Annotated in this window: 50 protein-coding genes and 2 pseudogenes (1 of these 52 running past the window's edge); 23 read left to right on the top strand and 29 right to left on the bottom strand. The window is 45.0% G+C overall.

The window, feature by feature from the left end; all coding sequences use genetic code 11:
• Positions 1-206: pseudogene (locus SHEWPOL2_RS04695) on the top strand (IS3 family transposase); the annotation flags it as partial.
• A 534-nt stretch (positions 207-740) separates the two neighbouring features.
• On the opposite strand, the gene SHEWPOL2_RS04700 reads toward SHEWPOL2_RS04695, so the two are convergent.
• A complete protein-coding gene (locus SHEWPOL2_RS04700; protein WP_037426578.1) occupies positions 741-2,111 on the bottom strand; it encodes an MATE family efflux transporter in 1,371 nt (456 codons plus the stop codon).
• 22 nt (positions 2,112-2,133) lie between these two features.
• Between SHEWPOL2_RS04700 and SHEWPOL2_RS04705 the strand changes: the two genes are divergently transcribed.
• Positions 2,134-3,180 (top strand): polysaccharide deacetylase family protein, encoded by a 1,047-nt coding sequence (locus SHEWPOL2_RS04705; RefSeq protein ID WP_037426580.1) that lies wholly within the window; start codon positions 2,134-2,136, stop codon positions 3,178-3,180.
• Between the two features lie 15 nt (positions 3,181-3,195).
• Here the strand turns inward: SHEWPOL2_RS04705 and SHEWPOL2_RS04710 are convergent, their stop codons facing one another.
• From SHEWPOL2_RS04710 to SHEWPOL2_RS04730, 5 genes are all read right to left on the bottom strand, one after another.
• Positions 3,196-3,825, bottom strand: a complete 630-nt coding sequence (locus SHEWPOL2_RS04710; protein WP_167352755.1) for an SCO family protein — start codon at positions 3,823-3,825, stop codon at positions 3,196-3,198.
• A 60-nt stretch (positions 3,826-3,885) separates the two neighbouring features.
• On the bottom strand, positions 3,886-4,788 hold the full coding sequence (gene cyoE / locus SHEWPOL2_RS04715; protein WP_037426587.1) for a heme o synthase: 903 nt from the start codon (positions 4,786-4,788) through the stop codon (positions 3,886-3,888).
• Between the two features lie 2 nt (positions 4,789-4,790).
• Complete coding sequence (locus tag SHEWPOL2_RS04720; RefSeq protein WP_037426589.1) at positions 4,791-5,864, bottom strand: COX15/CtaA family protein; 1,074 nt, start codon at positions 5,862-5,864, stop codon at positions 4,791-4,793.
• Positions 5,864-6,409, bottom strand: coding sequence for a hypothetical protein (locus SHEWPOL2_RS04725; protein WP_037426592.1), 546 nt, complete (start codon positions 6,407-6,409; stop codon positions 5,864-5,866). The genes SHEWPOL2_RS04720 and SHEWPOL2_RS04725 overlap by 1 nt, the downstream gene beginning before the upstream one ends.
• A gap of 66 nt (positions 6,410-6,475) precedes the next feature.
• The gene (locus SHEWPOL2_RS04730) at positions 6,476-7,387 is read right to left on the bottom strand and encodes an SURF1 family protein (RefSeq protein ID WP_037426595.1); all 912 of its coding nucleotides are present in this window, start codon (positions 7,385-7,387) and stop codon (positions 6,476-6,478) included.
• On the opposite strand from SHEWPOL2_RS04730, the gene SHEWPOL2_RS04735 reads away from it, so the two are divergent.
• Positions 7,332-7,562, top strand: a complete 231-nt coding sequence (locus tag SHEWPOL2_RS04735) for a DUF2909 family protein (RefSeq protein WP_037423704.1) — start codon at positions 7,332-7,334, stop codon at positions 7,560-7,562. The genes SHEWPOL2_RS04730 and SHEWPOL2_RS04735 overlap by 56 nt on opposite strands.
• A gap of 28 nt (positions 7,563-7,590) precedes the next feature.
• Here SHEWPOL2_RS04735 and SHEWPOL2_RS04740 read toward each other — a convergent pair whose 3' ends face one another.
• From SHEWPOL2_RS04740 to lexA, 6 genes are all read right to left on the bottom strand, one after another.
• Positions 7,591-8,466, bottom strand: a complete 876-nt coding sequence (locus tag SHEWPOL2_RS04740) for a cytochrome c oxidase subunit 3 (protein ID WP_037426598.1) — start codon at positions 8,464-8,466, stop codon at positions 7,591-7,593.
• Positions 8,463-9,044 carry a cytochrome c oxidase assembly protein gene (locus SHEWPOL2_RS04745; protein WP_037426601.1) on the bottom strand — a complete coding sequence of 194 codons (582 nt, stop codon included), beginning with the start codon at positions 9,042-9,044 and terminating at the stop codon, positions 8,463-8,465. The genes SHEWPOL2_RS04740 and SHEWPOL2_RS04745 overlap by 4 nt, the downstream gene beginning before the upstream one ends.
• A gap of 1 nt (position 9,045) precedes the next feature.
• Entirely contained in the window at positions 9,046-10,638 is a 1,593-nt protein-coding gene (gene ctaD, locus SHEWPOL2_RS04750; protein ID WP_037426604.1) for a cytochrome c oxidase subunit I, read from the bottom strand.
• 9 nt (positions 10,639-10,647) lie between these two features.
• Entirely contained in the window at positions 10,648-12,189 is a 1,542-nt protein-coding gene (gene coxB / locus SHEWPOL2_RS04755) for a cytochrome c oxidase subunit II (RefSeq protein ID WP_037426607.1), read from the bottom strand.
• A 405-nt stretch (positions 12,190-12,594) separates the two neighbouring features.
• Positions 12,595-13,107, bottom strand: coding sequence for a SulA-like leucine-rich domain-containing protein (locus tag SHEWPOL2_RS04760; protein ID WP_037426610.1), 513 nt, complete (start codon positions 13,105-13,107; stop codon positions 12,595-12,597).
• Positions 13,104-13,724, bottom strand: coding sequence for a transcriptional repressor LexA (gene lexA, locus SHEWPOL2_RS04765; protein WP_037423686.1), 621 nt, complete (start codon positions 13,722-13,724; stop codon positions 13,104-13,106). Before lexA ends, SHEWPOL2_RS04760 begins: the two co-directional genes overlap by 4 nt.
• Positions 13,725-14,009: 285 nt before the next feature.
• Here lexA and plsB point away from each other — a divergent pair, with 285 nt between their 5' ends.
• The 3 genes from plsB (at position 14,010) to SHEWPOL2_RS04780 (ending at position 18,604) form a co-directional block, all read left to right on the top strand.
• Complete coding sequence (gene plsB, locus SHEWPOL2_RS04770; RefSeq protein WP_037423683.1) at positions 14,010-16,433, top strand: glycerol-3-phosphate 1-O-acyltransferase PlsB; 2,424 nt, start codon at positions 14,010-14,012, stop codon at positions 16,431-16,433.
• Positions 16,433-17,689, top strand: a complete 1,257-nt coding sequence (mtr, locus tag SHEWPOL2_RS04775) for a tryptophan permease (protein ID WP_037423680.1) — start codon at positions 16,433-16,435, stop codon at positions 17,687-17,689. Before plsB ends, mtr begins: the two co-directional genes overlap by 1 nt.
• A 132-nt stretch (positions 17,690-17,821) precedes the next feature.
• Positions 17,822-18,604 carry a VOC family protein gene (locus tag SHEWPOL2_RS04780; protein ID WP_037426612.1) on the top strand — a complete coding sequence of 261 codons (783 nt, stop codon included), beginning with the start codon at positions 17,822-17,824 and terminating at the stop codon, positions 18,602-18,604.
• 233 nt (positions 18,605-18,837) lie between these two features.
• On the opposite strand, the gene SHEWPOL2_RS04785 is transcribed toward SHEWPOL2_RS04780, so the two are convergent.
• The gene (locus SHEWPOL2_RS04785) at positions 18,838-20,007 is read right to left on the bottom strand and encodes a ribonuclease T2 (protein WP_037426614.1); all 1,170 of its coding nucleotides are present in this window, start codon (positions 20,005-20,007) and stop codon (positions 18,838-18,840) included.
• A 189-nt stretch (positions 20,008-20,196) separates the two neighbouring features.
• Here SHEWPOL2_RS04785 and SHEWPOL2_RS04790 point away from each other — a divergent pair, with 189 nt between their 5' ends.
• Entirely contained in the window at positions 20,197-21,771 is a 1,575-nt protein-coding gene (locus tag SHEWPOL2_RS04790) for a hypothetical protein (RefSeq protein ID WP_037426616.1), read from the top strand.
• Between the two features lie 72 nt (positions 21,772-21,843).
• Here SHEWPOL2_RS04790 and SHEWPOL2_RS04795 read toward each other — a convergent pair whose 3' ends face one another.
• The 6 genes from SHEWPOL2_RS04795 to SHEWPOL2_RS04820 form a co-directional block, all read right to left on the bottom strand.
• The gene (locus SHEWPOL2_RS04795) at positions 21,844-24,987 is read right to left on the bottom strand and encodes a CusA/CzcA family heavy metal efflux RND transporter (RefSeq protein ID WP_037423668.1); all 3,144 of its coding nucleotides are present in this window, start codon (positions 24,985-24,987) and stop codon (positions 21,844-21,846) included.
• 9 nt (positions 24,988-24,996) lie between these two features.
• Positions 24,997-26,487 carry an efflux RND transporter periplasmic adaptor subunit gene (locus SHEWPOL2_RS04800; RefSeq protein WP_037426619.1) on the bottom strand — a complete coding sequence of 497 codons (1,491 nt, stop codon included), beginning with the start codon at positions 26,485-26,487 and terminating at the stop codon, positions 24,997-24,999.
• Between the two features lie 21 nt (positions 26,488-26,508).
• A complete protein-coding gene (locus SHEWPOL2_RS04805; RefSeq protein ID WP_037423654.1) occupies positions 26,509-26,769 on the bottom strand; it encodes a heavy metal-binding domain-containing protein in 261 nt (86 codons plus the stop codon).
• Positions 26,770-26,988: 219 nt separating this feature from the next.
• Entirely contained in the window at positions 26,989-27,429 is a 441-nt protein-coding gene (locus SHEWPOL2_RS04810; RefSeq protein WP_037426621.1) for a hypothetical protein, read from the bottom strand.
• A gap of 107 nt (positions 27,430-27,536) precedes the next feature.
• Complete coding sequence (locus tag SHEWPOL2_RS04815) at positions 27,537-27,992, bottom strand: DUF2057 family protein (protein WP_037426623.1); 456 nt, start codon at positions 27,990-27,992, stop codon at positions 27,537-27,539.
• 90 nt (positions 27,993-28,082) lie between these two features.
• Complete coding sequence (locus SHEWPOL2_RS04820; RefSeq protein ID WP_037426626.1) at positions 28,083-28,445, bottom strand: hypothetical protein; 363 nt, start codon at positions 28,443-28,445, stop codon at positions 28,083-28,085.
• 410 nt (positions 28,446-28,855) lie between these two features.
• Between SHEWPOL2_RS04820 and cymA the strand changes: the two genes are divergently transcribed.
• Positions 28,856-29,419: a NapC/NirT family cytochrome c CymA gene (gene cymA / locus SHEWPOL2_RS04825; RefSeq protein WP_037423641.1), complete on the top strand. Its 564-nt coding sequence runs from the start codon at positions 28,856-28,858 to the stop codon at positions 29,417-29,419.
• Between the two features lie 69 nt (positions 29,420-29,488).
• Here cymA and SHEWPOL2_RS04830 read toward each other — a convergent pair whose 3' ends face one another.
• Positions 29,489-30,025, bottom strand: a complete 537-nt coding sequence (locus SHEWPOL2_RS04830; protein WP_037426629.1) for a cysteine hydrolase family protein — start codon at positions 30,023-30,025, stop codon at positions 29,489-29,491.
• 97 nt (positions 30,026-30,122) lie between these two features.
• On the opposite strand from SHEWPOL2_RS04830, the gene SHEWPOL2_RS04835 reads away from it, so the two are divergent.
• Positions 30,123-31,124, top strand: coding sequence for a helix-turn-helix domain-containing protein (locus tag SHEWPOL2_RS04835; protein WP_231640366.1), 1,002 nt, complete (start codon positions 30,123-30,125; stop codon positions 31,122-31,124).
• Here the strand turns inward: SHEWPOL2_RS04835 and SHEWPOL2_RS04840 are convergent.
• Positions 31,081-31,353 carry a DUF1145 domain-containing protein gene (locus SHEWPOL2_RS04840; RefSeq protein ID WP_011718692.1) on the bottom strand — a complete coding sequence of 91 codons (273 nt, stop codon included), beginning with the start codon at positions 31,351-31,353 and terminating at the stop codon, positions 31,081-31,083. The two genes, SHEWPOL2_RS04835 and SHEWPOL2_RS04840, sit on opposite strands and share 44 nt — an antisense overlap.
• Position 31,354: 1 nt before the next feature.
• Positions 31,355-32,002, bottom strand: coding sequence for a 16S rRNA (guanine(966)-N(2))-methyltransferase RsmD (gene rsmD / locus SHEWPOL2_RS04845; protein ID WP_037426632.1), 648 nt, complete (start codon positions 32,000-32,002; stop codon positions 31,355-31,357).
• A 213-nt stretch (positions 32,003-32,215) separates the two neighbouring features.
• Between rsmD and ftsY the strand changes: the two genes are divergently transcribed.
• The 11 genes from ftsY (at position 32,216) to SHEWPOL2_RS04900 (ending at position 44,120) form a co-directional block, all read left to right on the top strand.
• Positions 32,216-33,850: a signal recognition particle-docking protein FtsY gene (ftsY, locus tag SHEWPOL2_RS04850; protein WP_037426636.1), complete on the top strand. Its 1,635-nt coding sequence runs from the start codon at positions 32,216-32,218 to the stop codon at positions 33,848-33,850.
• A 3-nt stretch (positions 33,851-33,853) separates the two neighbouring features.
• On the top strand, positions 33,854-34,555 hold the full coding sequence (ftsE, locus tag SHEWPOL2_RS04855; protein ID WP_011718689.1) for a cell division ATP-binding protein FtsE: 702 nt from the start codon (positions 33,854-33,856) through the stop codon (positions 34,553-34,555).
• Positions 34,552-35,517 carry a permease-like cell division protein FtsX gene (ftsX, locus tag SHEWPOL2_RS04860; RefSeq protein WP_037426641.1) on the top strand — a complete coding sequence of 322 codons (966 nt, stop codon included), beginning with the start codon at positions 34,552-34,554 and terminating at the stop codon, positions 35,515-35,517. Before ftsE ends, ftsX begins: the two co-directional genes overlap by 4 nt.
• 230 nt (positions 35,518-35,747) lie before the next feature.
• A complete protein-coding gene (gene rpoH, locus SHEWPOL2_RS04865) occupies positions 35,748-36,605 on the top strand; it encodes an RNA polymerase sigma factor RpoH (protein WP_011624492.1) in 858 nt (285 codons plus the stop codon).
• A gap of 401 nt (positions 36,606-37,006) precedes the next feature.
• Positions 37,007-37,372: a hypothetical protein gene (locus SHEWPOL2_RS04870; RefSeq protein ID WP_023266424.1), complete on the top strand. Its 366-nt coding sequence runs from the start codon at positions 37,007-37,009 to the stop codon at positions 37,370-37,372.
• Positions 37,373-37,534: 162 nt separating this feature from the next.
• Positions 37,535-37,864 carry a hypothetical protein gene (locus SHEWPOL2_RS04875; RefSeq protein ID WP_037426645.1) on the top strand — a complete coding sequence of 110 codons (330 nt, stop codon included), beginning with the start codon at positions 37,535-37,537 and terminating at the stop codon, positions 37,862-37,864.
• Between the two features lie 194 nt (positions 37,865-38,058).
• A complete protein-coding gene (locus tag SHEWPOL2_RS04880; RefSeq protein WP_037426646.1) occupies positions 38,059-38,586 on the top strand; it encodes a fimbrial protein in 528 nt (175 codons plus the stop codon).
• 67 nt (positions 38,587-38,653) lie between these two features.
• Positions 38,654-39,391 carry a molecular chaperone gene (locus tag SHEWPOL2_RS04885; protein WP_023266421.1) on the top strand — a complete coding sequence of 246 codons (738 nt, stop codon included), beginning with the start codon at positions 38,654-38,656 and terminating at the stop codon, positions 39,389-39,391.
• Between the two features lie 41 nt (positions 39,392-39,432).
• Positions 39,433-42,015 carry a fimbria/pilus outer membrane usher protein gene (locus tag SHEWPOL2_RS04890; protein WP_239642736.1) on the top strand — a complete coding sequence of 861 codons (2,583 nt, stop codon included), beginning with the start codon at positions 39,433-39,435 and terminating at the stop codon, positions 42,013-42,015.
• A gap of 13 nt (positions 42,016-42,028) precedes the next feature.
• The gene (locus tag SHEWPOL2_RS04895) at positions 42,029-43,408 is read left to right on the top strand and encodes a fimbrial protein (protein ID WP_050991307.1); all 1,380 of its coding nucleotides are present in this window, start codon (positions 42,029-42,031) and stop codon (positions 43,406-43,408) included.
• On the top strand, positions 43,398-44,120 hold the full coding sequence (locus SHEWPOL2_RS04900; protein ID WP_181160267.1) for a molecular chaperone: 723 nt from the start codon (positions 43,398-43,400) through the stop codon (positions 44,118-44,120). The genes SHEWPOL2_RS04895 and SHEWPOL2_RS04900 overlap by 11 nt, the downstream gene beginning before the upstream one ends.
• Positions 44,121-44,166: 46 nt before the next feature.
• Here the strand turns inward: SHEWPOL2_RS04900 and SHEWPOL2_RS04905 are convergent, their stop codons facing one another.
• Together SHEWPOL2_RS04905 and SHEWPOL2_RS04910 are read right to left on the bottom strand one after the other, a co-directional pair.
• Complete coding sequence (locus SHEWPOL2_RS04905; protein WP_037426648.1) at positions 44,167-47,757, bottom strand: transporter substrate-binding domain-containing protein; 3,591 nt, start codon at positions 47,755-47,757, stop codon at positions 44,167-44,169.
• Positions 47,754-48,380 carry a response regulator transcription factor gene (locus tag SHEWPOL2_RS04910; RefSeq protein WP_037426650.1) on the bottom strand — a complete coding sequence of 209 codons (627 nt, stop codon included), beginning with the start codon at positions 48,378-48,380 and terminating at the stop codon, positions 47,754-47,756. The genes SHEWPOL2_RS04905 and SHEWPOL2_RS04910 overlap by 4 nt, the downstream gene beginning before the upstream one ends.
• A gap of 290 nt (positions 48,381-48,670) precedes the next feature.
• On the opposite strand from SHEWPOL2_RS04910, the gene SHEWPOL2_RS04915 reads away from it, so the two are divergent.
• Positions 48,671-49,933 (top strand): EAL domain-containing response regulator, encoded by a 1,263-nt coding sequence (locus SHEWPOL2_RS04915; RefSeq protein ID WP_226770054.1) that lies wholly within the window; start codon positions 48,671-48,673, stop codon positions 49,931-49,933.
• An 85-nt stretch (positions 49,934-50,018) separates the two neighbouring features.
• On the opposite strand, the pseudogene menE reads toward SHEWPOL2_RS04915, so the two are convergent.
• From menE to SHEWPOL2_RS04940, 5 genes and pseudogenes are all read right to left on the bottom strand, one after another.
• Positions 50,019-51,499: pseudogene (menE, locus tag SHEWPOL2_RS04920) on the bottom strand (o-succinylbenzoate--CoA ligase).
• A 6-nt stretch (positions 51,500-51,505) separates the two neighbouring features.
• Complete coding sequence (gene menC, locus SHEWPOL2_RS04925) at positions 51,506-52,555, bottom strand: o-succinylbenzoate synthase (RefSeq protein ID WP_037426654.1); 1,050 nt, start codon at positions 52,553-52,555, stop codon at positions 51,506-51,508.
• A gap of 50 nt (positions 52,556-52,605) precedes the next feature.
• Complete coding sequence (menH, locus tag SHEWPOL2_RS04930) at positions 52,606-53,406, bottom strand: 2-succinyl-6-hydroxy-2,4-cyclohexadiene-1-carboxylate synthase (protein WP_037426656.1); 801 nt, start codon at positions 53,404-53,406, stop codon at positions 52,606-52,608.
• On the bottom strand, positions 53,406-55,127 hold the full coding sequence (menD, locus tag SHEWPOL2_RS04935) for a 2-succinyl-5-enolpyruvyl-6-hydroxy-3-cyclohexene-1-carboxylic-acid synthase (protein ID WP_037426659.1): 1,722 nt from the start codon (positions 55,125-55,127) through the stop codon (positions 53,406-53,408). Before menD ends, menH begins: the two co-directional genes overlap by 1 nt.
• Before the next feature lie 176 nt (positions 55,128-55,303).
• Positions 55,304-56,272, bottom strand: coding sequence for a LysR family transcriptional regulator (locus SHEWPOL2_RS04940; RefSeq protein ID WP_037426662.1), 969 nt, complete (start codon positions 56,270-56,272; stop codon positions 55,304-55,306).
• A gap of 412 nt (positions 56,273-56,684) precedes the next feature.
• Between SHEWPOL2_RS04940 and SHEWPOL2_RS04945 the strand changes: the two genes are divergently transcribed.
• Both SHEWPOL2_RS04945 and SHEWPOL2_RS04950 read left to right on the top strand, forming a co-directional pair.
• The gene (locus SHEWPOL2_RS04945) at positions 56,685-57,161 is read left to right on the top strand and encodes a DUF2726 domain-containing protein (protein ID WP_037423607.1); all 477 of its coding nucleotides are present in this window, start codon (positions 56,685-56,687) and stop codon (positions 57,159-57,161) included.
• A 77-nt stretch (positions 57,162-57,238) separates the two neighbouring features.
• A protein-coding gene (locus SHEWPOL2_RS04950) for a nitrite reductase (RefSeq protein ID WP_037426665.1) crosses the window boundary here: on the top strand, positions 57,239-57,671 show its 5' portion. Its footprint extends 32 nt past the window's final position; only the first 433 of its 465 coding nucleotides appear in the window; the start codon lies at positions 57,239-57,241; its stop codon lies off the right edge, out of view.

Consider the following 57,671-nt stretch of genomic DNA (forward strand, 5'->3'; position numbering starts at 1 on the left):
CTATTTTGAATGAGTTTTATCAGGTTACTTTCCGAAAAAAACTGTACGGTAACATGGAGGAACTACAAAAAGATCTGGACGAATGGCTGGCTTATTACAACAATGAACGAACCCATCAAGGTAAAATGTGCTGCGGCAGAACACCACTGGCCACATTAATAGATGGGAAACGGTTTTGGGCTGAAAAGAATTTAGCTCAAATCTAAGCTGACAGTGGCACCCTAAAAAATGGGCAACTGTCAGATCAGGTCTGAGCTAGTACAATTTTATTAGTTCTCATGTAACTTTACGATTACGCATATTTTTAACTAAATGTATTAATAGCAATTTATCATCAAAACAATCAGTATACCAACCTGAAAAATTAAATTGTGACACGCCAACTGACATTCCTTAGGGTTGATTGATTTTTAATCAACATGATTAAACGTAAGGCAACTGGAGAGATATTTTACTTAGGGCAAAGCAGGGAAAACCTTTTTTACCCCTTGAATCAGACTAGGCAAGTCTGATTCACTGTAACTGATGTTTAAATCCCTTATCGTCAGGTCTTTCTTTTGGGTCCCCATTACTTTAAGTATCTCAAATTATCAGATAACAAAGGGCTGATCTTCGAGCCGTGCCACACTTAGGGGCTGAAGTGAGTTAAATCAACCTGTCGGGTCTAATTGCATCCTGATGTGAATCTTGAGCGGTTAAGTCAAGGCGGAGTCACCCAAAAATTCAGATTATTACATGCACTAAGAGTGCAGTTGGAACGTCTTACTAAAGCGATAATGTGCAGCAAGGGTCAGGCTTCGCATTAACATAAAGGCCGTCATGGCCGCCCACAGAGCATGGTTAGCCTGCTCAGAAGGCAATAGCGATTGTAGTAAATACCATGTCGGAAAGAAGGCGCCAAATGTCGCGATAATCATGCTATTACGCATCACTTTACCCTGCGCCGCACCGATATAAACTCCATCGAATAGGTAAGAGCTAAAAGACCAAAGCGGTAGCAATACCAACCAAATCAGATAAGTCTGTGCTGTGGTTCTGACCTTATCAATACTGGTCAACAGTTCGATAATATGGCTTCCCCAAAGGCTAAAGATCAGTGTAAACCCAACTGCTGTGATGGCAGACCAACACCAGGCCAGCACCACGGCTTCATGCAATTGCTGCGCGCGTTTTTGACCATAGGCTTTGCCCACTTCCGCCTCGGCATAATAGGCGATGCCATCGAGGGCGTAGGAGATTAATAGCAGTAAATTTAATAACACTGCATTGGCTGCGACGGTATTGTCCCCAAGGCCTGCACCGTGAAAGGTCATAAAGGCGAAGGCAGCTTGCAGGCATAGACTGCGGATAAAAATATCGCTATTGAGTTTGAGCAGTTTGCCGTAACCGGCAAACGTCAGATGGACACGCAATTGGTCAAATTTAAATTGAGATGACAGCTTAAGCTGTTGTAATACCATGTAGAGTGCAACGCTAAAGGCGGTGATATCGGCACATACTGAAGCGAGTGCTGCGCCTTTTACACCCCAGCCGAATCCCATTATAAATAGTACATCGAGGATAATATTGGCTAAGTTGGCGAGGATAAGCTGCCACATCGCCGCCTTGGGTTGTTGCCGGCCAAGGAGCCAGCCGAGCATAACTAAATTGAGTAGGGCGAATGGCGTCGACCAAACGCGGACTTGAAAATATTCTCGGCAATAACGCTCCACTTCCATACTCGCCTCGGAGAGGCCGAGCGCTAAATTCAATATCGGGAGCTGCAATAGGATCACCGCGATACCCAGTCCAGTCGCCAGCATCGCGCCTTGAACCAGCAATTTTAATTGGCTCGCGGTATCGTTTGCGCCATAGGCCTGTGCGACTAAGCCTGTGGTAGCCATTCGTAAAAAGCCTAATAACCAAATGATTAATGTGATAATCGTTGACCCGAGTGCGACGCCCCCTAAATAATAGGCGTCACTCAAATGCCCTATCACAGCGGTATCCACTAATCCCAATAACGGAACCGTGATATTGGAGAGGATCATCGGCAGTGCAAGCGCGAACAGTTGGCGATTTTTAGCGCCATTAAACAGCAGCGTGAGTGCGGTAGATTTTGCAGTAGTCATTGATATTGGAGGTATTCACATTATGGTTAAACGTGCGTTATTGGCACTCTTCGGGTTGGTGACTTTTTCGGCCAATGCCGTGGTCATTTTACAGTATCACCATGTGTCAGAAACCACGCCGGCGGCGACGAGCGTCACGCCTGCACAATTTCGTGAGCAAATGCAGTTCTTGGCGGATGATGGCTTTAAGGTGATTCCGTTATCGCAGGTGGTCGAAGCGATAAAGCAAAAACAAGATTTACCCGCCAAAACGGTGGCGATTACTTTCGATGATGGTTATCGCAGCATTGCGACCACAGCGCATCCCATCCTAAAGGAATTTGGTTTTCCCTACACCTTATTTGTGGCAATTGAGCCTATTAAACAAAAGTTTACTGAGATGATGACTTGGGAGCAGCTCATCACGCTCTCCAAGGAAGGTGCTGATATTGCTAACCACAGCTGGGCCCATGAGCATTTGATCCGCAGGCTGGACAATGAATCTCAAAGCCAATGGTTGGCGCGAATTAAGGCCAATATTCAGGACACCGAAAATGCGATTCGCGAGGCGACTGGGCAGAATTTTAAAATGCTGGCCTATCCCTATGGTGAATACAATCAGGCGATTCAAGACATGTTGACCGAAAACGGCTTTGTTGCCTTTGGCCAACAGTCAGGGGCGGCAGGCCCTTATTCGCCACTCACGGCATTGCCGCGCTTCCCTGTGGCGGGGCAATATGCGGATTTAAAGAGCCTAAAAGCCAAGTTATACAGTCTCAATATGCCAGTGCTTGAGCAAACACCTAGCGATCCTGAGCTTAAGGGCGGAAATTGGCGCCCCGAGCTTAAGGTTAAGCTCGATATGAGCGATATTTCGGCTAAGCAACTGATGTGTTATATCCAAGGGCAAGGCGCAAAAACACCTACTTGGTTAAGTGAAAACGAGTTTAGCATTCAAGCCGATTTAGCCTTGCCAGCTGGCCGCTCGCGCTACAACTGTACGGCACCAAGTAAGACGCGCAATGGTTTTTACTGGTTTTCTCAGCCTTGGGTGAGACCCAAAGACGACGGTTCTTGGGTCAAAGAATAGTCTCATCTGCGATGGCTATTTAGGTTTATAGCTGTTGACGATTTTATCGAAGTCGCTGATCAAGGCTTGGTTGAGTACTTGAGGGGCTTTACCTAAGGCTGCCGTGGGTTTAAACACCGCGACCCGAGTGCCTTGGGGAGAAACCAGTACATAGCCAGCACTATGATCTACTTGATAATTATCCCCTTCGCCGACCATAGCATAGGTGAGCCCTAGGCTGCGGGTGAGGGGGAATATTTGGGTTTGCTCACCCGTCACCGCCTTAAACTCAGGATTAAAGAAATTCACATAGGTGAGGAGTTTATCTGGGGTATCCCGCTTCGGATCCACGGATAAAAACACGATTTGAATGGGCGCAATTTTTTTCAGCTCAGGATAGGCGGCGGCGAGTTTGTTTAAGGTAGTTGGGCAGATATCGGGGCAGTAAGTAAAACCAATAAAAAATAGGCTCCATTGGTCTTTCAAATTCGCATTGGTAAAGGGTTGTTGCTGTTGATCGACAAGCTCAAAGGGCGCTAGCTCGAAGGCCTCTGGAAACAAAAAACCACTCTCTAACTCAACGGGCTTAGGTGGATTGAACTTCACTGCAAATAGCCCTCCCAATCCTATTAATAGAATCGCTATCACTAAGATCTTGTTGGAGATTCTTTGTTGCATATTTTGTCCTCAGGCCATGCCCGTCCTATGCCCATCGAGCGTTGCACATTACGCCCAAAGATAGTGGTCGAGCAGTAATGCCATAAATAACAACATTAAATGATAAATCGAGAAGCGAAACACTTGCATCGCCAGCCCTTCACGATCCTGATACTTTAACTGCCACGCCTTATAGATAAATCCAGTGCTGAGCAAGCTTGAGCACACAAAGTAGAGCGGTCCACTCATCCCGACTAATACGGGCAATAGACAAGCCATCGCCAGCAAAATCGTATAGAGCAAGATACAGGTCTTAGTAAATTCTACCCCATGGGTCACGGGCAGCATGGGAATATCCACTTTGGCATATTCTGCGCGTCTGTGAATCGCCAGCGCCCAAAAATGCGGCGGCGTCCACAGGAATATGATGATGACGAGCAATAGTGCATGACCATGGAATTGATTCGTCACCGCCGTCCAACCCAAGAGAGGCGGCATCGCGCCCGCCAAACCGCCAATCACAATATTTTGCGGGGTGGCCCGTTTTAAATAGGTGGTATAAACCAAGGCGTAACCAATCAAGCTGGCAAAGGTGAGCCAAGCGGTGAGCGGGTTAGTGAATACATAGAGGATTACAAAACCTAAACTGCCTAAGAGTGCCGCAAACAGCAGTGCTCTCGTCGCCGAGACCCGTCCTTTGGGGAGTGGGCGATTGTAAGTGCGTGCCATCATGCCGTCGATTCGCCTATCTATCAGGTGGTTTAAGGCTGCGGCCGACCCCGCCATCATGGCGATACCTAAAAGTCCTGCGACCAAAGGTTGTACGGGTAATATCGTTGGCATGGCCAAGCACATGCCGACTAAGACGGTGAGTAGCATTAAAGCCACCACCTTAGGTTTGGTCATCTCGAAATAGGCACGCCAAGCCACATTAACACTAGGGTGACTACTGATTGAGAGCGGTTTTGCCATGGTTAAACCCTCGATGTTGAAGATGGCTTATGCCAAAGAAAATAGTTAATTGCGACTAGGGCGAGTAGCAATAATGCCGCGCCGCCATTGTGGGAAACGGCAATCCCCAGTGGTAAATGCATCACCACGTTTGAAATCCCCAAACTGACTTGCAGTATCACTAAGGCGACCAACAACAGGCTCAGAGCCTTGAGCTGAGTGCCGAAAAATAATCGATAGGCGAGCAACAACAATAGGCTGGCGGTAATTATGGCACCGACGCGGTGGGCGATATGAATGGTCATGCGGGCATGGTAATCCAATACGCCAAATTCAAAGCTTGGGTGTTGCCCTTGGAAAGGGGAAAACGCATCGGCAATAGCGAGGTTGTCCATCCAATTACCTTCACAAATCGGTAAAGCTGTGCAGGCGAGGGCCGCATAGTTGGAGGAGGTCCAAGCGCCGAGCATGATTTGGCCGATAAGCACCAGCAGACTCAACAGCGCCAGTTTCGGCAAGTGTTTACTCTGGCCAATGAATTTAAGGCTCGTGCCAATCCGCGAACCATGGGAGCCATTAAATCCTGCATCCGCAACACGCTGACTGTGAATATCAGCGGTTTCGAAAATTCGCTTGGGTCGTGTTCGCAGATACAGCAATAGCAAGAGCGAGAGTAAACTAAAGCCGCCAATTAAATGGGACATCACGACAATCGGCATTAGTTTCATCGTCACAGTCCACATCCCCAACGCTGCCTGAAATATGATGAGTAACACTATGGCCAAAGGCAGTTTTTTGGGAGCTTGGGATGTTTTTAGGCAGAGAATAAAAACCAGTAAGACGAGGATGCCCAAGGCGCCCGCAATATACCTGTGGATCATCTCGAGCCAAGCTTTTTCGGGATGGATATCGTGGTCGGGAAATAGGGTTTGGGCATGGGAGATCTCATGGTCGTGGGTGGGCACTTTGATATGGCCGTAGCAACCGGGCCAATCTGGGCAGCCAAGTCCTGCGTCCGAGAGCCGAGTGTAAGCCCCCATTAAAATTACTAACAGGGTAAAGACTATGGTGACGCGGAGGAGCCAAGTCAGTTGCATTAGTCTACCCTCGATAGTTTCAATAACTTACGGAGATCCGCGACCAAGGCCTTACCCTGAGCTAAATGTGCCGCCTTGCCTTGCACTTGGGGGTAACGCAGCACGAGTGCGCCGAGTGGATCGACAATAATCAGCTGTTGTTGGTCAAGCCATTGGCTGAGGCTTTGGCTGGCGGGCTGAGTGTTGAAGTTAAAGCTGCTTAATGCGTTTAAGTCACTGTCTGGATTCACAAGAATAAGCGGTTCGACACGAGCCTGATCTGGCCCTAAGGCGGTATGGCTCTGACGCAGGATATACAAGCGCTCGCGGCAAGCTTCATCGCACTTTGCGGGCAATAAATATAGTAGTTGCCATTCCTTAGGCTGAGGATTGTTAAGGCCAAGACTGGTATAGCTGGTTTCTGGGCTGATGAGATCACCGTGGTTGGTGGAGCCGCCTTGATACCAATGCATGCTCAGCACTAACTTAGCGATGACCACAGGCGCGATAAAGGTCAGTAGCAATAACCCCAATGCGCGGTATTTGGCTGTTTGTTGGGAGTCCATATTTGCTCCTCTTATTGTCCCTAATGCTTTGTTTTATTTTTTTTATTAACATCTTGCTGGTATCTGTTACTCGGTCTTAGTCGCTTCCTTATCGGCTTGATGCCGTTGTCGTGATTTTTTGAGGTATTTCATTGTTTGCCAACCCATCAGCCCCACAAACACAGTTGCCATGGCAAACCATTGCAATGCATAACCCCAATGTTTTTGGGCAGAGAGGGGCAAAGGCTGCCAAGGATGAGGCAAGATCTGCGCGGGTTGTAATTGGGGTAAGACATCGGGTTGTAACACCGCGGGTAGGATGGGATGTCCTAACATTTGTGCCATCTCGGGTAGATTGAGATTTTGAAACCGAATCCGTTCGCCTTGTTCCGTGGTGAAGGGTTCTACCAATAAATGATGGCTCAAGGGATTAATCTGTTTTTGATAGAGACGGCCTGTAAGAGCCAGTTCACCGACTATGGGGCTGACTTCGGGCAAGGCATCTCGGTGGGATTTCGCGGCGATAAAGCCGAGTTCGAGTAACAACCAAGGCTGCTCGGTATTACTTGCCTGATTTGCTGACGTTATTTGCAGTAATTGAAAGGCGAGATAGCCCACTTGCCCTTGATAGACCTGATTGTCGAGTAACCAGATTTGTGGATTCTCGGGTTTTGCTTGAACTTGTAAGCGGTAGCCCGTGACGCTGCCTTTAGCCAATTCAGCGATGAGCTGTTCAGGATTGAGTGTGGCAGCGGATTGTCTTGCCTCCATTTGTGCGAGTAGTTCGGTTTTTTTAACTGCCCTATCCATTTGCCACAAACCTAGCTTGACCAAAACCACGAATACCACCACAGTCAATATCAGTAGTAACGACACTCCCCTATGCAACCAAATATATCTTGGTAACCAAATCAATTTGGTCAGCAAAACATAAGGATAGCGTATGAACATCCCGCTCATTTTTAAGTGTGTTTTAGTACTGCTGTTGCTGTTTATCATTTTTAACCTAGGCAGAGCCTTAATTATTATGGTTAAAGGTGACGACCAAACCGCTGAACACCCAGTGCCAATGAGCCGCTATTTGGGCCGTAGGGTGATATTTTCTGTACTGGTTATCCTGCTCTTGCTGGTGGCTTTAGGGACTGGACTGCTTGGTCTTAATCCCACGCCTTAAGTTTTCAACTTATTGTTTCAACGAATATTTAAAGCACATAAACAAAGATAAACAGGCAGAGCCAAACTACGTCGACAAAGTGCCAGTACCAACTGCCTGCTTGGAAGGCAAAATGCTTATCCGCACTAAAGTGGCCTTTTAACACTCTGAAAAACAAGACTAATAGAAAGATAGTGCCCAAGGTTACATGCATGCCGTGGAAACCCGTCAGCAGGAAAAAGGTGTTGCCATACACGCCCGAGGTGAGCGTTAGCCCCATCTCATGGTAGGCATGGCTATATTCCTCCGCCTGCAAAGCAAGGAAGCTAATTCCCAGTAAAATCGTGAGCCCTAGCCAGAGGGTGATGGCCGAACGCTTACCCTTTTCTAAGCTGATATGGGCAAAATGCAGCGTGACTGAGGAAGTCAGCAGCACAATGGTGTTGATTAGCGGTAGCCCATTCCATGGCATGGCTTCGGTTTTGGTGCCATCTGGTGTGGTGACGAGTGGCCAAACGGCCTCGAAGTGTGGCCACAGGACTTCGTGGGTCATGGCATTGTTGGACGCGCCGCCGAGCCAGGGCACTGCGATCATGCGGGCGTAAAATAAGGCGCCGAAGAAGGCGGCAAAGAACATCACCTCGGAGAAAATAAACCAGCTCATGCCTTGGCGAAACGATCTATCCATCTGATGGGAATAGAGGCCCGTCATCGATTCTTTGATCACGGTTCTAAACCAGCCTACCAGCATAAACAGGATAACGGCGATGCCTGCCAGTAAAATATAGCCGCCACCCGAAGCGCCAGATTTGAGTTGATGTACAAAATGTCCCGCCCCAAAGGCGATTAAAAACAAGCCGATAGCACCAACAATCGGCCAAGCACTCTGGGCGGGGACGTAGTAAGTCTCATGTTTAGTGGTCATTTTGCAGCTCCTTGCTCTATGGCAGACGCTAACTGCTTGTCGGTAATGTCGTAGAGGGTGTAAGAGAGGGTTAAGGTGTGGATAGACTCGGGTAATTGAGGATCCACGAAGAAGATCAACGGCAGCTCGGCGCGACTCGCGGCGGCTAAGTGTTGTTGGTTAAAGCAAAAACATTCGGTTTTATTGAAATAAGCTGCGCCTTGGCCGGGCGAAATTGAAGGAATCGCCTGGCCCACAATTGCTCTATTCGAGACATTTTGCGCCAGAAATGCCGTGTGGATGAGTTCTCCCGGATGCACTTCGAGCCGTTTCGTTTGTGGCTCAAATTTCCACGGCATGCCCGTCTGCACCTGCGAGATAAACTCCACCGTTACCACCCGGTTCTTATCCACAGTGATCGCCTGATAACTGCTGGCAGTATTAGAGGTTTTTCCATTAATACCCAGTTTTTCGCACAGCACATCGTAGAGCGGCACTAAGGCGAACCCAAAGCCAAACATCGCAAGGCAGCCCAGCACCAACAGGCTAATGAGCTTACGGTTGGACTTGATGTTTTGCTGATGGGGTTGGCCTTGCATGTTATTTCACCTCGGGTGGCGTGGTGAAAGAGTGATAGGGCGCTGGGCTTGGTAGGGTCCACTCTAAGCCTTCGCTGCCTTCCCAAGGTTTGGCGGGCGCCTTTTCGCCGCCCCGAATGCACTTAATTACCAGCACGAGGAAAATCAGCTGAGATAGCCCAAACGCAAACCCCCCAATCGACACGATTTGATTTACATCGGCAAATTGAATCGAGTAATCGGGAATACGCCTTGGCATACCCGCAAGACCTAAGAAATGCATCGGGAAAAACAACACGTTGACCGAAATCACCGAACACCAAAAATGCCACTGGCCGAGCTTTTCGCTGTACATATGGCCGGTCCATTTAGGCAGCCAGTAATAGGCCGCTGCCATGATGGAGAAAATCGCACCAGTGACCAACACGTAGTGGAAGTGAGCCACCACAAAGTAAGTATCGTGGTATTGGAAGTCAGCTGGCGTGATGGCGAGCATCAGGCCAGAGAAGCCGCCAATAGTGAACAGAATAATAAAGGCCACCGCGAACAACATTGGGGTTTCAAAACTCAGTGAGCCGCGCCACATAGTGGCTACCCAGTTAAACACTTTTACCCCAGTCGGCACGGCAATCAGCATAGTGCAGTACATAAAAAATAACTCTGCAAACACAGGCATACCGGTGGTGAACATATGGTGCGCCCACACGAGGAAGGACAAAATCGCAATACTCGCCGTGGCATACACCATGGATGCATAGCCGAACAATGGTTTACGGCTGAAAGCAGGAACTATGGCAGAGATAATGCCGAATGATGGCAAAATCATGATGTAGACTTCGGGGTGACCGAAGAACCAGAAGATATGCTGGAACATCACAGGATCGCCGCCGCCTGCCGCCTCGAAGAAGCTAGTACCGAAAAACTTATCGGTTAACACCATAGTGACGGCCCCAGCGAGTACGGGCATAACGGCGATCAGCAAGAAGGCGGTAATCAGCCAAGTCCAGACGAACAGCGGTAACTTCATCCACGTCATCCCTGGCGCGCGCAGGTTGACTATGGTTACGATCACGTTGATGGCACCCATGATCGAACTTATCCCCATGATATGGATCGAGAATACAAATAATGCTGTGCTGTCAGGGCTATAAGTGGTCGAGAGTGGTGCGTAGAAGGTCCAACCAAAGTTAGGGCCGCCGCCTTCCATAAACAATGAACTCAACAATATTGCAAAGGCGAAGGGCAGGATCCAAAAACTCCAGTTGTTCATACGTGGAAGCGCCATATCTGGCGCACCAATCATCATCGGGATTAACCAGTTAGCTAGTCCGGTAAAGGCTGGCATCACTGCGCCGAATACCATGATTAGCCCATGCACTGTGGTCATTTGGTTGAAGAAGTTAGGTTCAACGAGTTGTAATCCGGGCTGAAAGAGTTCGGCGCGGATCACCATGGCCATCGCACCACCAGTTAAAAACATAATGAAACTAAACCATAGGTACAGGGTGCCAATGTCCTTGTGGTTGGTGGTGAGTAACCAGCGCATGATGCCTTTAGGTGCACCGTGATGGTGTTCATCATGGGCGGCAATTTGATCTTGAGTCAGTGTGCTCATCTTAATCCCCTACTGTCCATGGCGAGCAATATCAGCGGGTTGCACTGTATCGCCGGTATTGTTGCCCCACGCATTGCGCTCATAGGTAATGATGGCGGCAAGTTGTTGTGGCGTGAGTTGGTTGCCAAATGCCTGCATCGCCGTGCCCGGTTTACCGTGCATCACTATATCGATGTGATTGGCGACTGGGCCTGTTGCAATAACGCTACCAGCAAGGGCGGGGAAGGCGGGAGGCATACCTGCACCCGTTAGCTGGTGGCAGGCGGCGCAAACTGTGGCATAGGTCTTTTCTCCTTCGGCCATCAGTTCATCATGGCTGAGCGTGGGAAGACTCGCGGGATCGACACTGGCGATGGGCTCTGTCGCCGCTTTGGGCGCATCGGTGGTTGAGGGGGGCTGAGTCGTTGCTACTGGTTCGCTATTGGTGCCACCGGATTTATGGGCATCAACGTCTTTGGCTTGCACCGCATCACCCGTGTTGTTGCCCCACGCATTACGCTCATAGGTAATCACTGCGGCAATTTCTTGGGGCGTTAATTGTTTACTGAAGGCTTGCATGGCCGTACCCGTTTTACCATTGAGCACGATTTCAAGATGACCGCTCAGTGGCCCGGTAGCTATGGGGCTGCCTTTGAGATGTGGGAATACGCCTTTGAGACCTTCGCCATTAGGTTGATGGCAGGCTGCGCAGTGACCAAGGTAAACTTGCTCACCCTGAGTCATCAGCTCTTCTTTACTCAGTGTTTGTGATAAGGCGGCTTGTGCGGCTTGCGCTGCGGCATTGGCAGCTTGTTTTTGTTCTGCAACCCAAGCATCGAACTCGGCTTCGGGCAGTGCCCGAACCACTATCGGCATAAATCCATGATCTTTGCCGCAAAGTTCGGCACATTGGCCACGGTAAATGCCGGGTTTATCGATACGGGTCCACGCCTCGTTGATAAACCCTGGGTTAGCATCTTTTTTCACTGCAAAATCTGGTACCCACCATGAATGGATAACATCTTCAGAAGTCATCAGAAAGCGGATTTTTCTATTTACAGGCAGGACAAGGGGCTTATCGACCTCGAGTAAGTAGTGCTCTCCCTTGGCCTCACTACCTTCGATTTGAGGTCTTGGTGTGGCGAGAATACTGTAAAACTCAATATCTTGATCGAAATAGCTGTAATGCCACTTCCATTGCGATCCTGTGACTTTTACCGTGAGATCGGCATTGCTGGGGTCTTCCATGGCAATCAGAGTTTTAGTTGCCGGAATCGCCATTAAGATCAGAATGATAAAGGGAATTATCGTCCAAGCGATCTCAACTTTTGTACTCTCATGGAAGTGTGACGCGACCGCGCCCTTGGATTTTCTGTGGTTGATCATGGCATAAATCATCACGCCAAAAACCACTAAGCCTATCGCGCAGCAGATATACAGAATCGTCATGTGCAGGTGGTATACCTTGCCACTGATTTCTGTTACGCCAGGCGTCATATTGAACCGCATGTCTGCTGCGGCCAACGGTGGGGCGAATAGCACCACGAGTAAACAATACAACCATTGCTTCACAAGACTTCTCCTCTGCTAATTGCAAATAGCAACTACAAAGAAGAGCAACACAGTAAGTCTCAACTCTATGCAAACTCTTCAGTTCCCAAAAAAGTGTTTCTGACTTCAACGTGCGTTGGCGGCTTACTTATGATCAAGTATTGTTACTGCTGGTATTAGCCACACTGGCACATACTGCTGAATAAACCCATTATTCTCAATTTTTGTGGGCGAGCGATATTCGAAAATAACGCGATATTTCTGCCTAAACAGGCCATATATCATGTGCGCCTAAATCAAACATACTTGCTGTTTAAAAATTGATCAAGATCACTTCTTTTTCTAATTGTCTGAAAAATTGCCAAAAAAAAGCCTCACATTCACAGGTGAGGCGGCTTTCAAGGCTAAATACGGTGTGAAAAATTTTTAATGAACAGAGCTGAAAAATGCGGGTTGAGTAAATTTAGCCGATTGTGTGAGATTGGTGCTAGAAGGTTGGTCATTCGTTGAACCTTCAAGCACGATACCCATTGCACGTGCGCTCTTTGCTACAATTTGTAGGCGACGATTATCGCGAGTATCTAGGGCGTTAATCCAAGTAATCACTGCGCTAGATGTGCCACTGGTTAAGGCTTTTTCCATCGCCCAAAGGGTTTCGACCTCATCTTTTGCGTGAACCAATAGTACGCGATCCATACGCACACCTGCGTTTGCTAATAGCTGCTTGTAGCCAATACTAGGTGGGTTGATGAGCACTATCCATCTTCCCTGTTGGCTCAGTTGGGCAAGTTGTTTGCTCAGCTGTGTCAGCTCTTGGCGCCCTTGGCTCTGAGTTGGCATAGTGACTATTGATGTATGCTGCCAGTCGGTCTCTGTATCTCGAACCGTATCTAGCCATAAACCGGGGTGACGCGGGGCATTACCTAATAGTTTGTTCATAGCCAATCTCCATTGCGGATCACCCCTACGGCGAGCCCTTCAATTGTTAGACTTTGGAAACTCAAATCGACTTTAATCGGTGAATAGTCTTCATTCTCGGCATGTAGGTAGACTAAATTACCTTTTTTTTCAAAGCGTTTTACGGTTACATCATCATCAACGCGAGCAACAACAACTTGTCCATTGCGCGCTTGTTGTACTTTATGAACGGCAAGCAGGTCACCCTCAAGGATGCCGATATTCTTCATACTGTCGCCTTTTACGCGCAGCAGGAAATCGGCAGCAGGGTGGAACATGCTGGGGTCGACTTGGTAATACTGTTCGACATGCTCTTGGGCGAGAATAGGTTCACCCGCTGCCACTTGGCCAATCAGTGGCAAGCCTGTTTCGCGGTTATCTTCTTCCTCTACAGGGAGACGGATCCCGCGGGAAGTACCAGGCATGATCTCGATGCAGCCTTTTTTCGCCAATGCCTTAAGGTGTTCTTCTGCGGCATTTGCACTTTTAAAACCCAAACGGGTGGCAATTTCGGCCCGAGTGGGTGGCATGCCAGTCTCGGCAATATTACGTTTAATCAGCTCTAAAATTTCGGCTTGGCGTGGCGTCAACGGTCTCATGGTCTTTCCTGTTTTTCTATACAGTTACTGTTAGTATATACAGTATTATTGGTAGTGCAAGTATTAACCACTTTTAACTTGGTCAGCTAGATCTGCAAATAACCGTAATCGTCATCTATGGGGTGAATGCCATTTGCACGGTATCAATAAATGGTGTCGCCTAAAGTGCGTTACTAAGTCATTAAAATCAGCCGCTGAATCCTGCATCTTTAGGTTGTTTGGGTATATTCTCTAGAATCTGGTATTCTATGGGGCTAATGAACGTACTTACATTGCATAAGAATAATGCCTAAACAAGACTCTCTTTGGTTGAAATCATTACGTTGGATCCAAAAGCACTTAGTGCACACTATTGTTGTGCCACAGGATCCCTTTGCCGATCTGAATCTGGATGCCTCCAGACCGCTTGCTTATGTAATGAAAACAGAATCCCTGAGTGATATTGCTGCGTTAAGCGAGATCACCACGAAACTTGGTTTGCCAAGCCCTTACGAGCCGCTGGTGGTGAATGGCGTTGTGGCGCCACGGGTGGTATGCCTTGAAGGTCGTAAGCCTTTATTTGGTGAACGCGCCAGCAATGAGCCATTCCTCGAATGTTTTATGCGTTTGTTGGCCGTCCATAAGGAAAAGCCAGAGTTAGATATACAGCTGGTGCCTGTGAGTCTGTATTGGGGTCGTACTCCGGGTAAAGAAGACGACACCATGAAGGCGGCAGTGCTTGAGCGCGAGAACCCTACTTGGTTACGTAAGTGCTTGATGATCCTATTTTTGGGCCGTCACAACTTTGTGCAATTTTCTAATGCGGTATCGCTGCGTTACATGGCCGACGAACATGGTACCGATATGGGCATTGCCCATAAATTGGCTCGAGTAGCGAGAGTGCATTTCCGTCGCCAACGTAAGGTGATGACGGGGCCTGTGTTGCCTAATCGTCAGGCGTTATTCCATTCCTTGCTGAAATCTGAATCCTTACGTAAGGCGATTCAGGAAGAAGCCGCGAGCAAGAAGATTTCTGAAACCCAAGCGCGTGAAACGGCAATTGAATATCTTGATGAAATTGCGGCGAATTATTCCGATAGTCTCGTACGTATTGCTGAGCGCTTTTTAACGTGGTTATGGAACAAGCTCTACAGCGGTATTAACATCAAAGGTGCCGAGCATATTCGGCAGTTACACCACGATGGTCATGAGATTGTGTATGTGCCCTGCCATCGCAGCCATATGGATTACCTGCTGTTATCTTACATTCTGTATTACCAAGGTATGGTGCCGCCGCATATTGCTGCGGGTATCAACCTAAACTTCTGGCCTGCGGGGCCGCTGTTCCGCCGTGGCGGGGCTTTCTTTATTCGCCGTAGTTTTAACGGCAACAAACTCTATACGGCCGTGTTCCGTGAGTACCTCGATCAGCTGTTTGCTAAGGGATATTCGGTTGAGTATTTCTCTGAAGGTGGCCGTTCTCGTACCGGTCGTCTATTGGCACCGAAAACGGGCATGATCGCTATGACGATCAACAGTGTGTTGCGTGGTATCGAACGCCCAGTCACCTTAGTGCCTGTGTATTTAGGCTACGATCACGTGATGGAAGTGGCGACCTATCACAAAGAGCTAAGCGGTAAGAAAAAACAGAAAGAATCTGTATGGCAAGTCTTTGGTGCTATTCGTAAATTAGGTAACTTTGGCCAAGGTTATGTCAACTTTGGTGAGCCGATTACATTGCAAAATTTCTTGAATGAAACGGCACCAAACTGGCGCAGTGAAGTGGCCGACGATCCTGAGCAAAAACCGACTTGGTTAACCCCAGCGGTGAACGTGTTAGCAAATCGGGTGATGACGCGGATTAACGACGCCGCTGCCGCTAGCTCTATTACCTTGACCAGTTTAGTGTTGTTGGCGTCGGAGCAAAATGCCTTAGAGCGTTGTTTGCTCGAGCGTCAGTTAGATTTATACCTGACCCTGCTTAAGCGTGTGCCTTACACTTCGTTTACGTCGGTTGCCGAAGGTGATGGCAAGCACTTAGTACAACAAGGATTAGAGCTGAACAAGTTCTCCATCAACGCCGATCCTTTGGGTGAGATAGTGTCAATTGATGAAAAACAAGCGACGTCAATGACATACTATCGCAATAATATCATTCACTTATTTATTATTCCGTCATTAATTGCCAGCTGTTTAATCAATAATAAACAGATTTCAAGAGCGCAAATCCTTGGGATAGTGAACGACTTTTATCCGTTATTGAAGGCGGAATTGTTTATGGGGATCAAAGATCTCCCAAGCTATGTGAATCAAGTGCTTGAGCTGTTTATTGAGCAAGGTCTAGTGCAGGAAAGCGATATGTTGTCGGTTGTGACCGAGCACACCAGCCAAATGTTATTGTTGGCTGGCAGCGTTAGTGAGACCTTGCAACGCTATGCCATTATCTTCAATCTGCTGGCTCACAGACCTAAGATGGAGCGTTCGGATCTCGAGTCTGAAAGCCATCTGCTTGCCCAACGTTTAGGGGCGCTGCATGGAATTACCGCACCAGAATTTTACGATAAGAAACTCTATAACACCTTGAGTGTTAAGCTAAAAGAGTTGGGTTATTTCTCTGGTAAGGAAGATAAATCTGATGTTGAGCGCATTCGCGATCAAGCCAATAGCTTACTCAGAGCCTCTGTAAGGCAGACGATTGTTGCCAGCGTGACCGCGGAGCATATCGCTTAATGGCTAACCATATGAATGCGGCGAAGAATAAGCCGGTGGGCAAGTCTTTGCTCGGTGGTGCCATGATTATTGCCGGTACCACAGTAGGGGCGGGGATGTTTTCTTTGCCTGTCGTGGGCGCTGGCATGTGGTTTGGTTACTCGGTACTGATGTTACTCGGTATTTGGTTTTGCATGTTGATGTCGGGACTGTTACTGCTCGAAACCAACCTGCATTTCGAGCCGGGAGCGAGTTTCGATACCCTGACCAAGGAAACCCTGGGCCAGTTTTGGCGCATCGTGAATGGGGTGTCCATTGCCTTCGTGCTCTACATCTTAACCTACGCCTACATCAGTGGCGGTGGCTCGATTGTTAACCATAGCCTGCAGGGCATGGGGATTGAGCTGCCTCAAAGTGTCGCCGGATTAGTATTTGCTGTCGTGCTCGCCTGTATCGTGTTGATCAGTACCAAGGCGGTGGATCGTATTACGACGATTATGCTCGGCGGGATGATTATTACTTTCTTCCTCGCGATTGGTAATTTGCTGATCGAAATCGATGTGACTAAGTTGCTCGAACCGGATGGAAAGCAAAGCTTTATGCCTTATCTGTGGGCGGCTTTGCCATTTGGTCTAGCCAGTTTTGGTTACCATGGAAATGTGCCGAGTCTGGTGAAGTATTATGGCAAAGATTCATCGACCATTTTCAAAGCCATTTTTGTCGGGACTTTTATCGCGCTGATCATTTATGCCTGCTGGTTGGTCGCCACTATGGGCAATATTCCCCGCAGCCAGTTTAGTGAGATTATTGCCCAGGGTGGCAATATGGGTGTGTTAGTCGGCGCCTTGTCGAAAGTAATGGAAAGCAGCTGGTTAAACAGCATGTTAACCCTATTTGCTAATTTAGCTGTGGCGTCTTCTTTCCTCGGTGTGACCTTAGGTTTATTCGATTATTTGGCCGATTTATTCGGATTTGACGATACGCGCTCTGGCCGGATGAAAACGGCGATTGTCACCTTTGTGCCGCCCACCATATTTGGTTTGCTGTTTCCCGATGGCTTTTTAATTGCCATTGGATTTGCAGCCTTAGCGGCAACCGTGTGGGCTGTTATCGTGCCAGCGCTGATGGCCTACAAGTCGAGACAACTCTTCCCTAACCATCAAGGTTTTAGGGTCTTTGGTGGCACGCCGTTAATTATCCTTGTGGTGTTGTTTGGTGTCGTGACGGGTGCTTGTCATCTACTCGCGATGGCGAATTTATTACCGCAGTTCTCCTAAGTATTTCGCTCGCAAATCAAGCCCTCAAATAGAGGGCTTTTTCTTTGTATTCATCTTTTTACCGCCAAAACTGGACAGTTGCATAAACTCCAGCTTAACTCGAACACATTATCTGTTTGATTGGAGTCTGCAATGAGGATTACTCAGTACGCACAGGGACAGGCCTGTTGGGTCGAATTGGCGAGCCATGACTGGCAGGATGCACAGGGTTTTTACCATGCGCTGTTTGGTTGGAATGCGGTGGAAATGGCAATTCCTAATGGTCATTTCTCGCTGTTCAATCTGGAGGGGGACGATTTAGGGGCCATGTATCAAATCCCTGAGTCGGAACCACAGATCCCTAGCCATTGGCGGATCTATTTTGCGGTTAAGGATATCGAAGCGACGGTTACCGCCATCCTGGCTGCGGGTGGGCAATTGCACATGGGACCGCATGTGGTGGGTGATGCGGGCGTGATGGCGCAGGTGAGCGATCCCGAAGGAGCACGCTTTGCCCTGTGGCAAGCGAAAAACCACTCGGGCTCACGTCGCCAAGGTGAAGAAAATACCCTGTGTTGGGTGGAGCTGGCTTGCCGTGAACCTAGCGCCGAAGCCAGTTTTTACACTCAAGTGTTTCCTTGGACCGCGCTCCCCAGTCATGTGCCCGGCATCGATTACACCGAGTGGCAAATTGACGGTCAGTCTATGGGGGGAATGATGAAAATGATGCCGGAATGGGGCGAGATCCCCGCCCATTGGATGCCTTATTTTGTGGTGGCGGATTGTGATGCTTTTGCCGCTAAGGCGCAGGGGCTGGGCGCACAGCTATGCGTGCCGCCAAGCGATATCCCTGATGTGGGACGTTTTGCGGTGATTGCTGACGCCCAAGGTGCTACTTTCGCAGTAATACACCTATCCCAAAATGAAAACCAATAAGTTAACCTGAGCAGGGATAAGTAGCGCCGCTGAATAGGCATCTTTTCGGGCCTCTCTGCGTTGCTCTGTCTAACCATAGCTCGCTATGGCATACGACAGAGCGCCTTGATATGCACAAAAATCTGCGCATTCAGTCATGAGAAATTGTATTTTAAAAACAATAGTTTATGGCATTATCTTGGTTTGTTAAATTTAGATTTTTTCGACACTCGTTACCCCAAGTTCAGATTAAGTTAGTTTGGTTTGTCGATAGAGAGTGGGTCTGGGCAGTTAGTCTTTTTCGCCTTGGGTGCTTTAGCAAGTAGGCTCGGAATTGAGTCTGATAGCTTGATCTCTTGTGGAAGATTAATCCGGATTTCGCTTAAGAGTCCCTTGGCGCAATCAAGCGTGATCTTAGTGTGTGCACCTTTACCGAAGCTAGTATCAAAGCTTTGATTCAACTCTTGTTGTGTGACTTTTTTACCAATTCTTTCATGGATAAATTGTTGTACCCATGTCGAGGCATTGACTTCCTGCGTCAGCTGAGTCGCCAGTAAAAAATAGTCATTGGGGTCTTGATTGCGACAGGTACCGTGCTTCCACCATTCATGGCGTTCTAAACAGGTGCCGTAGCGAGCACTTGGCATCACTTCTTCCAGATTCTTTTGCACAGAGGCATTGAGTGGTACTTCAGGATAATCGCAAAAATCACTTGGTTGTTGTTTTACGCTGCTGCAAAAGCCGTAACGAGTGCCACATTGCTGGCGATTAGGCCAGAGGCCATGCAGGCTAAAGTGTTGCCATTGAGGTGCGTCACTGGTTTGGCTTAAGGCGCGGCATTCGGCTTTACGACCGCCATAGAGTTCACAAAAGGTGCTTTGCCAACTTAAGGCAAGCACATGGGAGTCATAATTATCTTCGATTTGACACACATGGCCTTGGCGTTTCTCTGGCGTACCTCGTTCTTTTAAGCTTTCACGATTGATGGTTTTGATATCAGAGGCTGTGGTGGTTTGCGCAGGCTCTTTGGTTGAGTTTGGCTGATAAGTCTCTGCCGCTGCTACATTGGTATTGTATTGCCCACAATCACCTTTAATCCAGCGTAACGGTGAACTGATGGCATTGGTGCGGACGCGAATCCAGTCAGGATTGACGCTGTTTCCTAAAATCTCCGTAACGGGATAACGTTCACCGATATTGCTCTGCCAATCATCGGGATTGGTTTGTTTATTTTTAGACTGAAACAACTCACAGCGTTTATTGGCAATAAATTCCCCTGTGGCGGGGACGGCATATGCGGGTGCTGCTGACATGATTAGTGCAGAGCATAAACTGAACGAAGCGAGTAAAACATGTAATCTTTTTTTAAGGAAAAGTCTTTTTGGCCATATTTGGCTGATGATTAAACAAGATGGCTTAGTCATGTGATGGCATCCTTTCTACAGCAGTGAGTCGAGTCAATTCTGTGGTGCGCTGCGTTAATGGTACATATAAGCGTTGTAAACTGAGAGGCTTATTTTATGGATCGTAAACATCAGTGTCATTAGGGTGTCATGCATTCGACTTATATTCGGGTTTTATTGCTAAAACTTTTGAATATAAAGAGGTTATTCATGCATAAGGTCATAAATCTCAATGTTGTTTTATTATCGTCTCTAGTAGTGCTATCTGGTTGTAATTCTGACTCTGATAAGACTGATCCTACACCCATTGAGCCCAGTGGGCGTTGGCTAAAAGGTGACTTACACGTTCACACTGCGGTTTCGCAGGATGCTCGTGAAACCCAGTCTGATATTCTGAAATGGGCCTTTGGTGACTTCGGTTTAGACTATGTTTCATTATCAAATCATATGCGTAACAACAGTCAAGATAATGATGATAACGACGTCGGTGGATTACTGTTTTACGATGCGTTAACTCAGTATGAAATTCCCGGTTTAAAGAAGAACATGCCTAACTATGAGGGCAAGATTGCTTATTCAAGTTTTGAGTGGGATATGCCAACCCATGAGCACTTTAACATTGGTATTTTAGGTGATGAAGCCAAAGTTCTGTCTGCGGTTAAGACCTTTGAGTACAGATTTAGCAGTAAAAATGATATTACGAACTTTGATCCCAAAGATGTTGCTGCATGGACGGCTGCGGGGGATACCCGTCAAAATAAGACTCATGAGGATGCTATTGCTGCTTTGAAGTGGTTAGAGACTCATTATCCAGACAGCAGCTACGGGATGCTAAATCATCCTCGTCGTTATTTATCCAGTTATACGATTCAAGATGTTAGAGAGCTGAACGATGTTGCTCCGAATGTTTTCTTTATGGTTGAAGGTCTTGTCGGTGGCCAGTTCAGTGGTAACCGTGGTGACTATGGTGAGCGTAGTAGTGGAGTGTACGGCGGCGTCGATCCGGTTGTTGCTGAGGTCGGTGGCTGGTGGGATGCATTATTGGGTGAAGGTCGTCGAATTTGGAACATGGGTAACTCGGATATCCACTTCAAAACACGAACTCCCTACGCTAGTAGCTATTATCCCGGTGAATATGCGAAAAGTTACACTTGGGTCGATGGCAAAGATACTGCAGCGCTTTTGAAGGGATTACGCTCGGGCAATAGCTTTTCTGTGTTTGGTGATTTGATCGATGACTTGGATTTTAAGCTTGAAAATGGCAATAAGAATAGTGTCACCATGGGACAAACTTTAGTGGCTAAACCTGGCGATAAGTTAACACTCACTATTCGCTTTAAAAGTCCGGCGTTGAATAATAAAGAGTCCGATATAGGTAATGAAATTTATGCTGGAATTAACCCTGGTGTAAACCACATAGACTTGATTGCGGGTAACGTGGGTCAGCGTGCTGAGCCTGGGACCGCGGCTTACAGAAAAGAAACAAACGATTCAACCTTAGTCGTTAAAACCTTTACTCGTGCCGACTGGCATAAAGATGCCGATGGCTACTACAGTATGAGTTACAGTTTTATCGCGGATCGGCATCAATATTTCCGTCTGCGTGGGACTAATTTAGATTATAACCAAGCTAATCTGACGGAAAGAGGTAATCCTTTGAAGTCAGCTGTGATTAATCAAGCTGAAGGTGAATCGGTACAGTCTTGGTATAACAAGATTAATGAGCGTAACTATAACGACCTGTGGTTCTATTCTAACCCTGTGTTTGTTAACACGGTTCAATAACCCCTTTTAAATGCGGTTGAATAAAAATCCCCCAGACTATTATGGTTTGGGGGATTTTTTATGCCTGTACTATCAGTGAACTGCGTCTTGCTTTAATTTACGCGAGTAAATGAGAAGATACAGTGCCGGCAGTACAAACAACGACAGTATTGGTGCTGTTACCATTCCGCCGACCATTGGGGCGGCGATTTTTTGCATCACATCGTTACCCGAACCTGCGCCCCACATAATGGGGAGTAGGCCGAAGAAGATGGTGGCAACTGTCATCGCTTTAGGACGTATCCGCATGACCGCACCTTCTATCAAGGCTTCTTTTAAGTCTTCAACGCTGTGGTAAAGGTTTTTCTCCTGTCGATGTTTGATGGCGTTATTTAAATAGACCAACATAATCACCCCAAATTCTGCAGCTACCCCAGCAAGGGCAATCATACCAACCGCGACGGCAACAGAGATGTTGTAATCCAGTAGATACAATAGCCAAGTGCTGCCGACTAAGGCAAAGGGTAGACTCAGCATGATCATGCTCGCTTGCATGGTAGAGCCAAAGGTCATCATCAGTAGGATAAAGATGACCCCTAATGCCATTGGGATGACTTGCTTTAGTTTGGCGTCGACCCGCTGCATATACTCGTACTGGCCCGCAAAGCTGTAGCTATAACGGGGCGGCATTTTGAGTTCGGCATTTAAAGCTTGCTTCGCGGTGTTAATGTATTCCCCAATAGAAGTGCCCTCAATATCGATAAATACCCAAGAGATTAAGCGCCCGTTTTCGCTGGTGAGCATTGGTGCACCATCGGTGATTTCTATATCGGCTAAATTGCGAAGTGGTAAGTAATTTCCCGATTTAGTGATCACAGGTAGTTCACGCAGTTTCTCGATATTGTCACGCAGCTCTCTTGGATAGCGCAGGTTAATAGGGTAACGCTCAGCACCTTGTACGGACTCGCCAATATCCATACCACCGATGGCGTAACGCACTACATCCTGAATATCTTGTAATGACATACCATAACGAGCGGCAACATCTAGTTTTGGCGTGATATCGATGTAGCGTCCACCACCACTCCGTTCAGCATAGGCCGATTTAGTGTGTGGGACCTTGCTTAAGATAGCCTCAATTTTGGTGCCTAGGGCTTGCAGCTCATTGACATCTGCACCGGTAATTTTAATGCCCACGGGGGTTTTAATGCCCGTTGATAGCATATCGATACGTGTCTTAATTGGTTGTACCCAAGCGTTTGTGAGGCCAGGCACTTTTACCGTCTGCTGTAACTGATTAATGATGCCATCTAAGGTCATGCCTTCACGCCATTCGTTGTGGGGTTTTAGCATGATTGTGGTTTCGAGCATGGTGAGTGGCGCAGGATCTGTCGCCGTTTCGGCCCGCCCCACTTTACCAAATACGCGAGCGACTTCAGGGACGGTTTTAATCAAACGATCCGTCTGTTGTAGCACTTCGGCGGCTTTGCTGGCGCTAATGCCTGGCAATGCCGTTGGCATATAGAGTAAATCGCCTTCTTCGAGCGCAGGCATAAACTCGCTGCCCATACGTGTCATGGGATACCAAGCACTGGCCAGTGCCATTAAAGCAATTAGTAGGGTTACTTTTGGAAACTTCAGCACCAGTTTCAACGACGGTTGATACAGAGCAATTAGCACTCGGCTGATGGGATTACTGCGCTCGCTAGGAATTTTTCCACGAATAAAGTAACCCATCAGAATTGGCACTAGCGTAATGGATAATAATGCCGCTGCCGCCATGGCAAAGGTTTTAGTGTAAGCCAGTGGCGCAAATAAGCGTCCTTCCTGCGCTTCTAGCGCAAATACGGGTACAAAACTTAAGGTGATAATAATCAGTGAGAAAAACAGTGCAGGGCCCACTTCGATAGAAGCTGCGCTAACAATTTCCCAGTGTTCTTTAACCGACGGTTCGCGTTGATGTTCGGTTTTAAAGTGCTCTAAATGTTTGTGTAGGTTTTCGATCATGACGATCGCACCATCCACTACAGCACCGATGGCAATAGCGATGCCACCAAGACTCATAATATTGGCATTCACCCCCATTTTATTCATCACAATAAAGGCAATAAGAATCGACAGCGGTAAAGTAATCACAGCGACCAATGTTGAGCGTGCATGCAGTAAAAATAATAGGCAAACCAAGCCCACAACCAACATTTCTTCAATGACTTTGCTGAATAGGTTGTCGACAGACTTTTGAATTAATTGAGAGCGGTCATAGGTTGGAATGATTTCCACCCCTTCAGGCAGACCTGTTTTTAACTCTTCCAGTTTAGCTTTAACCGCATCGATAGTGGAAAGTGCGTTTTCACCGTACCGCATCACCACAATGCCGCCCACGACTTCGCCTTCGCCATCAAGCTCGGCAATGCCGCGGCGAGCAGCGGGGCCTTTGCGCACGGTAGCGACATCTTTGAGTAGTAAAGCTGTTCCGGAAGGGCTAGTAATCCCTAATGGGATTTCACGAAAATCAGCTAATGTTTGACGATAACCCTTGGCGCGCACCATATATTCGGCTTCGGCCATTTCGACCACTGAACCACCAGCTTCGCTATTGGCTCTTTCTATCGCCTCTTTGACGGTGGCGATATCGAGTTTATAGATCGCCATATTGTCTGGCTCGAGCACGATCTGATAGGTCTGCTCCATACCGCCGACGGTTGCGACTTCGGAGACACCGGCAACACTTTGCAACTCGAGTTTGAGATACCAATCCTGTAGGCTTTTAAGTTGCGAGAGGTCTAAGTTGCCGGAGCGATCGACCAGTGCGTACTCAAACACCCAGCCCACACCTGAGGCATCAGGGCCGAGTGAGGGTTGTACCCCTTGAGGTAAGCGACTGCTGATCTGGCTTAAATACTCCAACACCCGTGAACGCGCCCAATAGATGTCGGTGCCATCTTCGAAGATCACATACACATAAGAGTCACCAAACATCGAGAAACCCCGCACGGTTTTTGCACCGGGGACGGCTAGCATGGCGGTCGATAATGGGTAGGTCACTTGTTCTTCAACCAGTTTTGGTGCTTGCCCTGGATAAGGGGTCTTAATGATCACCTGCACGTCGGATAAATCCGGCAGGGCATCGAGCGGCGTTTTACGCAACTCCTGCACGCCCCAGACAGTAACCATGATGGCGATAATTAACACCATAAGTCTTTGTCTGATCGAGGACTCGATAATATATTTCAACATAATGCGCTCCTAGTGCTGATGACCGCTGCTTAAACGCATCAGGCTGCCCTTGAGGCTGGCCTCGGAGTCGAGCAGGAATTGCCCTGAGGTGACGACACGTTCACCTTCGCTTAGGCCCGAGACTATCTCGGCCTTGCCTTGGCTCATCATGCCTACAGTGACAGCTTTTGCGATAAAGCTGTCATCGGCTTGTTTGACTATTACGCGGTTTTCTTTACCCGTTTGGATGAGTGCTTCCTGTGGGATCACGAGTACATCCTTATTTGGGCCGCCAAAGAGCGAAACCTTAGCGAGTGTCTTGGGTCTTAAAGAGACATCGGTATTATTCAGTACCACGCGCACTCTCAAACTACGGGTAACAGGGTCTAGCTCGGGATAGATATAGTCAACCGTGCCTTCTATACCGTTGATATTCATCGCGGGCACAGAGACTTCGGCTTTTTGCCCAACCTTAATCCAGCTTTGTTCATTTTCAAACACATCGGCGATGACCCATACCTTAGAAAGATCGACCAATGACATGACTTCAGTAGAAGGCTCAATATACATACCGTCACGGATGGAGAGTGTTTCGACAACACCTTCCTGTTGTGCGTAAAACGGTACTCGATATTGGGTTTGGCGTGAGCTGGCTAATTGTTTGATTTGTTGTTCGTTAAACCCTAAGAACGACAGCCTTAAGCCTGCCCTGCGAACCAGATCTTGGTATCTTTGGCTACCGGAGGTTTTCGCTGTATCTAAGGCGAGCAGATAATCATCCTGAGCATTGACTAAATCGGGTGAGTAGATCTCATAAAGTAGCTGCCCCTTTTTGACGGTATCCCCCATGGATTTAACCATTAGCTTTTCAACCCAGCCAGTAACGCGGGCATGAATATGGCTGATCTGGCTCTCGTCATAGTCTATTTGACCCACGGTTTCGACAAACTTCCATAGGGTATCGCGCTCAACGTTGGCGACTTTAAGGGCAAGTGCTTGTTGCATACCGCCAGAGACATTAATGTTAATTTCCTGCGTATTACCGCCTGTTTCGACCTTCTCTAAATTCATCCCACAAATAGGGCAAGTACCTGGAAAATCACTAATGATGTGGGCATGCATTGGGCACACATACTTAATCGTTGCGCCAGAATTTTGATTTTTGACTAAGTTATTGGCTTTAGGCGTTGGAGTATCAAACACTTGAGCCGCGTTGGCGTTTTGTGTATGTGCTTGATGTTCGTCATGTTGTGCAGTATTGCTTGTTTCTTCCTTCTCAACGAGGAACATATTGCACTTAGGGCAGCGGCCGGGTTCATGGCTTTCTACTTCAGGGTGCATAGGGCAAGTATATGTTTTGACTTGATTGGCGCTATTGCTGTTATGCTGATGCCCCGCCTCTGATTGAGCCGCAGGATCAACAAGCTGAGCCTGGGTTAACCAAGGAGTGCCCAGCAGAAGGCTACTGAGTATCAATACAGCCTTAGTGCACGGTTTTTTTACTTTGTAAAATTGGTTCATATGCCTCATCTCCAGCCTAGCTTAGTGGTGCGCGTGATCTTTGTGCATTGCACCGTCAGCCATTTTTTCTGTCGTCGCTTTAGGCTCTAAATTCATGCCACATTTAGGGCAAGTATCGTCTTTGTTACCTGTAACTTCGGGATGCATTGGGCAAACATAGGCTACAGCTTGTTCCTGTGGCGCGGCATTGTTGTGGTGATGCTCATGGGGTGTTGCTGTAGCAAACACACTGGTGCTGGTCATTAAAAATGCAACTAAGGCAAGATTAGTTAAGGTTTTCATATTATTCACTCCATCGGGTTTTAGGGCCGAATATGAGTGCATAAAACGTGATTGAGCTTATTTCTTGAGTGCATACTCAAAATTGATGCCATGGGTAGCATCGCGCACAGTCAACGTTTTAGCTTTACTCTGGGTGCTTGAGAAGAGGGCACCACAATAAACGGCAAAATAAATAGTTAGCTTGGTTCGCCCTGAAAAAAGGGCACAATGAGGCTAGGACTAGGCTATCGGTGGCTTGAAGGCCGACGATAAAGAGATAGAGTGGAAATGAGGCATAGGAGTGGCCATTGGGGTATCACTCAGACTCACACTTGGCCAAAGTTGTGGACTGAAAAGCGTGCCAGCAACTGAGATCGTCAAGCAATGTCCACAATCGTTAAGACAGGACGTGGTGCCATTACAACAATGCTGTTTTGCGCCGGGAAGCATTTGATCGTTACAGCAATTTGTATTGGCCATTGCACTGGCGTCAGCGTGGTGCTCGGTGTTCATTTGCATCATTGCCGCGTGATCCATTCCTTGGTTGGAAAGGCTATGAACCATAGCGCCCATTTCCATTGAGCGCATCACCATAGCGTGTCCATTAGACACAACACCTTGCCCGACCAATGCGAGTAAAGTGAATATGACTAATAAATAACGACTAAGTGTTTGATGCATAATAATTCCAGATAATGAACGCTTGGATTCTAGCACAGAGGCATTATGCTGCAATGCGTTAACTCACATTTTAGTTAATGCCTCAGCTCATCGCTCCTAAGGTTGGATTATCTAGCGACTTGATTTCGCAAGATCTCTGCCATTAACTGACTGTGATTTTGCAAGACGAGTGGCAGTGGTGTGGCACCATCTACACTGAGCTGTATACGAGGGTTATTGATAAAACGTTTGGCATCAGCCTCGCTAGTTAATATTGGAGTGCTGATCTGGTAATTCGACTGCGGTGCAACATCTAGGGTAAAGAATAGAGGCTCAGACTTCACCCAAGTGCCACTGTCATCGGCGCGATAACTGAATAGATCTTGATATTTTACTTCAATTAGCACTTTACCTTCAGGTAGTTGTACTGGTTTAAAGGATTTAGTAGCTTGGCCATTAATGCTGACCACATTGAGTGTATCAGTGCCTTTCAAGGTCGCAGCACTCGCCGTCATGCTGATAGCAATAGTACTGATGACGAATGTAACGCCAACGAAAATTTTACTAAATAAGGTCGTTTTCATAATAAACTCCAAAATTTGCGTGTTCGCGTGAGCGCCAAATCGTGGTGGCAGCTTCGCGAGCGATTGAATCGATTTAATGATTAAGATCGGTTACAGCAAATCGGAGTTGGGTGGTGGTGTGGTCAGCCCAAGGTCGGCGGTTTGAATCGCCCAGCTTTTGTTCGTAATACGATTACTAACATGACTCATTAACGCGAGTTGTGGTTGTGATGTTGAGAGATAAAGCTGTGCAACGCAATGAGTTTTGCAATGGTTGGTAAGAGAGTCTTGGCAATGCAACATGCATTCGTCTGGGGGGCAATCGGGCATAGTGCAATTTATTTTGCCATCAACCATTTGCATGCTGGATATATCGTGAAAGTCATTCATCGCTGAAGTTGGCATAGCATTCACCATCGCCGACTGAGCGATAAGTGAAAATAACAGTGCTATGGTGATCCAAAACTTAGCCATAAAAAAACCGTTGCCAATGTACCTATCCTTAAAGACCAACAAATTGCATAAAAAGTTTCATTTTGAGTTTAGTTTTAGGCGTCAGGCTTTTATAGCAAAGGTTAAATGTCGTCTTGATCACATTTTTGTATTCTAAAAATGATTTCATTGCCTTAGCTTCTTAAGGTAGTACTTAATCATTTGTCGCTTAGCATAATGATGAATGTATTAGTGAGAGTTGAAGTACCCTAATGCTCTGCTAAGCTGGTTTTAGCGAGTCGTATTATTCAGAGTTAGAGCTAAGTCTCATTTTGCGCTTTTAAGTTTACATTAATCGGCATTTTAGGCTTGAAATCAAATTTCTAATAAATGAAAAAATATAAAATAGTCTTATAAAAACTAATTTTGACCATATTTTCGGAGATAGAGTGATGAACTGGCGTGCACTATTTAAACCCAGCGCGAAATATTCCATCCTAGCGCTACTGGTTGTTGGTATCGTTATTGGTGTTGTGGGCTACTTTGCAACCCAACAAACCTTACATGCGACGAGTGAAGACGCATTCTGTATGAGCTGCCATAGCAACCACTCATTGAAAAATGAAGTGTTAGCTTCTGCCCATGGCGGTGGCCGTGCTGGTGTGACCGTACAATGTCAAGACTGCCACTTACCACATGCTCCAGTGGATTACTTGATCAAGAAAATCATCGTATCTAAAGACTTATATGGTTTCTTAACTATCGATGGTTTTAACACTCAAGCTTGGTTAGACGAAAACCGCAAAGAGCAAGCTGATAAAGCTTTAGCTTACTTCCGTGGTAATGACTCTGCTAACTGTCAACATTGCCATACTCGTATTTATGAAAATCAACCTGAAACAATGAAGCCAATGGCTGTGAGAATGCACACCAACAACTTCAAGAAAGATCCTGAAGCAAGAAAGACCTGCGTGGACTGCCACAAAGGTGTTGCTCACCCCTATCCAAAAGGATAAGGTTTAGCGCTTCAATAGCTTGATATTAAAATAAAAAGCCCTCTTTCGAGGGCTTTTTGCTTTCTCGTCTTATAAGTCTTGGCTATTGATTAATGCCACTCTGCGGGACAAGGCGCTTAGCGAAATTTGATGCACCATTTGCGTGGGAGCTGTGCAGGCATCGGCAATCACTTGCACTGAATAGGCTTGTGCCGCGGGTGATAGCGCTGTATGGGTCACGCAGTTTTGAGTCATGATACCGCATAAGAGTAAATGCTTGATTTGCATATCTTGGAGTAAGTTGGCTAGCTCTGTGCCGTCGAAACTGTCGGCAAATTGTTTTACCACAATTGGGGCATTGGGTAGCTCAGCTAAAAGCGCTGGATGGATTTCAACCCCTTGAGTGCGTGGGTTAAAAAAGGGGGCGTCACCCTGAGCAGTATCGGCGATATGCTGCACGAGAATAATCGGTATCGCCTGTTGCTGGGCACATTGCACTGAGTGCAAGGTGCGCGCTAATGCCTCATCGACTTGCCATTGTGGGTAAGCCCCATGGGGAAAGTAGTCATTTTGCACATCAATAATCACTAAGGCGCTGTTCGCTGGGATCTGGTTTAAGCTCGACATATTTTTCTCCTGTTCGTTTTCTCTTGCAAAAGATGTCTTCGAAGGAGAGTTTGCGGTAGATTCATTGCCATTAAGAGTGGCAGAAATGACATCTATGGTGCTTAAATTGACAAATTTTGCCGAGCAATCCCCATTAAAAGTGGCGATATTAGCCATACCCGGTTGTTTAACTTCAGCAGTGTTTGGCTTAGAAGAGATGTTGCTGGTGGCTAATAAGCTGATGTTAGCTGACGAAAATAAATCCCTAAGCTCAAGCAGTTTTGCAGTGACTCGATTATCCCTAGAGGAGATGAATCTCGAAGAGTGCTATCAATTAGTGATTATCCCGCCGAGCATCGAGACTGAGCTTTACTTCAATGCAGCGCCTTCATTGCGATTATGGTTACAGCAGCAACATGCCCGAGGAGCTATCCTCTGTTCTGCCTGTGCGGGAGCATTTGTGCTGGCCGCAGCGGGTTTACTCAATGGCCGCAAGGCGACAACCCATTGGGGATTAGTGGAAACGTTTGAGACCCAATATCCACAGGTGAAACTCGAGATCGAAAAAATCATGGTTAACGAGGGCGATATCATCACGGCTGCTGGCATGATGTCGTGGCTCGACTTGGGGCTAGAGTTAGTCGCGCAGTTTTGCCATGTGAAAGTCATGCGCCAACTGGGTAAGTACCTTGTTATCGACACCGGTGGGCGTGAACAGCGTTATTACCAACAGTTTTTACCTAAACGAGATCATGGGGATGCTGTGATCTTGAATCTGCAAAATCGCCTACAAACCGACTATGGTGAGCCGATGAGTGTTGCGGTTTTGGCGCAGCAGTGCTGTATGGGCGAGCGAACTTTTTTGCGACGTTTTGTGAAAGCGACGGGGCATAAGCCTAATGAATACCTACAAAAACTCAGGATCCAAAAGGCCTGTGACTTACTCGAAAATAGTTCTCTGAGTTTCGAGACCATAGCGCACCAAGTTGGCTATGAGGATGTGAGTGCCTGTCGCAAAGCGTTTACTCGTATTACCGGCCTAACCCCGAGTGCCTTTCGACAAAGGTTTAGTGCGCTTACGCCTGCGCTAACACCTGTCGACGATAGCTCAATAAACTAAATACGCCGAAGATAAACACTTGTAGATAATCTTGTTTGCGCAGCGTCAGCAGATTTTTAAACAGCATATGGAAGATGGCAACCTGGAAGCAATGCATCAAGCAAGTAATGCCGAGCAAGATATTGAGAATAATGCCGATATTGCCAGCAAAAGGCATAACAAGGTTATAAGCCATCATCAGCCACGCGATTAAGGTAATGGCTTTGCCCATATTGATCAGAAACGACATGCTATTCCTCGGTGTCCGCCGGAGTATCTTCGGCTTGGTATTGATATAAGCGATAGCTAACTTGCCCTGCGGTTTTGTCTTTGAGCGGTTGCCAAGTCGCAGGGACTGCCATTTGAGTTAATTCCGACTCAACCTCCACATAAATGAGCGCACCATCATTAAGCCAACCTTGGCTGTCCAACAGTTGAATGGTTTTTTCTGCCAAGCCTTTGCGGAAAGGCGGATCGATAAACACCACGTCAAACCCTTGGTCGCAGCCATTTTGCAGCACGACTAGAGTGTCGGCGTTGAGTACCTCGGCATTGTCGCACTTGAGGGTATTGAGATTCGCTTTAAGTTGCATGGCGGCAGGACGTTGCAACTCGATAATCTTGGCGTAACTGGCATAACGTGAGAGAGACTCAAGCGCCAAGGCACCGCTGCCACCAAAGCAGTCGAGCACCCTTGCGTGGGCTATATCATTGGCAAGCCAGTTAAATAGGGTTTCGCGGACTCTATCTGTGGTCGGCCGCAGGCCGTCTAAATCATGGATGGGCAGTTTGCGCGAACGCCATTGCCCGGCAATGATCCGCACTTGGCCACTACCGGCTTTCTTGTTGGCCGTTTGACTCTTGGTCACTTGCTTGTTGTTTGCACGATTATTAGCCAAAGTGCCCCCGTGATTTTGCCTGAAGAAAGAAAGTGGTAGACTATGCCACCTTAATAAAGGCCACTATTTTATATCAAACTCCTAGTAAAAGGTGAGAAGGCTGATAGAGCAGAACTAATTGCCGACTTTTTGGGCGTAATTGCCGCGGTAATCTGGTATAACGGCAGGGTCTTATTTTAAATTCAACACTGAAGTAGAGCGCTGGAATTACACATGGCAAAGAAAGGTTTTTTCTCCTGGTTTCGTAAAGATAAATCACAAGATGAGGTTGTCGAGCAAACCCCAGTCTCTACTCCATCGCAAACCGAGCAAGCCGAAGCATTAGCAAAGCAGCAAGCTGAAGAAGCCCGTCTCGCGGCGGAACAGGCAGCCGCCGAACAGGCTCTAGCCGACAAATTAGCGGCCGAAAAAGCAGAAGCGGAAAGAGTTGCAGCAGAACAAGCTGCAAAAGCTCAAGCAGAAGCAGAAGCCCAGCGTGTTGCCGAAGAGCAAGCTGCACGTATAGCCGAACAACAGGCCGCCGAAGCCGCGCATTTAGCGGCGGAGCAAGCTCAGGCTGAGCAGTTAGCCGCTGAAAATGCCCAAGCGGAAAGAGTTGCTGCAGAACAAGCCGCAAAAGCCCAAGCAGAGGCACAGCGTGTTGCCGAAGAACAAGCTTCACATTTAGCCGAACAACAGGCGGCTGAAGCCGCGCGCTTAGCAGCGGAGCAAGCGCAGGCAGAGCAGTTAGCCGCTGAAAATGCCCAAGCGGAAAGAGTCGCCGCAGAACAAGCCGCAAAAGCCCAAGCAGAGGCACAGCGTGTTGCCGAAGAACAGGCCGCTGAAGCCCAAGCAGAAGCAGAGCGACTTGCCGCTGCACAGGTCCAAGCTGAACAACCCCTTGAGCAACAACCCGAACCTCAGGCAAAACCCGCCAAAGAAAGCTTCTTCGCGCGTCTAAAACGCGGCTTAATGCGTACTAGCGAAAATATTGGTAGCGGTTTCATCGGGTTATTCCGTGGTAAAAAAATCGACGATGAACTGTTTGAAGAGTTGGAAGAACAGCTTTTAATCGCCGACGTGGGTGTCGAAACTACTTCACGCCTTATTCAGAGCCTGACCGAACACGCGTCGCGCAAGCAATTAAAGGATGCCGAAGCACTCTACGATCTGCTGCGCGATGAAATGCAAAAGACACTCGATCCTGTGGCAATCCCATTAGTGCCTGAAAATGCTAACGGCCCCTATGTGATTCTTATGGTCGGTGTTAACGGTGTGGGTAAAACCACCACGATTGGCAAACTGGCAAAGCAATACCAGCGCCAAGGTAAGTCTGTGATGTTAGCGGCGGGCGATACCTTCCGCGCAGCAGCTGTGGAGCAATTACAAGTTTGGGGCCAACGCAATAATATCCCTGTGATAGCCCAACATACCGGCGCCGACAGTGCCTCGGTACTTTTTGATGCGCTGCAAGCGGCTAAAGCCCGAAAAATTGATGTATTAATTGCTGATACAGCGGGTCGCTTACAAAACAAGTCGCATCTGATGGAAGAGTTAAAGAAAGTAGTGCGAGTGATGAAGAAACTCGACCCAGAAGCGCCGCACGAAGTGATGCTGACCTTAGATGCGAGCACTGGCCAAAATGCGATTAGCCAGGCGCAGCTATTCCAAGAAGCCGTTGGCGTTACCGGCATGACCATCAGCAAGCTCGACGGTACCGCCAAGGGCGGTGTGGTGTTTGCGATTGCCGACAAATTTAAAATCCCGCTGCGCTATATTGGCGTAGGTGAGCAAATTGATGATTTGCGTACCTTTAATTCTAAAGAATTTATTGATGCCTTGTTCACTCAAGAGAAAGCGGATAGCTAATTTATGATTGATTTTCAGCAGGTCAGTAAGATTTATCCTGGTGGCCAAATGGCGCTGGAGGAAGTGAATTTTCACCTACAAAAAGGTGAAATGGCATTCTTAACCGGCCATTCGGGCGCGGGTAAGAGTACCCTGTTGAAATTAATCACAGTGATCGAGCGCGCAACCACTGGCCGGGTAGCGATTAATGGTCACGATATTGCCAAAATCAGCCCAAAACACGTGCCCTATTTGCGTCGCAATATTGGGATGATTTTCCAAAACCATCATCTATTGATGGACAGAAGCGTATTCGACAACGTTGCCTTGCCATTAGTGATTGAAGGTTTCTCCCACGGTGAGATCCGCAAGCGTGTCGCTGGTGCGCTGGACATGGTGGGCTTATATGGCAAAGAGCGTCATAACCCCATCATGTTATCCGGTGGTGAGCAACAGCGTGTCGGTATCGCCCGCGCCATTGTGAATAAGCCGCCACTATTGCTGGCCGACGAGCCAACGGGCAACTTGGATCCTAAGTTGTCGATGGATATCTTGCGCTTATTCGAAACCTTTAACGATGCGGGTACTAGTGTGCTTATCGCTACCCACGATTTAGGACTGATCGCGCGGATGAAGTATCGCACTTTTACCCTGAAACAGGGGCGTATGCTCGGTGCACAGGAATTACACCATGGACACGCGACCGCTCGAGGTGATGGGCTATGAGTGATAACGCCAAACTAACGCGCAGCAAGTTGCCCATCTCGGGGCGTATCGTGATGTTTTTTATTCGTCATGTGCAGCAAGCCATGGCGAGTATGGGGGAGCTGTGGCGCAGCCCGGTTTCTTCGCTGATGACCATGGCGGTTCTCGGGGTGAGTTTAAGCTTACCTGCGGCGCTGCAAGTATTAGTTAAAAATGCCGAGACCATTACTAGCTCTTGGAACAGCGCGGCGGAGATTTCACTGTTTATCGATGAAAATCGCAGCGAGCAGACGATCCAAAGCTTGCTGACCCGCATCCGAGCCTATGCCGAAGTGGAAAAGGTGCAGTATATCGACCGCAATCAAGCACTCGAAGAGTTTCAGCGCCTGTCGGGGTTTGGTGAGGCGTTAGCCTATCTCGATAAAAACCCGCTGCCAGCGGTCATTACCGTAACGCCGACCCAGCGTTATTCCACCCCCGTGGGTGCCCGTGAGTTGTTATCTAAGCTGGAGCGCGAGCCTGAAATCAGTTTTGGCCGCTTAGATATCGAATGGCTAGAGCGTCTGCAAGCAGTGGTGCGCTTGCTCGAACGTACCGTGATGGCGATTGCGGCCTTACTGGTGCTCGCCGTGGTGTTGGTAATAGGTAACACCATTCGCTTGGCGATTATGAACCGTCGCACCGAAATTGAAGTGATGAAACTTGTCGGCGCTACAGAGTCCTTTATTCAGCGCCCCTTCCTTTATACCGGCATTTGGTACGGAGTGATTGGCGGCATATTGGCTTGGCTTATCATTAACATATTGGTTTGGTATTTGGATTCTGCCCTAGCCGAATTGCTCGGTTTGTATGGTAGTCAGCTAGAGATGAAGTCTTTGACCTTTACCGAACTGCTACAATTAGTGGGCTTAGCCTCCTTCTTAGGTTGGCTGGGCTCTTACCTTTCGGTACGACAACATTTAAGAGCGATTGAACCCTCTTAATGATCAATCGCTTATCGTTTAAAAATGCGGCTAGATAAGGCAAGCGATGAACTTTTGTTCACTTGCAATGTCTATTCAACGGGGTTAAAAGTAACATCCCAGACGAGCGAAGGTTGACATACTCTGTCAATTAGCCGATAGTTCGTCAGCTCATCCTTAAGGTGTTTTGAGTTAAGCCACAGGATGAAATCGACTTATATTTGATAAGTAGCAAGAAAGTAGGAGCGCGAATGACCTTTCAAACGCAATCAATGGCACTAACAGTCCCTCAGGGCAGCAGTAGTTTAGAAGCTTATATCCATTCAGTGACTAGCATGACAATGTTAGACGCTGAGACTGAGTATGAGTTAGCCAAGCGTTTGCAGGAAACGGGTGATCTGCAAGCGGCTAAGCAACTGATTATGTCGCACTTACGCTTTGTGGTGCATGTTGCCAAGGGCTATTCAGGTTACGGTCTGCCACAGGCGGATTTGATCCAAGAAGGCAACATCGGTCTGATGAAAGCGGTTAAGCGCTTCGATCCCGATGTGGGCGTCCGTCTAGTGTCTTTTGCTGTGCACTGGATTAAAGCCGAAATTCATGAATATGTGCTAAAAAACTGGCGCATTGTAAAAGTTGCAACCACCAAAGCACAACGTAAGTTGTTCTTTAATATCCGTAAAGCGAAAACTCGCCTCGGTTGGTTTAGCGATGATGAAGTCGCAATGGTGGCAGAAAACTTAGGTGTATCTAAGGCCGATGTGACTGAGATGGAATCACGTATGGCAGCGCAGGATCCTGCGTTTGACCTGAGCAGTGATAACGATGATGAGCAGGATTTTGCCCCTGTGCATTATCTTGAGGACCATTCATCGGATTTAGCCGAAAATATCGAAAACGATAACTGGGAATCCAATGCTCAAGGTCGTTTATTATCGGCCATCAAAACCTTAGACGAGCGTAGTCAGCACATTCTGCGTGCCCGTTGGTTAGATGATGATAAAACCACACTGCAGGAATTAGCAGAAACCTATCAAGTCTCGGCTGAGCGCATTCGCCAGTTAGAGAAAAACGCCATGAACAAGCTTAAGGCTTGTATGGAAGCCTAATTAGGCTACGTTTTCTTTCAAGACAAGATATCAAAAACCTGCTTCGGCAGGTTTTTTGTTGTCTAGATTTCACTAATGATGGTGAAAATTAGTTTGTTTATAGCATATTTAACTATTTCTAAGGTTTTTCGTCGTTATTAACGGAATTGTCCTACAGCATTCTCTAGTGAATCCTTCTTAAAATATGTTTACTTTTGAGCCTCATTCAAAAGTGATTATCGAAGCTTGATATCGATAGTGTTGCTCTCCGCATTATGGGTTTGGCTTTGTCATTTGGTAAGGATGCTTTAGGGAGTTAGATTGAGTCGTTATGGATAAAATCAACAGGGAATTCAAATCTAACATGGCAAAGTTTAATACCCATTTTGCGGTTTTTTCATCAATATGTAGGTCAGATAATTATGGTCACTATGGTTTCCAAATTAGCCCTATCTTCAGAGCCTGGTTGGGGAGTTGCTTTCAGAAATGGGGCCTCGATTGAGGCGTATCAGCAGAGCCTATTTTGGCTATTAAGCAAGGGTATGCCCTGTGATATGAGAGATATTACCCTAAGCGACTTTTTAGGATCGATTGTTGTTGTTTGCCAATTTTCATTGCAAAAGTTGGTTGAATTTCTTGATTTTAATGAAATTCCATACTTCTTAGAGGATGATAGAGTTCGTTGGCTATTGCCGAGTAATATATCAAATATCTATTATATTCAGTGGAAAAAACACACGATAGAATTAAATAATTCAGAGCTTTATGGAGGAAGTATACTAAATTAAAGTTTAAAATTTCATATTTATATTAAATTTTAGTGTGTCATCTCAAAATTTAATCAGTTATTCATAGTAAATAATTTGTTGTTAATTTTGAAAAATTAGCTTCAGACATCTCTATTCTGGCCGATACTTATCATGTGTCCTTAACGCCGGAAGAGGTGCTTTATGAGAAAATTAACATTTTGGGGCAAGCTCTGTAGTGCTGCACTACTCATTGTGGGTTTGAATTCAGTGGTAGCTGCAACAGAGTTTAGTACTCTTACATTTCGAGGTGAGGTGGCAGAACCTAGTTGCTACTCTGATTTATCTTCCATCAGTTGTTATAATCAATCTACACATCAATTCGACACTCAACTAATATCCTTTAATTTTTCCGAAGTATCTTCTCTTGATGGCATTGCCAAAAATATTCCTACTAATTTTAACCAAATAAACTCACTGGTCTTTAATCAGTTGGATAGAAATGAAGTGATGATTTCATTTAATTATAACTAATAGAAACTTCGTTTAATTATAGGCAGTCATAATATTTAAGGCTGCCTATATAATTGATATTAGTTGATCAGACATTTCCTACAGCAGTGCAAGGTTAGTCCTATGGGGACTGCTGGATATTATTGCTATTGTATACGCAGGTTTAATAAGTAAACCCATTGTATCATTAACAATTTTATGGGATCGAATTTCTGATGAAAAAATTAACTCTTTCTGCACTAGTTTTAACTGCTTTATTTGGCGCTAATGCTCACGCAAATAATACTATTACTTTCTTAGGTGAAGTTTCTGATCAAACTTGTGAAGTTGCTATCAATGGTGCAACCGCTAATCCAACGGTATTATTACCAACAGTTTCAACTGCTGATTTAGCTGTCGCTGGCTCTGTTGCTGGTGAAACTCCATTCACTCTGTCAGTAAGTGGTTGTACTATCAATGCTACTCAAGCTCTTCCAATTAAAACTGTTTTTGTTGGTAACAGCGTAACTGTAGCTGGTAACTTAGGTAACACTGGGACTGCAACAAACGTATCACTACAAATTTTAGATGCTGTTGGTGGTAATGCTGTTGATTTGACTGGTGTTGCAACTGTTGATGGTTTAAACGTAGCCGCTGGTGATAGCACTGCATCACATGACTTTGCTGTCCAATATTATGCTGAAGGTGCGGCAACTGCAGGTACTGTAGTTAGCTCTGTTCAATACGCGATTTCTTACCTGTAATTAAAGCTAAATTCTGATCTTGCTCACTCAGCTCTCTGAGTGAGCACTCCGGCTTTGTGGAAATAATATGTCAATTCTTCCTTTATCTGTGCGCTTATCAGTTCTAATTTCATTACTAATTATCGTTTTCCCATCGAGTGCAAGTGTTGTGATGACCAATACTCGAGTAATTTATCCCAGTGATGCTAAAGAGCGTAGTGTTCAGTTAAAAAATAATGATAGTTTTCCAAACGTAGTTCAGGTTTGGACAGATATTAATAATTCTGAGTCTACTCCTGAAAATGCAGATGGTCCATTTTTAGCTTTGCCAGCGATCTTCAGAATAGAGCCTAATCGAGGACAGTTGTTCCGCTTAATATATAGTGGTGGAGAACTGCCTAAAGATAGAGAGAGCTTGTTTTATCTTAACTTTCTACAAATTCCCCCATTATCTAAAGATAATGCCGGTGAAAACCAGATGTTAGTTATGCTGAAAAACAGAGTTAAGATTTTTTATAGGCCAGTCGAGATTAAATCTAATCCTGAAAATGTTGGAAGAGAAATTAGCTTTAACGTAAATAAAATAAATGGTGGTATTGAGGTTGATGTTATTAATAAATCACCTTTTTACGCTTCATTTGTTGACGTGAAACTTATCTCTGGTAATCAAGAGCTTAAAGTTCCTGTTGATATGGTTGAGCCAAAAGGGAATAAGCTTATTAAGGTGTATAATCAACAGTTTGTTTCTATTCATCCAATGAAAGTTAAATTCACTATCGTCAATGATTTTGGTGGGTTTATAAAGTATGAATATGAAATAAAATAATAAAATTAAGTGAAATGTCTATTATGAGAAAGTGTATTACATTGGCCACAAAGTTATCCTTATTGGGCTTGTTTTATTGCAATTTTGGTGTTGCGCCTTTATTGATTGCCGACGAGCTTAAAGAGGATGATTTTCAGGAGTTTACTTTCGATGATAGCTTGCTTTTGGGTGGTGGCTACGGAGAGAGCTACCTCGCCCGTTTTAATACGGTAGGACAGGCTACACCAGGGAAATATCAGGTTGATATTTATATTAATGGCACACGCGTAAGTCGGCAAATTGTTGATTTTGTGAAGGAAGGTGAAAATGAAATCTATCCATGTCTTGATGCCAATTTTTGGAAAATATCACCAGTCATTTCTACCTATATCAATCAAGAATTACTAGATAAACAATGTCAAACACCTGAGCTGACTGTGAATGGTGCAACAGCAAAATTCGACGTTGAAAGATTGAAGTTAGACATAACAATTCCCCAAGCTTATATGCAAAAATCCCCTAGAGGATATGTGCATCCTGAATTATGGAACATGGGAGAAACTGCAGGATATATTAGCTATAACACCAACCTTTATCAGACAAATAGCTCGGGTAATGGCGGTGATATGCGTGCATTTTATACTGGGTTTAATTCTGGAGTAAATATTGGTTTATGGCGTCTGAGAAATCAATCTAGCTATAATTACAATGATTATGATAGCAGTTCTAAAGATAATTTTAATTCAATAAGAACTTATGCTATGCGCGCGCTACCTAATATAGAAAGTGAATTACTACTTGGTGATTCATATACCCGAGGTAATGTCTTAGGGAGTTTACCTTTTACTGGGTTTCAGTTGCAGACGGATAATCGAATGCTACCCGACTCGCAGAGAGGTTATGCGCCTGTTGTACGAGGGTTAGCTAATTCTACTGCAAAAGTTGTTATTAAACAGAATGGTATTGCAATATACCAAACGACTGTCGCCGCAGGGCCATTTGTGATCAATGACTTATATCCGACGAGTTATGAAGGTGATTTAATTGTAGAAGTCACAGAGGCAGATGGGAAAATTTCTGACTTTACTGTTCCGTTTAGTGCGGTTCCCGGTTCAATTCGGGAAGGTCACTCACAATATGGTTTATCTGCTGGTGAAGTGAATTATTTAGGGTCTGGTAATTACTTTATCGATTTGAATTATGAGTACGGCATTAACAATATGCTGACCCTAAATTCGGGTGGACGGATTGGTGAAGATTATTATGCACTCAGCCTTGGAACGGTATTAGGGACTGAGTGGGGAGCCGTTGGTATTACAGCTGTTCACTCTTCTTCGCGGCTCTCGAAGGAAGCGGGCCTTGATGATTGGGAGAATGGTTGGCGTTTAGGTGTTAACTATAGTCGTTCTTTTGAGACGGGGACTTCTGTAGCGCTTGCTGGATATCATTATTCAACTGAATCGTTCCGCGAATTGAATGATGTTTTAGGCGTACGAAAAGCGCTTGAAAGATCAGATATTTTCACGTCTGAGACCTATAAGCAACGAAGCGAGATGAGTTTGAGTATTAACCAAAGTCTTGATGACTATGGCTTTCTGTATATCAGCGGCTCTAAACGACAATATAGGGATGGCCGAGATGATGATGACCAGCTACAACTCGGATACTCGGTCAATCTAGGTCAATGGAGTTTAGGGCTGACATTCTCTCGTCAATATTCGAGTCAAGTACCAGTGCAGTATGCTTATAACGATGATTATCTTGACTCGTTAACAGATTTTAACGCTCCGCGAACCAAGGAAGATCTGCTGAGTTTGACGATTTCTATCCCCTTGGGGACTAGGCAATCAAACATGATAAATATGGGAGCCAGCCATTCATCGCGCGGAATGAATAGCTACAACATGGGCGTATCTGGAACTGTGTTGGAAGACCAATCTTGGACGTATGGCGTTAATGCTTCATTACAGAGTGATGATGGTACAAGTAAGAGCCTTGGAGTGAATACACAGAAGCGATTTAGCCAAGCTACGCTTTCAGGCAGTTACTCAATAGCAGATTCTTACCAACAAATGAGTGCAGGAATAAGTGGTGCTGTTGTTGCTCATGCTGGCGGTTTGACATTAAGCCAAAATTTAAGTGACACCTTCGCAATTGTTGAAGCCAAGGGCGCAAATGGGGCAAAAGTGATTAACAGCTGGGGAACTGAAGTTAATTCAGCTGGTTATGCTGTTATACCAACATTGACCCCCTATAGAATGAACCGCGTGACGTTGGACTCCGGAAACATGCTTGGTACATCCGAATTACTCGAGACCCAGCAGCAGATTGCGCCTTATGCTGGGGCAATTGTGAAGTTGAAGTTTGAGACTCGCGAAGGCTATGCCGTGTTATTTATGACTCAAAAGACCAGTGGTGGTGTTATTCCTATAGGTGCGGAAGTGGTCGATGAAAATGGCCAAATATTAGGTATGGTTGGCCAAGCAGGAATGGCTTATATCCGGACTCCTACTGCTAACGGACATCTAAAAGTGACCTGGGGTGAGTTGAGTGAACAAACTTGCAGTTTTGATTATGCCTTATCAGAAGTTGAGTTATTGTCCGAACTGGTGCGTATGCCTGTTAATTGTCAGTCAAGCATCTAGGAGTGAATAGGATATGTTTAAGAGTGTAACTAACGAAAATCGTTATAAGTTTGCTGTCACTTTTTTGTTGGCTTCGGGACTATTAATCACAAGTGGTGCGCATGCGAACTGTCAACGTATCTCTACCACTACCACTACCACGAGTCCAACCAATGGAGCCTATGTAGATCCACTGTACGGTAAAACCGCAATTTGGGATGGTGCACATGACCCTAATCGTGGTGACCTCAATTTACCCATAGTGCATATTTCGGATACCGCATTCCAACCTAATGGAACCATGTTAGCGTCATCAATAGTACCGTTTATTACTTACGGGCAAAGAGGAGGTTATGATCCTGAACAGGTACTGTTTCGTTGCGATGCAGCGGATGAGAATGAAATCTTTGAATACTATTCGGTAAATGCGGACAATGCATATAGTGGTATGTATGAAGATGGTGTTGCTGATGGTGTGGATAAGGGATATTCAACATACATAAAAAATGTTGTTGCGAGGCTTAAAAATAATCAGAGTGGTGAATATTTTTCGCGTATATGGCAAAAGCGCGCAATGACAGGATTAGACCGAGATGCACAAGGGCGTATTTTAGTGAAAGCGAAAAACTTCACTGATATTACGGTAGAGTTATTTAGGATCCGGGATGTTAGAGGTGTTAGTGGCAGCAGCGCTATTAATAGGCCATACGAGAGTGCTTATACCTATAATCAACCTGCGGGTTATATCGCGTTTGGTGGCCCTGGAATAACTCATCCCACGGAGGGAATCGACCATATATCGCATTATCCTGGTTGGTACGCGCAATGGCCAGGCAATATTAGTTTTTATCAACAAATGCTAGTAAGACGTACTCCTGGAACTTGCTCAGTAAGTAGTGTTGCTCCCTATGTCCTTTTTCCAGCAGCAACAATTAATGAACTAGCACAAGGTCACTCTGTAAACGTCAATATGTCATTGAGCTACAGGTGTCAGGGAGATTTTGTTTCGGGCACCCAAGCTGGAAATTTTGCTGTTGGCTTTAAGATTGATGCAAATAGTTTTAATAGGGCTAAAGCTATGGGACTAACGGATCAAGCCGCGGTGAGTCATCTGTTGAGCCAGAATTATGGGAGTCCTGGTTATGCACAAGGGGTTGGGGTGATATTGGAACGTGAAGACGGTCTTACGCAACCATTTGTGATTAAGACCTACCCAGATCTTGGAACGGGAATATATGACTCCAGTAAGGATGGTTGGCGCAAATTTATTGGTACAAATATTGACTATGATCCGGTTAATAAGGTCACTATTTTGCACGAAACCTATACGGCCAAATTAACCAAAATACCAGGTGAGACTGTTACAGCAGGTAAATATTATGCACAGGCTCAAGTACTTATTCGTGTTCAGTAAAATAGCTATTATTGGCTTCATCTTGGTCAGCACAAACTGTATCGCTGGCGTAGTTATCAATAAAACCAGAGTCGTTATGTATGACAATGAGCAGGCACAACAGTTAACATTGGCAAATACGAACGACTTTCCTGTGATCACTCAATTATGGGTTGATGATGGTGATATCAATGCTACGCCAGAAAATACTAGGGCACCGATAATGGCAGTACCAGCGATGTTAAAGTTCTCTCCAGGAGAACATAAGAGCATTCGATTAATCAATTTGAATCATAGTGAAAAGCGTGATCAGGAGGAAATGTATTGGCTCAACATTTATGAAATACCGCCTCAGCCAGGTAACGATGTATCTAGTTCTGATAATCAATTGATGATTTTAACCATAAGAACACAAATAAAAGTATTTTTAAGGCCAATTAAATTAAAAATGCAGCAGGATACAAGATTTGATAAACAATATTTTTCTATTGATAATAATAAATTAACAATAAAAAATGATTCACCATTTTTTATTGTTTATAGTAAGGTTTCGATTTCAGATGGTTTTAATGATGTTGAAATTTATCCAGAAACCTTGTCGCCATTCTCTAGCAAATCCATTAACATAGTTAGTCAAGACAAAGTGTTAAATTCTAAAAATGTTAAAATTAAGTTTGACTACATTGATGATGATGGTTTTATAAACTCGAGACATACTAAGTTAATAAATTAGCCAAAAGGGCTATCAGTGCTCTTTTGGCTTAAATTTTTTAGTAAAATTATTCAATAGAATTGTTTTTCTCTATGTAATCTGAAATTTCATTGTCTAATTTTTCTAGCGTATCAATGAGTAATAAGAAATCATTTTCAAGTGAGTTATGGCTTGATTGCTCAAGGATTTCACAACATGCAACAAGTCTTTTCGCATCAATTATTCTTGCAGCGCCTTTAATTTTATGGGCAATATCTTTAATTCTTTGGTAGTCCATACCTTTTTTAGCTTGGATTAAAGTCTCTTTGTCTGATTTATTACTCTTAGTAAGTTCAGTAAGTAGTTTTATAATCAGCTCTTTATTGTTACCAGTTAGGTTATTAACAACATCAGGTGAAAAACTGATCTCGGAAATATCACTATTATAAACTTGGTTGTGAATTAATAGTGCATCACTTAATTCTTGTAAGCTAATAGGTTTAAATAAACAATTATTCATTCCTGCCTTTAAACATGCTTCCTTAACCTCTTTTTGAGCATTAGCAGTATAGCCAATTATAATAGGAGCAATTTTACTATAGTGTTTTTCAATATTTCTTATATTCTTGCAAAATTCATATCCGTCCATTTCAGGCATATTACAATCAGTAATAATGTACTGAATTTCGTTTTCTTTAAAAAGATCAATAGCAGATTTTCCATTGTCAGATTCAATAACATTATGACCTAAAAATTTTAATTGCTGAGCAAGTAATAACCGATTTGCTGGGTGATCGTCCACAATGAGTATATTATAGGATTGTTCTTCCTTATGATAATCTATTATCTGTGTTTCTACTATTTTTGGTAGTTCTTCGAGTAAATTTAATCTCAGCTCCATTCTAATCTCTGTTCCTGAGTTTAGCTGGCTTTTTAATTCTAATGTTCCACCCATCATTTCACACAATGAACGACAAATCATTAATCCTAATCCGGTTCCACCATATTTATTATGGGATTCATGACCTTGTGAAAATGGCATAAAGAGTTTTAGCTGATCTTCCGGTGAAATTCCTATGCCTGTATCTATAACCGTGAAAATAAAGCAACATTGGCTGTTACTTAGATTCGCACAACTGACAGATATTTGTACGCTGCCAACTGCGGTAAATTTAATTGCATTGCCGATTAAATTCGATAGTATTTGCTTTATCCTCATGGGATCTACTAGCACATCATTTTTAATATGAGTATCAAAGTTAAGCTCTAGTGATAAGCCTTTTTGATGTGCTAGTCCCTCAAACACCCTAACCACGGAAGTAACAATTGATTTTAAATTGGTTCTTACTGGAGATAATGTTAATTGCCCTGCTTCAATGCGTGCTATATCAAGAATGTCGCCAATAAGTTCAAGTAAGCCGTTTGCAGAGTCGTAAGCTACTTTAATCGTGTTTAGTTCCGAAACTGGTAAATTTGGACTCTTAAGCGCTAACTCTAACATGCCAATTATAGCATTCATTGGGGTCCTGATTTCATGGCTCATAGTCGCTAAGAAAGTGCTTTTGGCTTGGCTTGCCGTATCTGCAACTTCTTTTGCATTTTCTAACTCTTTAATTAATTTGACTCGGTCACTAACATCTATCCATCCGCCAATAATACCTTCAATATTTCCAGCATCGTCACCATAGGATTTGAACCAGTGGTAAATATTATATTTTACTCCGTCAATATGTAACTCTCTATCTTTAAATATGGGAATGCCGTCCTCTAAAGCTTGTATATATTCCTTATCAACCAGAGGTGCCTCAATAGCACGAATAGTTCCTTCTATAGTTGTTTTGTGCAATAACTCTTCACGTGAAGAATTGAATGTTCTAAGGTAACTTTCGTTACACATAGTAAGTTCACGTCGTTTATTTCTTACATAGATGGGGTGTGGTATAGCATCAACGATCTGTTGCATAAATAACAATTGCCCATCAAGAGCTTTTGTTGCTTTTAGCCGCTGTCTATAGTGTTGTCTAGTGTATAGTGTCCAACCTATCGATACTAAAATTAAAATTAATGATGAAATTAAAATGGTATAAATTGTGTAACGATAATCTTTCCAGGTCTGTTTTGCTGGTAGAGAATTACTTCTCCAGTAATTTTCTAAAGTTTGTAGTTCGTTTGGTGGTATCGCAATTAATGTTTTGTTAATAATGTCAACCAGTATGTGCTCTTCCTTTTTCACGGCAAAGTTAGCCGCGGCAGTCGGAATTTTCTCCACCACCTCTTTAACTTCAAGTATGTCATCAAAATAGCCATGGTTATAATAGTCTGCAATATTTAATGGTATAATGGTGTAATCAGCTTCACTGTTCTTTACTGTATCTAGAGCCTCGATAAAGTTAGATGTTAGCTTTATCTCTTTAAATTTAATATATTGTCTAGTATATTCTTCAATAGCATGATCACGGGGTATTGCTATTATCGGATCATTAATTTCAACGTTGTTTTTCCTTTGGACAATAATGTAAGGTGAGCTGGAAAATTCTGATGAAAAGTCAAAAAAAATTGCTCTGTTTTTATTTGGTGTTAATATGGTGATATATGGCGTTTTGCTTTTTAAAACTAGTTCCTGCTGCTCATTAAAGTCTTTTGAAGATGTATAATCAATATCTAATCCAGAGTATAATCTTAATAACTCCAAGATCTCAATTGCGTATCCTGCAGGACGTCCTGAACTATTAAGATAGGATAGAGGAGCCATATACTCGTTAAAGACAACATTTATTTTTCCATTCCTTTTTATCCAGTTTTTTTCTTCTTCATTAAATATAGGCAATTCGCTTTTTTCTGGAATAATATATCCACCTCCACTCCATCGTTTACGAATTAGTCGGCTTTCATCTTTAGATATTGTTTTTATCGCTTTATTAAAAATTTCTAGCAGCATATCATTGGTATCATTAGCTGCAAATGCAATGCCTTTTGAGTCGATATGTAAGTAATCGTCTAGCTGAAGCCTCTTGTAAAATGTGTTATTTATCATGTAATTTGCTGAAGATAAATCCATAATAACAGCATCAGTTTTACCAAAAGCCGCAGCAGCAACTGCTGCTTGTTTTGTTGGATAGTTGATGATCGTTTTATTCGGGAAGTATTCTTTAACAACTTTATCTGCTAAGTAATCATATGCCATTGAGATCGTTTTGACCTCAGCATTTAATGACGTATTTTTAAATAATGCTGGACGATCTGAGATATAGGGTATGGATAGCTTTAACCCGTTATATTCTTCGTAACTATTTGCTGTGGTTAGTAAGTCCACATCTCCATTTTTGACTGCATTAATTGCGTCTTCTCTGACTTTAAAACGGATAATTTCAACCTGTGTATGGAGAGAATCTTTTATTAGCTGTAAAAAATCCGCACTAATCCCTTGATAGTATTGGCTTTCTTTATCAGCGATATCATAGGGATGGAAATTAGGCTCAGTTATTGCAATTCTTATGATTTTAAATTTTCTCAGGTATTCTTCTTCGGATTTAGTTAATGCTGTACTCTCAGCTTCTAGATTCGGATGTCCCTTCAGTAAAAAAGTATCACTATCGAGTGTGTGTGCAGTTGATTTGTGAAAAGATAATATAGTGATGGCTATTATAATAATTGGATTTATTATAGTCGCAATTTTCATGATAAATTATGTCTCTTCGCAATTTCTATTATGTCTACTAGTGTTTTAGCGTTTAGTTTTTCTAAAAGTCTAGTTTTATAAGTGCTGATGGTTTTATTACTAAGCAACATCCTATCAGCAATTTCTTTATTAGATAACCCTGTTGCGAGTTGTTGCAATACAACCATTTCTCTAGTTGAGAGTTTTTTAATTAGTTCGGCTTCATCCTGACTAGACTTTGAGATCACATTGCTATTTGCCAATATTGGAAAGTAGGAGTGCCCTGAAAGAATTGCTTTTAATGCACCTGTTACTTCTGTTAAATCTTTTTGTTTTGAAACAAAACCAGATGCTCCCGCTTGAATACAGCGAGAAACAAAGTGCTTTGATGGTTGTGCGGTTAATACTAATATAGGTGGATTATTATTTAATCTTCGTGATCTATCAATTACTTCCAGTCCATCAAGTTGTGGAATTCCTATATCTAAAATAACAGCATCTGGTGATAGTTCTTTAATTAATCTGAGAGCATCGACGCCATTATTAGTCTCACCAATAATATTAAAGTTATTTTGCTCAAGAATAATTTTCAATGCCAAGATTACAACCGGATGATCATCAACTATTAATATTTTTTTCTTCATCAATAAAACTCCATAACCATTATGTACAGATTTTATCCTTTGTAAGCTCTTGTAGGAAATACTAGATAGCTATTCGGATATTTCCTACGCAGTGTTCGGGCATTTCTTTTTTAAAATTATCGTAGGATAGACGAAATGAGAACTATTTTTTTACTACTCATAACATTTAGGTGGCGCCCTTTACGTATGTTGCAACTTGTAACGACTTGTGGCGCAACCTATCTAAGTATAGCTATTTATCTGCAACTGGAAGCTGTAGTTCATTCTGAAAGGATACTATGAGATTTTAGATGGTTAGATTTGAAGGACATTTGATGAGTAAGATTCGGGTATTAGTCTTAGAAGATCATCCCTTTCAGCGTGCAGTACTTGAATATAACTTAGCTTCGTTTGCTGATGTTGAGGTATTTGCATTTGGCTGCGTTCAGGATGCTTTTACTTGGCTCGATGTTCATAATAGTGCTGATATTGTTATTTGTGATTTGATGATGGCAGGAATAGATGGCTTATCGTTTTTGCGCAAGGCGAAGGCTAAATACAGCATCCACGCAGTAGCTTTGTTTAGCTGTATCGATATGGAATTAAGGCGAGCTGTATCGCAGATGATAAAAATGCTTAATTTTGAGTATCTTGGCGATTTGAGTAAAAGTCCTTCTATTGGAAACTTGCAAAGTATGTTGGATAAGTTTGTCTATTCTCGTACTCAAAAACGTAAAGTGATGTCCTCTTCTCGAATTGAAATTAGACCGAAAGATTTTTCATTAGCTGATTTTCAGTTGGCACTTGAGCAGCATCAATTTGTGGGTTTTTATCAGCCTAAATTCGATGTCACAGACTTTAGTCTGGCGGGTGTCGAAGTGTTAGCTAGATGGATTCATCCTGAAGTTGGCACGCTTAGCCCAGCCGTGTTTATTGAGCCACTGATTGGCTATGAGCTACTCGACGAATTGTTTTTACAATTATTTGAGCAAGGCTGTCGGTTACAACAAGAGCTGCATCAAAAAAATCATCATATTTCAATGGCCTATAATCTCGATATCTCCCAGCTCAATTCGACAAAGTTGGTTTATCGTATTGTGGATATCGCCAAGAGATTTAACCTCCATTCAAGGTTCATCACGCTTGAAATTACTGAGACAGGATTGCTTTCTGCTCCAGCGGTGAATATGGAAAACCTGATTAGGTTACGCATGCAGGGCTTCGAGCTAGCAATAGATGATTTTGGCGCGGCTCATTCTTCTCTCGCGAGATTATGTGAATTGCCATTCTCGCAAATTAAGTTAGATAGCTGTTTTGTTAGGGAGTTAGGTGTTGAACCTCGATGTCAGGCTGCGATATCAAGTGTGATTGCGTTATCTCAGGCACTTAATATGGAGTTAGTCATCGAGGGAATCGAAACAAACTCTCAGTTGGCCATATTGCAACAACTGGGTTGTACTGTTGGACAGGGCTTTTGTTTCTCCCGGCCCATTGATGAGCATACGTTTGTTCAGCGATTTTTTCCTATTGATATTGAAAGTGACGATTTTAACAGGTTGTATACTGAGGGCTAATACAAGCAAGATATGCAATGTTAATGAGATGACTTTTGCTCACTTTAATGTTGCGCAGTGCTCCCGACAAAATAGCTGAGTTTAGTTATGCAGTCAGCTTGATGATAAGTTGCCGATTCACTTTTAGGCCTGTTTGCTCGGCATTTTCTGGCCAAGGGTAATAGCGGCGCGGTCGTTTAAAGCGGGCGATTTTGTCGGCGAGAAAGACTTCGAGCTCGGCCTCTATCGCACTCATCTCTTGGCTGGTGTGGCTGCGGCTTGCATCGCTGCTGATAGTCTTAGCGTGGAAAATGTCACCGCGAATAATAGCCGCGGGGAGCTGGCCGAAGAGGGGATCGGGCTGAGGGAAGACGATTGCCTCATCTATTAGCGGATGAAGTTTGAGTGCCGCTTCAATCTCTTCTGGTTGAATGTTTTCGCCGCCGCTAATAAACATATTATCGACGCGGCCAAGAATGCGGAGATTGCCGTTTTCGTCCCATTCGCCTCTGTCCTTGGTATAAAACCAACCGTCGGCATCAAGTGGCTTTTCTATTCCCTTATCAGTGAGATAGCCCATAAATAAGCATTCGCCCTAACCCAAATCACCCCATCGACAATGTTAAGCTCACGCCTTGGGAGTAATTTACCGCTGCTACCATCGCTCAGCGCGGGGCCAGTGGTGATTTGCGAGCCCATTTCCGTCATACCGTAGCTAGTAAAGCTGGCAATATGCCGGTGTTCGAGCTGTTTAAGTAAATCGATAGAAATTGCGCCGCCGCCCAGTAGCAGGGCTTTAATACTGTGGAGCGAGGCCTGTTTGTCAGTGAGCAAATTGACTAACTGGGTCGGTACGAGGGACATATGGGTTAACGCATCGCGCTCGATTTGTACCTGTAGCGGGAGCGCGAGATCTGGCAGCACCACAGTCGCCGCGACTAGGGCGCAGCGGTTGAGTATTGCAAGGCCGCCAATATGAAACAGCGGTAATGATAATAACCAAGCATCACCAGCTACCAGCGGGATCAGGCTGCGGGCGCCCTCGGCATTGGCAATGTGATTCGCAAGATTGTGCACGGCCGCCTTGGGAAAACCGCTGGAGCCAGAGGTTAAAATCACATTGCTCGGGCGATAAATATCAAAAGCTGTCGCGGTTAGGCCAGCGTTTGGAGCCACGCCTAGACTAAAATCTAGCGTGAGTTGATGACTGCCTGACAAGTCCAGCGCCGCTTCGCTCCAATAGAAAGGGATTTGGTGGCTATCGATAAGCCCTTGAACTTGCGCCAGCGGAAAACGCGGCGAGATAGGAAAGAAGATGGCACCAATATCCACACAGGCCCAATACAGGCAAATCATCTCTAGATTATTACGACTGATACACGCCAGTGATTGCCCTTGACCAACGCCGATGCGCGTGAGCTGCTCACCTAATCCCAGCACCATTTGGCTTAAGCTCGCGTAGCTGATGTCTTGCCCATTGCACTTAACCGCGGTTTGTTCAGGGAGCGTGAGCGCGGCGCTATGTAATGGCGAAATACCTTGCTGTGAAATAGATTGGGATGAGGCCAATGCTTTAGATTCGGACATTGTCGATTAATCCTGCTGCGTACTGGCGACAAGTTTAAGGCATTTAAGCGTAAGAGTTTGGGGCTTGCCGCTTGGTACGATTAAGTCTTGGCTAAAGGCGGCTAACGTATCGAGCCCAGGAATTTCATCGGGCGTCAGTATGGCGGCTAAATGGGCCAAATCATTGATACCTAAGCTGGCCTCAAGGCTGGAACTTAAGATACAGCGCACGCCATGGCTGTTCGCCTCGTCGATAAGGCGCTGAAGTTTTTCAATACTGCCCAGTAGCATGGGTTTGATGACTAATGCCGTTAATCCCTCATGCATCACAAATTGATAATCTGGGTCATTGAGGGATTCATCTAGGGCATAGGGCAGGGGAATGGCGCGATACAGAGTGTGATTATCCTGCGGCTTTTGGCAAGGTTCTTCAATATATTCAATGCTATCTAGTGGCAAGCAAGCGGCAAAGTCGAGGGCCTGTTCCAAACTAAATCCACGATTAGCATCTAAGCGCAGCTTGAGTTCCGGTCTTTGGCTTAAGATGCCATAAATCAAACTTAACTCATCTTCCATGGAGGTTTGTGCAACCTTCACTTTAACTGAGTGCACACTGCTATCGAGCTTGGCGATTTTAGCTATCAACTCGGCTTTGGGCGCATCTGTTGGCTGATAAATCAACGGCACAGTGGTGGTCACTGGGCGCACCGTATCGAGTTTTCCGCTGATTTTGGCATGTAGCAGACTTAAGCCAAAGGCAATGGATGGATAGGGACTCGCTTCGGCTTGCTCGAGCAAGCAATCAATAGATTGGTTTTGCAGCTTGGGTAATAGCGCCACTAAGGCCTGTTGAACCTCATCGAGGCTTTCACGGCTAAAGCCTAATAATGGCTGTTGGTCGATATCGAACCCTGAGAGTGGCGCGATTTCAACATACTGCTCACGCACTTCACCTTCGGTTTGCGCTTTTGCCTGTAGTACTAAGCCAGCTCTGTAGTCAATGCGTTGTTTACCCACAGGCAAAAAGCGGTCTAAGGGCAGGCGATATAAATACAAGCTAAGTGAAGTTAAGATCATATTTTCCTTAACACTTTATCGATTTAAAAGCGGTCTGTTTGCGTGTATCTCTACGTCAAGCGTTCGACGAACAAACTTCTTATACAGGCGAGTAATCCCGCAGGATTGGCTTGATGTATGTTATGCCCCGCCTGTTCAATCTGATGCAAGATGATGGGTTGTTGTGCTTGCCAGTCCTTTGCGATCGCCGTGAATTTAGCATCCTGGCTGCCGGAAAAAAAATGGCATTCGCAAGCAAGGCTTGCAGGTAGATCCCAAAGTGAAGCTTGGCGGGCAAGTGAGGTCGCCAAAAAGATTTGCTTGAGTATGTGTTTGGGATGTTGGTCGAGCTGCATAGCTCGTTTTGCTATCAAGGCATTGCGCACCTTGTCGGGCATATCGGCAAACACGGACTGTTGATACCAAAGCTGTAAAAAATCCCTGCTACTCAAGCTTTGCAGCCGTTTGGCCCACAGGTTGTCGCTCTTGCTGCGCGCGGCTTGTTCTTCGGTATTTGTCAGCCCGGGATGACAGGATTCTAGCCACAAACTCAACACTCGCTGCGGATAAGCTTGGGCAAGATGTAAGGCAATCCGGCCACCGAGGGAATACCCATAGAGGTAAAACGCTTCAATACCGAGGCGATCGAGGCGGCTGATAATGTCTTGGACACAAAAGTCGAAGCCATCAGTGAGCGTCGATGCGATTTCTGGTTGATTGTCGCCGTGGCCGGGTAAATCGAGGCAGATGCAGTGAAAATGTTGGCTGAGTTTAGGGATCAGCGGTAGCCAATCGGCCTTCGATCCTAAAAAACCATGGATCAGGACCAAGTTTGGCTGTGCTGTCTCTCCATAACGGGCCACGGTCGGCATTAGCTTTGTTTCACCCATAAATTCAGCGCGGCGATCTGCTCGCTGGCTTGGTGTTGGCTAACGGTGACTTCGATGACAGAAGCACCCTGATAATCCAGCGCTTCATTATAGCTATTTTGGAAGTCTGCTAAGTTATCCACTTGGTTATAAGGAAGATTAAACATAGCGGCGGCATAACCAAATTCCAGACCATGGCTTAACCGATAGTAATCACTGCGCAGTTCCTCATTGGGGACGGGCAAGAGATTAAAGATATTACCGCCATCGTTGTTGAGGATAATGATCACCAGAGGACTGGTTAAATTGCGTGCGATGGCAAAGGAGTTGAGATCATGCAACTGGGATAAATCCCCAATAATCAAGCTGGTCGGTTTACCTTGGTGCGCTGCAATACCGCAGGCGGTGGCCAGTAAGCCATCGATCCCCGAGGCTCCGCGATTAGTGTAAGTGGTGGCAGTGCAGCAGCTCACTGGCGCGTACATATCGTACAAACGTACCGGCAGGCTATTGCTGATAAACAATTGCTGCTCCAGTGGTCGTGTATTGGCAATCGCGCGGATAACCTGAGCTTCACCAAACTCACCTTGATCAATATTGCGCACGAATAAACTATGCAATTCATCGTTGTAGCTAACTAAGGTATTAGCCCAATTCGCCGATGAAGAGCGATACCAGTTAAGCGATGCAAATTGGGCGGCGTTGGCGTGCCAAATGTGTTTAGCGTTATGGCTTGGGTCGAGCCTATCTTGCTGCGGCAGCACTTGCCAGTAACTGTGCCAGTTTTGTTCGGCAAGGTAAGCAATCAAACGCTTAGACAATAAGCGTCCACCAAACACCAGCACGCGGTCTGCCTCTTGTAACAGATTGCGCGCCTTGGGATGTTGCAGTAGTTGGTCAATATTACCAATCGCCGCCGGATGTTGTCGCAGTTGCGACTGAGCATCGGTCAGTAACGGCCAGCCAATTTTTTGAGATAGCGCAATGAGTTGCTGTGGATCTTGCTCTGGCGTGAGCGTACCCGCGATGATTACGCCCTTACCATGGACGAAACGCATAATGGCATCTTCGCTCGGGCTGCTTAATTGTTCACGCTTACCATAAAGAGTGTAAGGACGTGCTTGTTGCAGCCATGTTTGCAGCGGCTTGAGGTATGGCGATTCGCTATCGAGAATTGTGGCAGTTAATTCACTCGGATATAGCGGCTCACGGTACATACAGTTGATATGCACAGGGCGTGTTTGATTGGCCACGGCCTCATCAAGCGTGGTGAGCAACATCTGCGGTGCAATGTGTGCATCTGGCGTCGGCAGGTTTACTTGCTGGGCGTAATTGGCAAAAATCGCCGGCTGCACTATGGCTTGGTTAGCGCCACAACCGAGTAATTCTGGCGGTCTGTCACCGCTTAAGACAATCAAAGGCACATGGGTGAGCCAAGCTTCGACTATCGCAGGATACAGGTTGGCGACGGCCGTGCCTGAGGTGGTGATAATTGCCACGGGGGCGCAGCTGGCTTTGGCTAATCCGAGGGCCATAAAACCTAAGCCGCGCTCATCGAAATGCAAATGACGTTTCAGCTTGGTTTGCTGGGCTGCTGCAAGAGTTAACGGGGTTGAGCGTGAGCCTGGTGCCATGCAGACATGCTGCACACCAAGACGTGCTAATTCTTCCAGAATCAGTGCGCCCCACATGAGATTAAGTGTGGCTGTGTTTTCGGTTCGCATAGCAAGATCGATCAGGATAAAGATGGGCCTAGTGTAACGTGTTTGACGATTAAGATGTATGCCCGTCTTAACAAAACTTGGGACGACACGGAGGAGCGGTGAGGTGGAGCCTAAGCTAAGGCACAATATGCCTATCACCTCGAATAATAAGATGAAAACGTGTTAAGTATTTATCGCTAAATAATGCTATCAACAATTTTCTTTATTTGTTCACTGAGCCACACCAGCTCTTCGCTAGTGCGATTGGGCTGATTCTTTTGCACCAAGAAGATCGTCGGTGCTTCGGTGTCAGCGTATAAACGTTCTGCCTCAAGTTGTGATAATTGACAGGTATGCAGTTCGGGTATTTCTGCCACCATTTCATAAACCACTCGGTAGGGTAATAAAGAAATAGTTTGGCTTTCTCCTAAATATTCAAACAAACTAGAAATACTGGTAATGGTAATTTCAGTATTGAGTTTTATACCATTTTTTATACAGAATTCTTGATATGGGCTAAGGCGAGTACTGGGATTACCGAGATCAGTATTGACATAGGGATACTCTGCAATCGTCTCTAAGGTAATTTCTCGCTTAAAAATGGGGTGATTCCGGCTAGCAATAAGATACACCTTACCCATACGTTGCAGTGTTGTGGTTTGTAATTTGTCTCCATAGGCTGCGACATCTGCGGTACTCTTATTGCAACAAATACCGAGGGTGGTATCACCATTGATGATGTCCTGCGTGGTATGCAGTGACCAAGGGGTAATATTGATATGGATAGATTTTTGCTCTTCTTTGATAGCTTGCATTAAGGCTTTAGGGAAGGCATAGGCAATAAGGCCTGGGGCCGCAATCTCAACATGTGTTTTAACATGATTGACATTGGCTGCTCGTACCTTTTGAAACTTCTCTGTACATTCAATGGTTTGTTTCGCTATCGGGTATAAGTGCGTGACAAATTCATTGGGGAATAAGCCATATTTCTTTCGGATAAAAAGCTCATCACCAAATACTTCTCGCAGGTTTTTAAGGCTACGACTTATTTTGGGGGCTGGGATATCTAATGCCTTTGATACATAGGTTGCAGACTTGTTCTCATATAATGAAACAAGTATTTTTAAACTCAGAATATCGAGGCCATCCATGTTACTAATATGCATTTTTTATATTCCTTAATATTGAGTAAATACTTTAAAGAACACCTAATTATGGTGTTATTAATTTAATTTAATGTGAAATCCATCCCAAGTTTTGCACCTTAAATTTATCTATATGTAACAATAGGTTTAGAATTTGATTTTTTATATTTCAAAAAATATTATTAAACTAATTTGAAATTTTAATTTTTGATATTCAGTTACGCCAATTTCATTTTTTTAATTAACTATTATCAATATGTGCATTTTAGATTTACGCTATACAGTAATGTGTCCTGTATCCTAACTTGTTGTTTATGTTTAATTTTGAATTTAAACATGTGATCAAGATCAAAAAAATAAATCCCGTCTGCAATAATACTGAAGGTGCTTTAAAGGAGAAAACAAAAATATAATTGTGTTATTGGAGGCGTATATGAATACTTCAGTCATTCTCAGCTATGCGTTTATGTACTTCGTACTATTCGTCGCGGTGCCATTTGTGTTTGTAATGTTTGTCATGACTTGCATTAAGTTTTTTAGGGCGGATCCCGAGGAGGCTGCACATCATGAAATGAAACTCAAACCAGTGTTATTTGATGAAGATAGTTTCAACTTTTTTAAATCACTCAAAACTGTCGTTGAAGGCAAATACGATGTCTGCTGCAATGTTCCACTCGACACTGTATTTGACATGGACCAGCACGATGCTGATTTAAACCATGAATGCCGTCTCGACTATGTGTTGATTGACCATGATTCTTCAGAAGTCAAAATGGTGATCAGCGACGCCGGTAAGCAAATCAATTCACCCATGAAAAAGCTATTCAGCAAATTCAATATTGGTTTTATTGAAATGAATCAGCATAAACAGTGGGATGCAACAAGTCTCAAGCAAGCGCTAGCCGTTTGACCACGCTCGTCGGGTTCGGAGTTCTCCGAACCCTGACTTCCTCTTTATTTCCCAATGAATTGATATGAGGACTCGCTATGTCTACACGACAATGGCTGTGGTCATTACGCTTGGGTGCAATGGCATTGCTGCTCAGTTTTTCCGCAACAAGTGCTGAACCCGCTAAGCAAATTAATAGTGATGCTTGCATGAAGTGTCATCAGCGTAATGGTCAAATGTTAGGGCATCACGGCCAGGATGCCATGAAAATGACCTGTTCAAGCTGTCATGGTGAAAAAGGTGATCATCCCAAAAAACCAAATGATTTAGTGGTTTTTGGATTAAATGAGGCATCCGAAGCTGCTGTGCAATTAAAGGTGTGCCAAAAATGCCATATGCCAGCCAAACTCAGCTCCCAAGAGTGGACGCATAATGTGCATGCCCAAAAAGTGGCCTGTGCCGCTTGCCATAAATTACATAGCCCAACCGATCCTATGGCTGAGATGACGCCTAAGGTTCGCAGTGAGCTGT

Source organism: Shewanella sp. POL2, from assembly GCF_000282755.1.
GTDB classification, from domain to species: domain Bacteria; phylum Pseudomonadota; class Gammaproteobacteria; order Enterobacterales; family Shewanellaceae; genus Shewanella; species Shewanella xiamenensis.

Excerpts from the sequence above, each read along its gene's own strand:
- SHEWPOL2_RS04840 (WP_011718692.1), bottom strand. The coding sequence starts at position 31,353 with ATGTCGTTTCTGATCAATATGGGCAAAGCCATTACCTTAATCGCGTGG.
- SHEWPOL2_RS04895 (WP_050991307.1), top strand. The coding sequence starts at position 42,029 with ATGTTTAAGAGTGTAACTAACGAAAATCGTTATAAGTTTGCTGTCACT.
- SHEWPOL2_RS04880 (WP_037426646.1), top strand. The coding sequence starts at position 38,059 with ATGAAAAAATTAACTCTTTCTGCACTAGTTTTAACTGCTTTATTTGGC.
- SHEWPOL2_RS04905 (WP_037426648.1), bottom strand. The coding sequence starts at position 47,757 with ATGAAAATTGCGACTATAATAAATCCAATTATTATAATAGCCATCACT.
- SHEWPOL2_RS04785 (WP_037426614.1), bottom strand. The coding sequence starts at position 20,007 with ATGACTAAGCCATCTTGTTTAATCATCAGCCAAATATGGCCAAAAAGA.
- rpoH (WP_011624492.1), top strand. The coding sequence starts at position 35,748 with ATGACCTTTCAAACGCAATCAATGGCACTAACAGTCCCTCAGGGCAGC.
- ftsY (WP_037426636.1), top strand. The coding sequence starts at position 32,216 with ATGGCAAAGAAAGGTTTTTTCTCCTGGTTTCGTAAAGATAAATCACAA.
- SHEWPOL2_RS04915 (WP_226770054.1), top strand. The coding sequence starts at position 48,671 with ATGGTTAGATTTGAAGGACATTTGATGAGTAAGATTCGGGTATTAGTC.
- SHEWPOL2_RS04700 (WP_037426578.1), bottom strand. The coding sequence starts at position 2,111 with ATGACTACTGCAAAATCTACCGCACTCACGCTGCTGTTTAATGGCGCT.
- SHEWPOL2_RS04760 (WP_037426610.1), bottom strand. The coding sequence starts at position 13,107 with ATGAACAAACTATTAGGTAATGCCCCGCGTCACCCCGGTTTATGGCTA.
- SHEWPOL2_RS04705 (WP_037426580.1), top strand. The coding sequence starts at position 2,134 with ATGGTTAAACGTGCGTTATTGGCACTCTTCGGGTTGGTGACTTTTTCG.
- cyoE (WP_037426587.1), bottom strand. The coding sequence starts at position 4,788 with ATGGCAAAACCGCTCTCAATCAGTAGTCACCCTAGTGTTAATGTGGCT.
- cymA (WP_037423641.1), top strand. The coding sequence starts at position 28,856 with ATGAACTGGCGTGCACTATTTAAACCCAGCGCGAAATATTCCATCCTA.
- SHEWPOL2_RS04740 (WP_037426598.1), bottom strand. The coding sequence starts at position 8,466 with ATGACCACTAAACATGAGACTTACTACGTCCCCGCCCAGAGTGCTTGG.
- plsB (WP_037423683.1), top strand. The coding sequence starts at position 14,010 with ATGCCTAAACAAGACTCTCTTTGGTTGAAATCATTACGTTGGATCCAA.
- SHEWPOL2_RS04780 (WP_037426612.1), top strand. The coding sequence starts at position 17,822 with ATGAGGATTACTCAGTACGCACAGGGACAGGCCTGTTGGGTCGAATTG.
- menD (WP_037426659.1), bottom strand. The coding sequence starts at position 55,127 with ATGCGAACCGAAAACACAGCCACACTTAATCTCATGTGGGGCGCACTG.
- SHEWPOL2_RS04725 (WP_037426592.1), bottom strand. The coding sequence starts at position 6,409 with ATGGACTCCCAACAAACAGCCAAATACCGCGCATTGGGGTTATTGCTA.
- menC (WP_037426654.1), bottom strand. The coding sequence starts at position 52,555 with ATGATCTTAACTTCACTTAGCTTGTATTTATATCGCCTGCCCTTAGAC.
- ftsX (WP_037426641.1), top strand. The coding sequence starts at position 34,552 with ATGAGTGATAACGCCAAACTAACGCGCAGCAAGTTGCCCATCTCGGGG.
- SHEWPOL2_RS04800 (WP_037426619.1), bottom strand. The coding sequence starts at position 26,487 with ATGAACCAATTTTACAAAGTAAAAAAACCGTGCACTAAGGCTGTATTG.
- SHEWPOL2_RS04870 (WP_023266424.1), top strand. The coding sequence starts at position 37,007 with ATGGTCACTATGGTTTCCAAATTAGCCCTATCTTCAGAGCCTGGTTGG.
- SHEWPOL2_RS04885 (WP_023266421.1), top strand. The coding sequence starts at position 38,654 with ATGTCAATTCTTCCTTTATCTGTGCGCTTATCAGTTCTAATTTCATTA.
- SHEWPOL2_RS04745 (WP_037426601.1), bottom strand. The coding sequence starts at position 9,044 with ATGCAAGGCCAACCCCATCAGCAAAACATCAAGTCCAACCGTAAGCTC.
- mtr (WP_037423680.1), top strand. The coding sequence starts at position 16,433 with ATGGCTAACCATATGAATGCGGCGAAGAATAAGCCGGTGGGCAAGTCT.
- SHEWPOL2_RS04945 (WP_037423607.1), top strand. The coding sequence starts at position 56,685 with ATGAATACTTCAGTCATTCTCAGCTATGCGTTTATGTACTTCGTACTA.
- lexA (WP_037423686.1), bottom strand. The coding sequence starts at position 13,724 with ATGAGACCGTTGACGCCACGCCAAGCCGAAATTTTAGAGCTGATTAAA.
- SHEWPOL2_RS04730 (WP_037426595.1), bottom strand. The coding sequence starts at position 7,387 with ATGATAAACAGCAACAGCAGTACTAAAACACACTTAAAAATGAGCGGG.
- SHEWPOL2_RS04820 (WP_037426626.1), bottom strand. The coding sequence starts at position 28,445 with ATGGCTAAGTTTTGGATCACCATAGCACTGTTATTTTCACTTATCGCT.
- SHEWPOL2_RS04790 (WP_037426616.1), top strand. The coding sequence starts at position 20,197 with ATGCATAAGGTCATAAATCTCAATGTTGTTTTATTATCGTCTCTAGTA.
- SHEWPOL2_RS04875 (WP_037426645.1), top strand. The coding sequence starts at position 37,535 with ATGAGAAAATTAACATTTTGGGGCAAGCTCTGTAGTGCTGCACTACTC.
- SHEWPOL2_RS04735 (WP_037423704.1), top strand. The coding sequence starts at position 7,332 with ATGAACATCCCGCTCATTTTTAAGTGTGTTTTAGTACTGCTGTTGCTG.
- SHEWPOL2_RS04720 (WP_037426589.1), bottom strand. The coding sequence starts at position 5,864 with ATGCAACTGACTTGGCTCCTCCGCGTCACCATAGTCTTTACCCTGTTA.
- ftsE (WP_011718689.1), top strand. The coding sequence starts at position 33,854 with ATGATTGATTTTCAGCAGGTCAGTAAGATTTATCCTGGTGGCCAAATG.
- SHEWPOL2_RS04795 (WP_037423668.1), bottom strand. The coding sequence starts at position 24,987 with ATGTTGAAATATATTATCGAGTCCTCGATCAGACAAAGACTTATGGTG.
- menH (WP_037426656.1), bottom strand. The coding sequence starts at position 53,406 with ATGCCGACCGTGGCCCGTTATGGAGAGACAGCACAGCCAAACTTGGTC.
- ctaD (WP_037426604.1), bottom strand. The coding sequence starts at position 10,638 with ATGAGCACACTGACTCAAGATCAAATTGCCGCCCATGATGAACACCAT.
- SHEWPOL2_RS04830 (WP_037426629.1), bottom strand. The coding sequence starts at position 30,025 with ATGTCGAGCTTAAACCAGATCCCAGCGAACAGCGCCTTAGTGATTATT.
- SHEWPOL2_RS04805 (WP_037423654.1), bottom strand. The coding sequence starts at position 26,769 with ATGAAAACCTTAACTAATCTTGCCTTAGTTGCATTTTTAATGACCAGC.
- SHEWPOL2_RS04910 (WP_037426650.1), bottom strand. The coding sequence starts at position 48,380 with ATGAAGAAAAAAATATTAATAGTTGATGATCATCCGGTTGTAATCTTG.
- SHEWPOL2_RS04815 (WP_037426623.1), bottom strand. The coding sequence starts at position 27,992 with ATGAAAACGACCTTATTTAGTAAAATTTTCGTTGGCGTTACATTCGTC.
- SHEWPOL2_RS04940 (WP_037426662.1), bottom strand. The coding sequence starts at position 56,272 with ATGCATATTAGTAACATGGATGGCCTCGATATTCTGAGTTTAAAAATA.
- SHEWPOL2_RS04810 (WP_037426621.1), bottom strand. The coding sequence starts at position 27,429 with ATGCATCAAACACTTAGTCGTTATTTATTAGTCATATTCACTTTACTC.